The 43,927-nt window shown below is 32.9% G+C and carries 40 protein-coding genes and 1 tRNA gene; 13 read left to right on the forward strand and 28 right to left on the reverse strand.

Annotated features, from left to right (window positions below):
- Nucleotides 1–182: 182 nt before the first annotated feature.
- From pyk to BLT46_RS10325, 5 genes are all read right to left on the reverse strand, one after another.
- Nucleotides 183–1,613 (reverse strand): pyruvate kinase, encoded by a 1,431-nt coding sequence (pyk, locus tag BLT46_RS10305; RefSeq protein WP_090409916.1) that lies wholly within the window; start codon nucleotides 1,611–1,613, stop codon nucleotides 183–185.
- Between the two features lie 4 nt (nucleotides 1,614–1,617).
- Complete coding sequence (locus tag BLT46_RS10310) at nucleotides 1,618–2,109, reverse strand: IPExxxVDY family protein (RefSeq protein ID WP_090409917.1); 492 nt, start codon at nucleotides 2,107–2,109, stop codon at nucleotides 1,618–1,620.
- A gap of 100 nt (nucleotides 2,110–2,209) precedes the next feature.
- Nucleotides 2,210–2,956, reverse strand: coding sequence for a ribonuclease III (rnc, locus tag BLT46_RS10315; RefSeq protein WP_090409992.1), 747 nt, complete (start codon nucleotides 2,954–2,956; stop codon nucleotides 2,210–2,212).
- 15 nt (nucleotides 2,957–2,971) lie between these two features.
- Nucleotides 2,972–4,225: a beta-ketoacyl-ACP synthase II gene (gene fabF, locus BLT46_RS10320; RefSeq protein WP_090409919.1), complete on the reverse strand. Its 1,254-nt coding sequence runs from the start codon at nucleotides 4,223–4,225 to the stop codon at nucleotides 2,972–2,974.
- A 194-nt stretch (nucleotides 4,226–4,419) separates the two neighbouring features.
- Nucleotides 4,420–4,656, reverse strand: coding sequence for an acyl carrier protein (locus BLT46_RS10325; RefSeq protein ID WP_002988156.1), 237 nt, complete (start codon nucleotides 4,654–4,656; stop codon nucleotides 4,420–4,422).
- A gap of 197 nt (nucleotides 4,657–4,853) precedes the next feature.
- On the opposite strand from BLT46_RS10325, the gene purN reads away from it, so the two are divergent.
- The 4 genes from purN (at nucleotide 4,854) to BLT46_RS10345 (ending at nucleotide 9,413) form a co-directional block, all read left to right on the forward strand.
- Nucleotides 4,854–5,429 carry a phosphoribosylglycinamide formyltransferase gene (gene purN / locus BLT46_RS10330; protein WP_090409921.1) on the forward strand — a complete coding sequence of 192 codons (576 nt, stop codon included), beginning with the start codon at nucleotides 4,854–4,856 and terminating at the stop codon, nucleotides 5,427–5,429.
- Entirely contained in the window at nucleotides 5,422–5,892 is a 471-nt protein-coding gene (gene rnhA / locus BLT46_RS10335; RefSeq protein ID WP_090409923.1) for a ribonuclease HI, read from the forward strand. The genes purN and rnhA overlap by 8 nt, the downstream gene beginning before the upstream one ends.
- Nucleotides 5,893–6,514: 622 nt before the next feature.
- Nucleotides 6,515–7,444 carry a PfkB family carbohydrate kinase gene (locus BLT46_RS10340; RefSeq protein ID WP_090409925.1) on the forward strand — a complete coding sequence of 310 codons (930 nt, stop codon included), beginning with the start codon at nucleotides 6,515–6,517 and terminating at the stop codon, nucleotides 7,442–7,444.
- A 70-nt stretch (nucleotides 7,445–7,514) separates the two neighbouring features.
- On the forward strand, nucleotides 7,515–9,413 hold the full coding sequence (locus tag BLT46_RS10345) for an amidophosphoribosyltransferase (protein WP_090409930.1): 1,899 nt from the start codon (nucleotides 7,515–7,517) through the stop codon (nucleotides 9,411–9,413).
- A gap of 70 nt (nucleotides 9,414–9,483) precedes the next feature.
- On the opposite strand, the gene BLT46_RS10350 is transcribed toward BLT46_RS10345, so the two are convergent.
- The 10 genes from BLT46_RS10350 to dinB form a co-directional block, all read right to left on the reverse strand.
- Complete coding sequence (locus BLT46_RS10350; protein ID WP_090409932.1) at nucleotides 9,484–10,884, reverse strand: DASS family sodium-coupled anion symporter; 1,401 nt, start codon at nucleotides 10,882–10,884, stop codon at nucleotides 9,484–9,486.
- Between the two features lie 261 nt (nucleotides 10,885–11,145).
- On the reverse strand, nucleotides 11,146–11,796 hold the full coding sequence (locus BLT46_RS10355) for an HD domain-containing protein (RefSeq protein WP_090409934.1): 651 nt from the start codon (nucleotides 11,794–11,796) through the stop codon (nucleotides 11,146–11,148).
- A 22-nt stretch (nucleotides 11,797–11,818) separates the two neighbouring features.
- Nucleotides 11,819–12,817, reverse strand: a complete 999-nt coding sequence (locus BLT46_RS10360) for an acyl-ACP desaturase (protein ID WP_090409936.1) — start codon at nucleotides 12,815–12,817, stop codon at nucleotides 11,819–11,821.
- A gap of 77 nt (nucleotides 12,818–12,894) precedes the next feature.
- Nucleotides 12,895–13,626 carry a lysophospholipid acyltransferase family protein gene (locus BLT46_RS10365; RefSeq protein WP_090409938.1) on the reverse strand — a complete coding sequence of 244 codons (732 nt, stop codon included), beginning with the start codon at nucleotides 13,624–13,626 and terminating at the stop codon, nucleotides 12,895–12,897.
- Between the two features lie 64 nt (nucleotides 13,627–13,690).
- Nucleotides 13,691–14,101: a BrxA/BrxB family bacilliredoxin gene (locus tag BLT46_RS10370; RefSeq protein ID WP_090409940.1), complete on the reverse strand. Its 411-nt coding sequence runs from the start codon at nucleotides 14,099–14,101 to the stop codon at nucleotides 13,691–13,693.
- 79 nt (nucleotides 14,102–14,180) lie between these two features.
- Nucleotides 14,181–15,332 (reverse strand): PepSY-associated TM helix domain-containing protein, encoded by a 1,152-nt coding sequence (locus BLT46_RS10375; RefSeq protein WP_090409942.1) that lies wholly within the window; start codon nucleotides 15,330–15,332, stop codon nucleotides 14,181–14,183.
- 92 nt (nucleotides 15,333–15,424) lie between these two features.
- Complete coding sequence (locus BLT46_RS10380) at nucleotides 15,425–17,857, reverse strand: TonB-dependent receptor (RefSeq protein WP_090409944.1); 2,433 nt, start codon at nucleotides 17,855–17,857, stop codon at nucleotides 15,425–15,427.
- An 855-nt stretch (nucleotides 17,858–18,712) separates the two neighbouring features.
- On the reverse strand, nucleotides 18,713–19,072 hold the full coding sequence (locus BLT46_RS10385) for a YraN family protein (RefSeq protein WP_090409946.1): 360 nt from the start codon (nucleotides 19,070–19,072) through the stop codon (nucleotides 18,713–18,715).
- Between the two features lies 1 nt (nucleotide 19,073).
- Nucleotides 19,074–19,970 carry a S66 peptidase family protein gene (locus tag BLT46_RS10390; RefSeq protein ID WP_090409948.1) on the reverse strand — a complete coding sequence of 299 codons (897 nt, stop codon included), beginning with the start codon at nucleotides 19,968–19,970 and terminating at the stop codon, nucleotides 19,074–19,076.
- 20 nt (nucleotides 19,971–19,990) lie between these two features.
- Complete coding sequence (dinB, locus tag BLT46_RS10395) at nucleotides 19,991–21,061, reverse strand: DNA polymerase IV (protein WP_090409950.1); 1,071 nt, start codon at nucleotides 21,059–21,061, stop codon at nucleotides 19,991–19,993.
- Between the two features lie 243 nt (nucleotides 21,062–21,304).
- Here dinB and BLT46_RS10400 point away from each other — a divergent pair, with 243 nt between their 5' ends.
- A complete protein-coding gene (locus BLT46_RS10400) occupies nucleotides 21,305–23,167 on the forward strand; it encodes a monovalent cation:proton antiporter-2 (CPA2) family protein (protein WP_090409952.1) in 1,863 nt (620 codons plus the stop codon).
- Between the two features lie 96 nt (nucleotides 23,168–23,263).
- Here the strand turns inward: BLT46_RS10400 and BLT46_RS10405 are convergent, their stop codons facing one another.
- A complete protein-coding gene (locus BLT46_RS10405) occupies nucleotides 23,264–25,351 on the reverse strand; it encodes a site-specific recombinase (RefSeq protein ID WP_090409954.1) in 2,088 nt (695 codons plus the stop codon).
- A gap of 98 nt (nucleotides 25,352–25,449) precedes the next feature.
- On the opposite strand from BLT46_RS10405, the gene BLT46_RS10410 reads away from it, so the two are divergent.
- Nucleotides 25,450–25,920 (forward strand): CYTH domain-containing protein, encoded by a 471-nt coding sequence (locus BLT46_RS10410; RefSeq protein ID WP_090409956.1) that lies wholly within the window; start codon nucleotides 25,450–25,452, stop codon nucleotides 25,918–25,920.
- Here BLT46_RS10410 and BLT46_RS10415 read toward each other — a convergent pair whose 3' ends face one another.
- The 3 genes from BLT46_RS10415 to BLT46_RS10425 form a co-directional block, all read right to left on the reverse strand.
- Nucleotides 25,921–26,322 (reverse strand): septal ring lytic transglycosylase RlpA family protein, encoded by a 402-nt coding sequence (locus BLT46_RS10415; RefSeq protein WP_090409958.1) that lies wholly within the window; start codon nucleotides 26,320–26,322, stop codon nucleotides 25,921–25,923.
- Nucleotides 26,315–26,806 carry a septal ring lytic transglycosylase RlpA family protein gene (locus BLT46_RS10420; protein ID WP_090409960.1) on the reverse strand — a complete coding sequence of 164 codons (492 nt, stop codon included), beginning with the start codon at nucleotides 26,804–26,806 and terminating at the stop codon, nucleotides 26,315–26,317. The genes BLT46_RS10415 and BLT46_RS10420 overlap by 8 nt, the downstream gene beginning before the upstream one ends.
- A gap of 115 nt (nucleotides 26,807–26,921) precedes the next feature.
- Nucleotides 26,922–27,350, reverse strand: a complete 429-nt coding sequence (locus BLT46_RS10425; protein WP_090409962.1) for a hypothetical protein — start codon at nucleotides 27,348–27,350, stop codon at nucleotides 26,922–26,924.
- A gap of 467 nt (nucleotides 27,351–27,817) precedes the next feature.
- Here BLT46_RS10425 and BLT46_RS10435 point away from each other — a divergent pair, with 467 nt between their 5' ends.
- On the forward strand, nucleotides 27,818–28,417 hold the full coding sequence (locus BLT46_RS10435) for an ATP-binding cassette domain-containing protein (RefSeq protein WP_090409966.1): 600 nt from the start codon (nucleotides 27,818–27,820) through the stop codon (nucleotides 28,415–28,417).
- 558 nt (nucleotides 28,418–28,975) lie between these two features.
- On the opposite strand, the gene BLT46_RS10440 is transcribed toward BLT46_RS10435, so the two are convergent.
- The 4 genes from BLT46_RS10440 to BLT46_RS10455 form a co-directional block, all read right to left on the reverse strand.
- On the reverse strand, nucleotides 28,976–30,808 hold the full coding sequence (locus BLT46_RS10440) for a M56 family metallopeptidase (RefSeq protein ID WP_090409968.1): 1,833 nt from the start codon (nucleotides 30,806–30,808) through the stop codon (nucleotides 28,976–28,978).
- A 27-nt stretch (nucleotides 30,809–30,835) separates the two neighbouring features.
- On the reverse strand, nucleotides 30,836–31,198 hold the full coding sequence (locus BLT46_RS10445; protein ID WP_090409970.1) for a BlaI/MecI/CopY family transcriptional regulator: 363 nt from the start codon (nucleotides 31,196–31,198) through the stop codon (nucleotides 30,836–30,838).
- Between the two features lie 138 nt (nucleotides 31,199–31,336).
- A complete protein-coding gene (locus BLT46_RS10450) occupies nucleotides 31,337–31,789 on the reverse strand; it encodes a thioredoxin family protein (RefSeq protein ID WP_090409972.1) in 453 nt (150 codons plus the stop codon).
- 35 nt (nucleotides 31,790–31,824) lie between these two features.
- On the reverse strand, nucleotides 31,825–34,077 hold the full coding sequence (locus tag BLT46_RS10455) for a TonB-dependent receptor (protein ID WP_090409974.1): 2,253 nt from the start codon (nucleotides 34,075–34,077) through the stop codon (nucleotides 31,825–31,827).
- Nucleotides 34,078–34,181: 104 nt separating this feature from the next.
- Here BLT46_RS10455 and BLT46_RS10460 point away from each other — a divergent pair, with 104 nt between their 5' ends.
- The 4 genes from BLT46_RS10460 (at nucleotide 34,182) to aspS (ending at nucleotide 39,181) form a co-directional block, all read left to right on the forward strand.
- On the forward strand, nucleotides 34,182–34,838 hold the full coding sequence (locus BLT46_RS10460; protein ID WP_090409976.1) for a metal-dependent transcriptional regulator: 657 nt from the start codon (nucleotides 34,182–34,184) through the stop codon (nucleotides 34,836–34,838).
- Between the two features lie 253 nt (nucleotides 34,839–35,091).
- A complete protein-coding gene (locus BLT46_RS10465; RefSeq protein WP_090409978.1) occupies nucleotides 35,092–36,156 on the forward strand; it encodes an NADH:flavin oxidoreductase/NADH oxidase in 1,065 nt (354 codons plus the stop codon).
- Between the two features lie 36 nt (nucleotides 36,157–36,192).
- Nucleotides 36,193–37,344 (forward strand): MFS transporter, encoded by a 1,152-nt coding sequence (locus BLT46_RS10470; protein WP_090409979.1) that lies wholly within the window; start codon nucleotides 36,193–36,195, stop codon nucleotides 37,342–37,344.
- Nucleotides 37,345–37,429: 85 nt separating this feature from the next.
- Nucleotides 37,430–39,181 carry an aspartate--tRNA ligase gene (gene aspS / locus BLT46_RS10475; RefSeq protein ID WP_090409980.1) on the forward strand — a complete coding sequence of 584 codons (1,752 nt, stop codon included), beginning with the start codon at nucleotides 37,430–37,432 and terminating at the stop codon, nucleotides 39,179–39,181.
- Nucleotides 39,182–39,226: 45 nt separating this feature from the next.
- On the opposite strand, the gene pth is transcribed toward aspS, so the two are convergent.
- The 3 genes from pth to BLT46_RS10490 all read right to left on the reverse strand — a co-directional run bounded on the left by pth (nucleotide 39,227) and on the right by BLT46_RS10490 (nucleotide 41,488).
- Complete coding sequence (gene pth / locus BLT46_RS10480) at nucleotides 39,227–39,793, reverse strand: aminoacyl-tRNA hydrolase (RefSeq protein ID WP_090409982.1); 567 nt, start codon at nucleotides 39,791–39,793, stop codon at nucleotides 39,227–39,229.
- Between the two features lie 116 nt (nucleotides 39,794–39,909).
- Nucleotides 39,910–40,518, reverse strand: coding sequence for a 50S ribosomal protein L25/general stress protein Ctc (locus BLT46_RS10485; protein ID WP_090409984.1), 609 nt, complete (start codon nucleotides 40,516–40,518; stop codon nucleotides 39,910–39,912).
- 28 nt (nucleotides 40,519–40,546) lie between these two features.
- Nucleotides 40,547–41,488, reverse strand: coding sequence for a ribose-phosphate pyrophosphokinase (locus BLT46_RS10490; RefSeq protein ID WP_090409986.1), 942 nt, complete (start codon nucleotides 41,486–41,488; stop codon nucleotides 40,547–40,549).
- A 160-nt stretch (nucleotides 41,489–41,648) separates the two neighbouring features.
- Between BLT46_RS10490 and BLT46_RS10495 the strand changes: the two genes are divergently transcribed.
- Both BLT46_RS10495 and BLT46_RS10500 read left to right on the forward strand, forming a co-directional pair.
- Nucleotides 41,649–41,728, forward strand: a tRNA-Leu gene (locus tag BLT46_RS10495).
- A gap of 130 nt (nucleotides 41,729–41,858) precedes the next feature.
- Nucleotides 41,859–42,344 (forward strand): regulatory protein RecX, encoded by a 486-nt coding sequence (locus BLT46_RS10500; protein WP_090409988.1) that lies wholly within the window; start codon nucleotides 41,859–41,861, stop codon nucleotides 42,342–42,344.
- 828 nt (nucleotides 42,345–43,172) lie between these two features.
- Here the strand turns inward: BLT46_RS10500 and BLT46_RS13340 are convergent.
- The gene (locus BLT46_RS13340) at nucleotides 43,173–43,295 is read right to left on the reverse strand and encodes a hypothetical protein (RefSeq protein ID WP_394332445.1); all 123 of its coding nucleotides are present in this window, start codon (nucleotides 43,293–43,295) and stop codon (nucleotides 43,173–43,175) included.
- A 37-nt stretch (nucleotides 43,296–43,332) separates the two neighbouring features.
- Nucleotides 43,333–43,620 (reverse strand): hypothetical protein, encoded by a 288-nt coding sequence (locus BLT46_RS10505; protein WP_176770747.1) that lies wholly within the window; start codon nucleotides 43,618–43,620, stop codon nucleotides 43,333–43,335.
- Nucleotides 43,621–43,927: the final 307 nt, after the last annotated feature.

A 43,927-nucleotide genomic window follows, 5' to 3' on the forward strand; every position in this document is an offset into this window, starting at 1 on the left:
TCGCATTAATTTAAATGGAATGAGCCCGGTAGAATACCGAGCTCATTATATTAAAAAGATTGCATAACTTCGTCCAACTTTTTGGGGTCAGTCCACTTCGGAGTTTTTTTATTCCCATAAACTAATAAAGCTCATCTTATAGATGAGCTTTATATATGCTGATTTAAACTTTAGTCTAAAACTTATTTTACTTCTGAAATACGCAATGTATTAACCATTCCTTTTTCAATTATCGGCATTGCTGCAAGGTTAATTACCATATCTCCTTTTGTAGCAAATCCTTTCTCTTCAACCATACGGTTAATATCTTCAATTGTCTCATCAGTACTTACAAACTTGTCATAATAGAAAGCTTGTACTCCCCACAATAAGTTTAATTGCGTAATAATTCTCTTATTTGATGAGAAAACTAAAATATTACTATTTGGTCTCCAAGCAGAAATTTGGAATGCTGTATATCCACTATTTGTCAATGTACAGATCGCTTTTGCCTCAATATCATTTGCCATTGTAGCAGCGTGATAACAAATATTTTTAGTAATATATCTATTTGTTTTAATTGTAGGCGCACTTTGTGGAACACTAATCAACGGAGAATCCTCAACACTTTGAATAATCTGAGTCATCTTCTCGATTACTTGTACTGGATAACTTCCCACTGAAGTCTCTCCTGATAACATAACAGCATCGGCACCATCCATTACAGAGTTAGCAACGTCGTTAACTTCTGCTCTTGTTGGTGTTAAGCTTGAAATCATTGTTTCCATCATTTGTGTAGCAATAATTACAGGAATTCTTGCATTCTTAGCAACGTGAACAAGTTCTTTCTGAATCAATGGAACTTCTTGTGCAGGAATCTCAACACCTAAATCTCCACGAGCTACCATTAAACCATCACAATAAGCTACCAATTTTTTGATATTTTTAACTGCCTCTGGTTTTTCGATTTTAGCTATAATTGGAATTTTATGATCTGAATGCTCATTAATTAACGCCTGTAAATCCATTAAATCTTCAGGTGTTCTAACAAAAGATAACGCTATCCAATCTACTTGCATTTGACAAGCGAAAATCGCATCCTTGATATCTTTCTCTGTCAATGCTGGCAATGAAACCTTTGTCATTGGTAAGTTAACTCCTTTTTTAGATTTAAGAGGTCCTCCTTGAATAACTTTAGCTTTTACTTCGTCAACTTGATTTGTTTCAACAACCTCAAAAATCAACTTACCATCATCTAATAAAATTCTCTCTCCAGCATTTACATCTGTTGGGAATTTTTTATAATTCATATAAACGCGATTAGCGTCTCCTTTGAATTCTTCTTTTGTAGAAAATACAATTGTATCACCAGGATTAACAATTACATCCTCTGCCATAACACCTACCCTTAATTTAGGACCTTGTAAGTCTCCTAAAATAGACGTTGTATAGCCAAATTCTGCATTTAATGAACGAATTATCTCTATTTTTTCTTGTACATCTGTATAATCTGCATGCGAAAAATTGATTCTAAATACGTTTACACCAGCTTTTATCATATCGTGTAGCACTTCTCTCGAGCTTGAAGCTGGTCCTAATGTTGCTACAATTTTTGTCTTCTTTTGAATTACCATATTTTTAAAAAATTAGGTTATTTTTATTTTTTAACGTCTCCTGCTTTATTTCATAAGCAGTAGAAATTATTTTGATTGAATTTAACTTCTCAATGATTGTACCAATATCAAATTGGTAATCTGCTTCTTCTATCTTAATTAGATAATCGACTACTTTTAATTCCGGAACTAAATATCCTTGCTTTGTTATTGGATGATGAACACTTGTAAATAATGGAGAGTCCACGCCTGATTCTGGGGTTAAAAAGGCTTTATTGGAAACCAACTTCCAATAAACATGATGATCTATATCATCATACTCAAAAAAAGAAAAAGTAGCACGTCCATCTTCTGTATGAATATCTACATCATTCTTACTGCGTTCTAAAAAAATCTCTAAAACTGCATTTATAAAATATACTACTTTATAATCCTCTTTGCGCGAAGAATGAATAGCGATTAATTTGTAATCTTCATAATCAATTAAGTCGTCTAATCGATATTTTACCATACCCATCTGAGAATTGTGTATTACAAATATACAACTTTTATTTTGTCAGTGCCTAAGATTGACTGACAACATAGATTATCAAATTGTTAAGTTTTTATTGATAATTCTATTTTTGTATTTGCTCTTGCAATGCGAAATAAGCTCGTTGAGAAGCTTTTTCTTCTGCTTTTTTCTTTGATGTAGCTCTTGCTCGTGCAATTACTTTATCATCTATATATAGTTTCACTCCGAAATATTTTACATCTTCGGCAGTATCTTCTTCAAATGTATCATACTTAAAAGAATGCTTTCTTTTTTGACACCATTCTATCAACAAGCTTTTATAGCTTGTGATTTTTGTTTCTAATTTTTGAATATCTGCAACAGTTGACAACAACTTCTCATGAATAAATTTTTCACATGCTGGATATCCGCGATCTAAATATATAGCTCCGATTAATGCTTCTAATAAGTTTCCATGAATATTTTCTCCAAATTGTTGGTTACCCATTTTACTCTCTACATTTGAAATCAGATTTAAGTCTTTGCCTATTTGGTTTAAGTTTTCTCTGCTTACAATTTTTGAACGCATTTTTGTTAAATATCCTTCATCTCCACTTGGCACTTCTAAATATAAATAGGAAGCTATCACAGACCCTAACATCGCATCACCTAAAAACTCTAATCGCTCATAATTTATAGGATTACCTGCTTCGTCAAGCAAATTCATTGAGCGGTGTGTAAATGCTACTTTGTAATACAACATCTCTGCAGGTTTAATTCCTGTTATCTGATATACATTACGACAAAAATTCCCGTCTTCAACAGTGAAGGAACGGGAATTTCTAAAAATCTTATTTAGTAGCTTTTTCATCATTAAACGATGATTTTACTCTTCTAATTTTTTAACAAGAACACAAGCGTTATGCCCTCCAAATCCAAAAGTATTACTCATACCTACTTTAACATCACGTTTTTGCGCTTTGTTAAAAGTAAAGTTTAACTTAGGATCAATCGCTTCATCGTCTGTAAAGTGATTGATTGTCGGTGGAACGATACCGTGTTCAATTGAAAGAATAACTGATATAGCCTCAATAACTCCAGCAGCACCTAATAAGTGTCCTGTCATAGATTTTGTAGAGTTAAGGTTCATATCATATGCATGATCTCCAAATACTTTTAAAATAGCTTTTGATTCAGCAATATCTCCTAATGGAGTAGAAGTTCCGTGTAAGTTTACAACATCAACATCTTTAGGCTCTAATCCAGCATCTCTTAAACAGTTAAGCATAACATTTGTTGCTCCTAATCCTTCTGGATGTGGTGCTGTTAAATGGTGCGCATCAGCAGACATTCCACCTCCACCTATCTCACAATAGATTTTAGCTCCTCTCGCTTTCGCGTGCTCATATTCTTCTAAGATCATTGCTCCTGCTCCTTCTCCTAAAACAAATCCTTCACGATCTTTGTCCATTGGACGAGATGCCGTTTGTGGATCATCGTTTCTTGTAGATAAAGCATGCATAGCATTAAACCCTCCAATTCCAGCAATAGTAACTGCAGCTTCAGAACCTCCTGTCACCATAACATCTGCCATACCTAAACGAATGTAGTTAAAAGCATCAATTATAGCATTTGTAGATGAAGCACAAGCTGAAACTGTAGTAAAGTTTGGCCCTCTTAATCCGTATTTCATAGAAATATGACCACCAGCAATATCAGCAATCATTTTTGGGATAAAGAATGGGTTAAACTTTGGAATACCATTTCCTGTAACAAAGTTTGTTACTTCGTTTTGGAAAGTATCTAACCCTCCAATTCCTGAACCCCAGATTACTCCAGCTCTATCTAAATCTATAACGTCAAGGTCTAAACTTGAATTCTGTATCGCTTCTGCAGCACTAACCATAGCAAACTGAGCGTAGCGATCCATTTTACGTGCTTCTTTTCTTTCAATATAATCCTCAACGTTGAAGTTTTTCACTTCACACGCAAACTGAGTTTTGAAATTGGTAGCGTCAAAATATGTAATGGGAGCAGCTCCGCTTACTCCATTTATTAGGTTGTTCCAATACTCTTGAATATTATTTCCAATTGGGGTAAGGGCACCTAAACCTGTTACAACAACTCGCTTTAATTTCATAAAATAACTTTTATGGTTTGTACTTTAAAAAAAAATCCCAACTTTCACTTTACAAAAAAGGAAACATTGGGTAGTTTGTTTGATTGTATTCGTTAGATTGTTTCCAATCTGTCCTTTTCTTTTCTATAAAAATTAGTCATAAAAAAATAATAACACCCACGTGATGTTTTACAACACACGTGGGATATTAGTTATTATTTTTTAGCTTCTTCAATGTAAGAGATAGCTTGACCAACTGTAGCAATGTTTTCTGCTTGATCATCTGGAATTTGAATATCGAATTCTTTTTCGAACTCCATGATAAGCTCAACAGTGTCTAGTGAATCAGCTCCTAAATCATTAGTGAAGCTTGCTTCTGCTACAACCTCGTTCTCGTCAACACCTAATTTGTCAACGATAATCGCTTTTACTCTTGATGCAATGTCTGACATAATCTTTAATTTTAAATTTAATTTCGTAGGCAAAAATAAAAAACTTTATTTTAAAACCTGATTTTCCATGTTAATTGTCGGTGCGAAATTATAAAAATTATTAATACTTATCGCTATTTTTCTATTTATTGTCAGTTATTATTCTTTTTTTTGTACTCAATTCCAGCACTTTATTATTTTTAATAACAACCAACAACATGAAAAAAATAGCACTATTCGCCTCGGGATCAGGCACTAACGTAGAAAACATCATCAATTATTTTGAACAGAATTCTATCGTAAATGAGTACCTTATTTTAGTTAATAACCAAAACGCTAAGGTAATAGAAAAAGCGGAAAAAAGAAATGTTCCCTTTACGATTTTTGATAGAACCATGTTAAATGAAGGGACTGTTGCCTCAAAACTAAAAGAATTTCAACCGGACTTAATTGTTTTAGCTGGATTCTTGTGGAAATTCCCAGAAGCAATACTTAAAGACTATTATAATAAAGTGATTAACATACACCCTGCTTTATTACCTAAATATGGAGGTAAAGGTATGTATGGGCACTTTGTTCATGAAGCAATTGTTGATAATAAAGAAACAGAAACAGGAATTACAATTCATTTTGTAAATGAAAATTATGACGAAGGGGCTATTATTTTCCAAGCTACTACACCAGTCCTTCCTAATTTCTCACCTGATGATGTTGCTAAAGCAGTACAAGTGTTAGAGCATAAACACTTCCCTATAATTATTGAAAAACTATTGTTTACTAACTTAGATGAATAATTACCAAGTTATATTATACACTGACGGTTCTTCGCGTGGAAATCCAGGCCCTGGTGGGTATGGGTTAATTCTTGAATGGGCAGGTCGACAAGTGTTCAAAGAATTCTCTGAAGGATTTCGTTTAACAACTAATAACCGTATGGAACTATTGGCTGTTATTGTGGGACTCGAAAAACTAAAAAATCCTGGAACAAGTGTACTTGTTGTTTCAGACTCAAAGTATGTTGTAGATTCAGTTTCTAAAGGATGGGTATTCTCTTGGGAGAAAAAAGGATATAAAGACAAAAAAAATCCTGACCTATGGCAACGTTTTCTCAAAATATATAGACAGCATCGCGTAGATTTTAAATGGGTAAAAGGACATAATAATCACCCAATGAATGAACGATGTGACCAATTAGCTGTACAAGCTTCTCATAAAAAAGATGCTCTCATCGATGAATACTACGAATTAAACGATTAATCTTTATATAAAATGGCTATTGAGGTTTTCAATAGCCATTTTTATTACTCCCTTATCCAAGTCTTTCAAAATAACAAACAAACTCTTTGCTAAAATTCTGTATAATAACACAAGCTAAAAATCTTACTAGTAAAGGCTTTAATCGTGTTTTAGTCGTATTTAAGTCGGAAATAAGTCGGAATTACCTCACCTAAAAGCCTTTTTTACGAACGAATTACGACTTATTTACAACCTAATTACGAATAAATGTCGTTCTAAACTCAGATAATCCTATAATACACCTTCAAAAGACAGCTCTTCAAAGGATACCAATAAAACTTACAACCTTAATATCTGTTCGCTTCATCTATAAGTATACCTGCTTTCAAAATGCTTCTAAACTTTAGAATAACCTATCGATTTAAAGAGATATTCTTTTTTTGTAGAAAAGAGATTACATTATTCACAATTAGTGAGAAAGAAAGTTGATTAAATACACATTCTTCAGGAAAAGAACTCAAACTATATCCTAAAAACAGACATAACCTATTGAAATAAACCACAATAATTAATATTAGGCATTAAATTTTGTACTGAAAAAAGTATTGACATATATTTGCATCTTCATTTCTTAGCAAAAAATATGAACAAATTACTGATAGTGGGGACGGTGGCCTTTGATGAAATTGAGACTCCATTTGGAAAAACAGACAAAGTACTTGGTGGTGCAGCGACATACATCGGATTGTCTGCCTCACACTTTAATGTAAAATCAGCTATAGTTTCTGTAGTTGGAGAAGATTTCCCACAAGAACACTTAGACTTACTTAAAAGTAAAAACATAGAGACTTCTGGTATTGAGGTTGTAAAAGGAGGTAAGACTTTCTTTTGGAGCGGACGTTACCACAACGACTTAAATTCTCGTGATACGTTAGACACTCAACTAAACGTTTTAGCAGACTTCGACCCAGTTGTACCAAATGATTACAAAGATTCTGATGTAGTTATGTTAGGTAATCTTCATCCAAATATTCAAATGAAAGTTTTGGATCAAATGACTAAAAAACCTAAATTAGTTGTTTTAGATACGATGAACTTTTGGATGAATTGTGCTTTAGACGAATTAAAAGAGGTTTTAAAAAGAATTGACGTTATTACAATTAATGACGAGGAGGCTCGACAATTATCTGGAGAATACTCTCTGGTAAAAGCAGCTGAAGTAATTCACGAAATGGGACCTAAGTTTGTCGTAATTAAAAAAGGAGAACACGGAGCTTTATTGTTTGCTAACAAAGATGTATTCTTTGCTCCTGCTTTACCTCTGAAAGAAGTGTTTGACCCAACAGGGGCTGGTGATACTTTCGCAGGTGGATTTACTGGGTATCTTACTCAGAGCAGCAATGTATCCTTCAGGAATATGAAAAACGCTATTATTTACGGTTCTAACCTTGCTTCTTTTTGTGTCGAGAAATTCGGGACACAGAGAATGGAAGACCTAAATGATAAAGAAGTGGTTGAAAGACTACAACAATTTAAAATGTTAACGCAATTCGATATCGAATTAACACAATAGTGTACACTTATAAGCCTCAGTCATGGGGCTTTTTTTATTTATTCAACACCAACACACACACAACTAAAAAATGAGCGACGCTTTAAAACACGAATGTGGTATTGCGGTTTTAAGACTAAAAAAACCGTTATCCTATTACAAAGAAAAGTACGGGAGTACTTTCTATCCTATACAAAAAATGTATTTGTTGATGGAGAAACAACACAATCGAGGGCAAGATGGAGCTGGCCTTGCAAGTATCAAATTAGATATGGAGCCAGGTGAACGTTACATCAGCCGTGTTCGTTCTAACAAAGCACAACCAATACAAGACATCTTCATGCAGGTTAATGGACGCATTAACGAAGAATTGCTTGAACATCCGGAGTACGTAAATAATGTAGACTTACAGAAAAAACACATCCCTTATTTAGGTGAGGTTTTCTTAGGACACGTTCGCTATGGTACTTTCGGAAAAAACAATATTGAAAGTGTTCATCCTTTTTTACGTCAAAACAACTGGATGCACAGAAATTTAATTGTTGCTGGAAACTTCAACTTAACTAATGTTCGCGAACTTTTTCAAGATTTAGTTAGCCTTGGTCAGCACCCTAAAGAAATGTCTGATACTATTACTGTAATGGAAAAAATCGGACATTTCTTAGATGATGAAGTAACAGACTTGTATTACAAAATTAAAGAGGAAGGCTATTCTAAAAGAGCGGCTTCTCCAAAGATTGGTGAACGTTTAGACGTTGCTCGTATCTTGAGAAGAGCTTCTAAAAACTGGGATGGTGGATTTGCTATGGCAGGAATGATCGGACACGGAGATGCTTTCGTTTTACGTGACCCTGCTGGTATTCGCCCTGCTTTTTATTATGAGAATGATGAAATCGTTGTTGTAACAAGTGAAAGACCAGTTATTCAAACTGCTTTTAATGTTCCTTTTGAAGATATTAAAGAACTTGATCCTGGTAAGGCAATTATCATCCGTAAAGATGCCTCTGTTCACTTTGAACAAATCTTAGAACCATTACCTTTAAAAGCTTGTTCTTTCGAAAGGGTTTATTTCTCAAGAGGTAATGATGCTGAGATTTATCAAGAGAGAAAAGACTTGGGTAAACTTATTTTCCCAGAGGTTCTAAAAGCTATTGATAACGATACAGACAATTCTGTTTTTTCATATATTCCTAATACTTCTGAGACTTCTTTCTACGGTATGGTTGAAGGTGCACAAGACTTCTTAAACCAGCGAAAAATTGCAGATATTCTTAAGCATAAAGAGGCACTGTCTGAAGCGAAGTTACAAGAGATTTTATCAGTTAAATTAAGAACTGAAAAAATTGCAGTAAAAGATGCTAAGCTTAGAACATTCATTACTGATGATAGTAGTAGAGATGATTTAGTAGCACACGTTTATGATGTAACTTACGGTGTTATTAAACCTACTGATAACCTAGTAATTATTGATGATAGTATCGTACGTGGTACTACTTTAAAGAAAAGTATAATCCGTATGTTAGATCGCCTTAACCCAAAACAAATTGTTGTTGTTTCTGCTGCACCTCAAGTTAGATATCCTGACTGTTATGGTATTGACATGGCTAAATTAGAAGGTTTAATTGCTTTTCAAGCTGCTATTGAACTATTGAAGGAGAGAAACCTGTTAAGTCTTGTAGACGATGTTTACACGCGTTCTAAAGCTCAGGAAAACTTTGCTGATAGTGATATAATAAACTACGTTAAAGAAATTTACGCTCCTTTTACTGATAATGAAATATCTGATAAGATTGCAGAAATGGTAAAAGACTCAGAAATTAAGTCTAACGTAAAAGTAGTATTCCAAACTATAGATAATTTACACATTGCTTGTCCTAAAAACTTAGGTGATTGGTACTTTACAGGTAACTATCCAACAGTTGGTGGAAATAGAGTTGTAAATAGAGCATTCATCAACTACTATGAAGGTAGAGATGAAAAACCATATTAGAATTCGTTAATTATTATACATAAAAAAGACTGCCATTGGCAGTCTTTTTTATGTATAATCTTTTCTTTTATTAACTCAACCAGAAATAATAAGCGATAGTAGCAATTAATATTGAACAAATAATATTCAAGATAAAACCTGCCTTCATCATATCTTTCTGTTGGATAAATCCTGTACCAAATACAATAGCATTTGGAGGTGTAGCTACTGGCAGCATAAAAGCACACGATGCTCCTAATCCAATAATCATTGAAAGTCCAAGTGGTGCAATACCTAACTCCTCTGAAATAGAAATAAAAATTGGTACTAATAAGGCAGCACTCGCAGTATTTGATGTAAACTCAGTTAAGAAGATAATAAAGAACGAAACTACTAAACCAATAGTGAAATAGTGGCTTCCTTTTATCAAGGAAACTAATACATCAGCCATTACTTTACTTGCTCCTGAATCTTTCAGAACCATACTTAATGTAAGTCCCCCTCCGAACAATAGTAAAACTCCCCAGTCAACATTATGTTGTAATTCTTTCCATCTCGATACTTGACTTACACAAATTAAAATAAAAGCCATTAAAGAGATGAAAGAGTCAAAATTAGTAAACTTCCCTTCAAACCCTACAAAACTTGCTACCAAAGGATTTAAGTCGTTACTAAAAATCCAACATAAAGCTGTAAAAATAAATATTCCTAACGTTAACCATCTATCAAAATTCATTGGTATTGTCTCCGTTGAATGATTAAATCTAAAATTCAACTGTGGTCTAAAAACCAAATAAATAATACCAATAACTATTGGCAATAAGACAACTACCATCGGTAATCCCATCTTCATCCAATCAGCAAACGAAATATTTAATTGTGAAGCTACAATGGCATTAGGTGGACTACCTACCACTGTTCCCATACCTCCTACACTCGCACTATAAGCTATACCTAATAGCACAAATACATAAGTAGATCGATATTTTGTTCTGTCTAACTGACTTAAAACTCCTACTACTAATGGTAACATCATTGCAACCGTTGCTGTATTACTTATCCACATAGACAGCACTGCTGTTGCTCCAAACAAATAAAATACTGCATAAGACAATCTCCCTTTTGCCAGGTACATAATCTTATTGGCTATTATCGTATCAAGCTTTTGCACGTGAAGTGCTCCTGCTAATACAAAACCTCCTAAAAACAAGAAGATCGTAGGGTCTGCAAAAGATGCTAAGGCTGGTTTTGTATCTGTCAACCCTAATGCAATAGCGAGTACGGGGACAAATATTGCAGTCGTTGTAACGTGAATTGCTTCCGTTAACCATAATACCGCAACAAACACCAAAAGAGCTAACCCCTTGTTTACTTGAGGTTCATACGGTAAGTAGTTTACTAATAATAGTAAGGTAACGACATTAAAAAATATAATGAGGTAATTACGTATAGACTTATGAGGTCGTCTTTCTGGTTCGTAATCTAATTTCATAATGTTCTGTTTTATAATTTTAACTTATATTAACAAATGTATATTATTAAAATAATTTATACAACAAAAAAAATAGAAGAAATACGAATAAACTATTTTTTTTAACAATTTATTATATTACATATAATTACCACACTCATTTACAGGATTAAATTACATTATACATAAATTTGATGAATTTATTTCAATAAACAGCGAGTATAATATACCCATAAAAAAACCACCCAATTGGGTGGTTTCTTTTTTCTTATTTAAAAAAGACTATGCCTTTCCTTCCCATTCAGAATAAAACTGAGCCAAATAAAGTTCCATAAACTTATGACGCTCTTCTGCCAGTTTCAATCCTGTTTGTGTATTCATTAAATCTTTTAATCGAAGTAATTTCTCATAAAAGTGATTGATTGTAGTCCCTTTGCTATTTTTATATTCCTCCTTTGACATTCCTATCTTAGGTTCAATTGTAGGATCATAAATCAAATTATTCTTATAACCTCCATAGTTAAAGGTTCTTGCAATACCAATTGCACCAATTGCATCTAAACGGTCTGCATCTTGAACAATATCTAACTCTTTAGAACGAAATTTCTGTTCAAAATTCCCTCCTTTAAATGAAATATTTTCAATCCCTTTTACAACATGGTCAATTACCTCATCGCTAAACGATAGATCACTTAAAAGAGTACGTGCTTTTGTAGGTCCCACAGTTTCATCTCCACCGTGAAACTTACTATCTGCAATATCGTGCAATAAAGCAATTAACTTTACCACAGTGATATCTACTTCTCCTTCTTGTTTTGCAATAGTCATTGAACTTTTATAAACACGCTCTATATGAAACCAATCGTGTCCACTTTCTGCGTTTTCAAGTTCTTTTTTAACGTATAAAACTATTGCCTCTATTCGTTTATCCATTGTAATAAAAATTTGTTGTTTGCTATTTTATGATAGCTGGACGAACCCATTTAAAGATTTGCTCCTCTTTACCAACAACCATTCTATCAGCTACACGAGCCATTCTTGTTGGAAGTTTCATCAAATAGTCTCTTGCCTTTTCTGCCTCATCTGTTAGATTTGTCAGCTCTCCAATTTGCCATCTATCAATTAACTTTTGCATAATATCAATATAATCATGCGCTGTATATACTCCTATCCTTTGTGCTGAATCTGAGAACTTCTCAAACGCATCTCCCATCTTACCTCCTGATTCTCTAATCAAGTTAGCTGGCATTGTAATTTTACGTTTCATCATATCTACAAAAGCAAGCATCATTTCACTTGGATCTACTTTAAAGATACGATCTACAAACTCGCTATATGCGTGGTGGTGTCTCATTTCATCTCCAGCAATCAAACGACAAATCTTTGACAATTTATGATCGCCATATTGCTTAGCTAACTTAGCAACACGATTATGCGAAATATATGTAGCTAATTCTTGAAAACTTGTAAATACAAAGTTCTTATAAGGATCTCTGTCTGTTCCTGGATCAAATCCATCGTTAATCAAGTGTTGAGTTGTGATTTCCACTTCTTTCATATTTACTCTTCCTGATAGATAAAGGTACTTGTTTAACAAATCTCCATGGCGATTCTCTTCTCCAGTCCAGTGACGAATCCACTTTGCCCATCCATTACCACCTTCTTCTTCTTTCTGTTTAACACCTTCTACGTCCATTAACCAAGACTCATATGTTGGCAACGCCTCCTCTGTAATAGTATCTCCTACTAATACTACCCAGAAATCGTATGGTAACTCTTTTGCGTATTCGCGCAACTCTTTTACATCTTCTATAAAATTCTCTCCTTCTGAATCTGGTAACAAATCAGATGGCTGCCATATTTTCTCTACAGGAATCAAATAGTTTTCTACAAAACTATCGATATTCTTTTCTAAGAAGTGCATTACTTCTAAGCGAACATTCTTTATTGACATAATACATTTGTTTACGCCTCACTACTTTGGGTTTGGTTTAGTTTGTTTGAGTAGGTTGGCTATTATAATTTATTCTTTTATTCTAATTTAGTTTTGATTTTCTCCTCGATTACTTGCATCAAAGTAGGAAAATCATAATCACCTATATTTAGTGGTTTGTGTGCATATAATTTGATACGCGCTCCTAATCCGTAAGGAAATTTTCCATAGCGAAATAACTTCCAAGAATTATTAATTGTCAAGGGCACTACTAAAGCATTGGGAGCAAACTTACAAAGCATTTTTACCCCATTTTCTGAGAAACGTTTTAATTGTCCATCTCTACTTCTTGTCCCCTCAGGAAAAATAACCGCAGATCGATTATATTTTGTTATATACTGCCCTAAAGATTTTATAGCTCCTAAAGCTTGTTTAGCATCCTTTCTATCTATTAGAACGGATCCTCCGTGTTTTAAATTATATGAAACACTTGGAAAACCTTTTCCAAGTTCTTTTTTACTAACAAATTTTGGATGATTATTTCTGAAAAACCAAATCATCATTGGAATATCAAACATACTTTGATGATTCGAAACAAAAATTATTGGTCGATCAGTTGGTAATTTTTCTTCTTGTTCGAACTTATAAGTTGTTCCTAAAATCCCCGTACCAGCCATTAGCCACCATACTAACCAATCCACCACTTTTTTGTGTGCTTGATAGCCGAATAGATTAAACGCCAGCCATTGAAGTCCGTGAAAAAAAATCAAGATGATTAATAGGCAAGCCGCAAAAAGGATAGAAATTGGATACGATATTATTTTTTGCATCAGTTTAGTCGTTTAAGGCAAATATACACTTAAAAAAAAAACCACCTTATTGGTGGTCTCTTTTTTAGCAATATTCTTTAAAAGCATCCATTAAATTCTCTGCGATTATCTCAGCAGGGTGACCTTCAATGTGATGTCTCTCTAACATATGAACTAATTCTCCGTCCTTAAACAATGCCATTGCTGGTGATGATGGAGGGAACGGGAACATGTGTTGACGTGCTGCATCTACTGCATCTTTATCCACACCTGCAAAAACAGTCACAATTTGACTTGGTTTTTTATCTCCTTTTAAACTCATAATTGCACCTGGACGAGCGTTACGAGCTGCACATCCACATACTGAATTTACAACTACTAAAGTTGTTCCTCCTTTTGCTAAAGTAGCCTCTACTTCTTCCGCTGTATGTAATGATTCAAATCCTGCATCAACTAATTCTTGACGCATTGGTTTTACTATTTCTTCTGGATACATAATATTTAATCTAAATTAGGTTATATAGCAAAGTTACATTTTTTATCAAACATAAAAACACTTGAATTATAAAGAAATGTTATACTTTACTTTTATTGCCTTTTTTCATTTTATTCAACCAAATGAATATCCCTGTTACAGGTAAACTCGTTGCTATTAAACAAACTATAAAATAAATCACTTTTGAAAATGTTCCGTAAATATCTCCAAAGTGTAACGCTCTGATTGATCCTGCTATCTTTTCTCCTACTGTTTTATCAGCAAAAATCTCCTTTTTTAAAAGCTTTCCTGAATATTGGTCAATAAAAACTCTATCATTTACAGTTTCATTAAATCGAGCTAATTCATTCTTATTTACTTCAAAACTTCCTTTTTCTCCCTTAGGAAAACTAATTGATACTGTTCTTGCTTCAAATGGCAACTCTGTATTCCCAATCGCCATTACTTTGGACAAATCAAGTGTTTTGGCATCTTCAAGTAAAACAGATTCTGGTTTTACCTCATCTCTACCTCCAAAAACCTTCGCTCCTAATACACTACTCAATCCGTCTCTATACCATTCAAAAGACCAACAAAGTCCTGTTAAGGACATAATCACAACAATGAGTAAAGTATAAAATCCTAACGTATTATGTAAATCGTGGTTTATTCTCTTCCAATTTGCTCTAAACTTAATCTTAAAACCTGGCTTTAGACTTTTCCATCCTTTAATTTTCTTTGGAAACCACAACACCAATCCCGAAATTGATAAAATAACAAATATTATTGTTGCAATTCCTACAATCGGACGTCCAATCTTCATATCTAACAATAACCATCTATGCAGTTTAAAAACCGTCATAAAAAACTCATTCGCCGGACCTTTGCCTTCTCCTACAAATGCAGCAGTGTATTGGTTAACATAAATAGTCTCTCCTTTTTTTTCTTTATCAGCAAAGCCTACTGAAAAAACATAGGGTTTGTTCTCTTTATGTGACACAACTACTCGCTGTACATTACCTCCGCTCTTTTGTTCTACGATAGCTTTCAACTCATCAATTGGCAATACCTCTTTTTTAACCTCAACTAAAGTGTACATATCTGGTGCTAAAAATGATTGAATCTCACTTTTAAAGGTATAGATTGTTCCTGTCAAACAAACAATAAACAACACAAGTGAACTTGCTATTCCTAACCACAAATGCACATCATTTATAAATGTACGAAACGAATACTTCGGCTTTGTTTTCATAAGCGAAAAAAATTGAATTTAACCACAAAACACGGCCCCATTAATAGGACCGTGTTTGGTTGGACTAATTAGTATTGTGTAAAAACTATTGATTAAAATCTATAAGATAATTTAGCTGCGAAGTTTCTTGGTGCAATTTCGTTGATATAACCACCTCTGTAGTAAGAAGTATATCCACGCTCATTGAACAAGTTATTCATAAACACGCTTAATGTAGCATTTTTGTATTTATATGCTGCTTGTGCATTTACTGTTGTATAAGCAGCCATATCAAATGGTCTTGTATTTACATTTGATCCGTGTGCATCAGATGTTCTTGTGTATTCATTTACAGGTCTCTTTCCAACGTAGTAAACTCCTAATCCAAAAGATAAACCATCTAAAGCTCCGTCTGTAAATTTATAGTTTGCCCATCCATTAGCTGTATGCTCAGGAGCATTCATTGGAGCAGAACCATCAACGTAGTTTGGACTATCTTGGTATCTTGCATATAAGTTTGCATATCCAAGCATCACTTCTAAATTGTTTGTAATTTTTCCGTTGATCTCTAATTCAAATCCATTGCGTTTTAAATCTCCTGCAAAAATACTTTCAGTAGTAGATTGAACGTTTGTTTCTGGATCAATATACGGTGCTAATAAATTACTTTGGTTAATGAAGAAATAAGAGAAGTTTACTCCTAAGTGATCATTGTACCAATTAGATTTGAAACCGAATTCAATCTGATTTGTATCAGAAGCCCCAGCATATCCACCACCGTGAATTAATTTATTAGATTGTCTTAAACTTGATGTTGTAGTATAAGAAACAAATGTACTAATGTTATCTTGTGGTTTAAAAATTAAACCAAACATTGGATTCCATCTATCAATTGTAGCATTCTCTGTAGTACTTCCATTTAATCTACTGTAGCGAATACCTAACATTGCACTTAACTTATCTCCAATCTGAACATAATCTTGTGCCATTAATCCAATAGTTGGAGTCATTGTACGCGTAGTTTTAATATCTCCAAATACAACATCTCCTGGCAATGTATTATTTATTGGTCCTGTAACATCAAAGAAATCTACATAAGGTACTAAAACGTCGTTCCCTTCTTTATCTTTCCCCATTACTTGCCCAGCAGTATTTCCAGCAATAACTTTTGTTTGTCTATAGTCAAACCCTACTTGAAATGTATGTTTTAAAATTCCAGTAAAGATATCCTTACCTACTAAGTCAGCTTGAAATACAGAGTTGTAATCTCCTCTTTCGCTTTCTGTAACTGTTCTCTTTAAATTTCTAAAATCTGTCCAATCTTTAATCTTGTCTTTTTTAAGAACTGTAGCAACACTTGACGTACGGCTATCATCATTGTAGATAGAAGCAGTATAAGACGTTCTGAAACTTAATTTTTCTGTCAATTGTCTTTCAAAACGAGCTACGTAATTTTGAGATCTAATTGAAGTATTATCATCATTATATCCTAAGAATTTATTGTGAGGCATTTTATATAATGCATCAACATTATCAGGAGCTAAATTAACTGTTCCTTTGTCTGGAGTATAATCTCCATTTAAGTAATCCATTTCAAAAGACAACTTCGTTTTGTCGTCAATTTTCCAAGCTAAAGATGGGTTAATGTAGAAGTGTTCGTTATTAACGTGTGTTCTCCATCCATCATTTCTCTCATAAGAACCATTGAAACGGAATGAAACTCTTTCTTTTTTATCTAATACACGTTCAAAATCAACAGTTGGGCGAATGTGTCCATAACTACCTGTTCTAAAACTTACTTCCCCTCCATTTTTGAAATTTGGCGTTTTAGTTACTAAGTTAATTACACCTCCTGCAGCACCTAAACCATTTCCAATTCCTTGCAAAATAGCAGCAGAACCTTTTATTACCTCAACACTTTCAACTCCTTGCATATCTGAAATTGCTGAAGCTGTTCTAAAGTCAGAATCCATTCCTACTCCATTTCTCAATACTGGAGTACCACGGAAACCTCTAATAGACATACTCTCTTTTACACCACCATAACTTGCAAACTGAGTTACCCCAGCTACGTTACGTGCTGCATCTGTAATTGATAAAGCTCCTTGTTCTTTAATTATATGATCTGAAACGATACTAATTGATTGTACTTGGTCTTGTAAACCTAAGGGTAGACGAGTTAAGTATTGAAGTTTCTTAACATTTTTGTTACTTCTACCGTAAACAGTAATATTTGCTAATTGACTGTCTGTTACTAAAAGAAAGTTAACTACGTCTTCTTTCTTTGAAATATTCATATCTCTTACTGAAGCTGCATACCCAACAAAAGTAGCTTTGATTGACTGCTTTCCATGTTTAACATCTTCTAAGATATATTCTCCGTTATCGTCTGTCTGTGCAGCATAGTTTGAGTTTTCTACATATACTGTTACAAATGGCAATGGCTTATTATTTTCATCAACCACACGACCTTTTACTGTCGATGTTTGAGCCATACTTACAACTGCTCCGCAGATAGTAAATAATAGGGTATTGAATAATTTCATTCTATAGTTATGTTATTTAGACTTATTTAAAACTTGAGCAAAAGTAAAATGATTCTAAATAATAAACAAATCTTATTAAGACTTTTTTTAAATAAGAATAGCGAACAAATAAGTATTCAATAATAAATCGCCTCCAAAAAAGATAAAAAGACAATTCTGCATTGTTAAACTAATCCTATAAAGTATAATTTATAATAATGATTTACACAATAAAAGTCCATTATTTGCAATAAATAGGATAAAGCACAAATAACTCTTTTCCATAAAAAAGAAAGATTTACATAATAGATTGGATTGTTAGTATGATAAAGAACGTGTCAAAGTGTAGTTTTAAACGGACCATGTTCGACACTTCTCCCACATTAGTACCACACAAGTTCGGAAAATGGCCTTTTTTCCCGAAGATGTGTGGTACTAATGTGGTACTAATGTGGTACTAATGTGAAACAAATACCAAAGAAGACTGTAACGACAATGCTATTATCCTTATATCAGATATTATATAGGCTTTTGAATTACCTAATAGGCTACGTAGGTTACGTAATTTAAAAACACAAAAAAAGTTAGTCTTTAATAAACTAACTCATTGGTTTGATAATGTTCCTAATACTGTTCTAAAACTTTTTAATAACAGTTTGAAGACATTTGAAGTTATTATGAATTTTAATGATAAAAGTACGACCGCCTTTTCTAAACCTTTCCAGGCAAAAGTAAGGCACTTTAGATTGATGTATAGAAAGTGTCGAGATAAGACTTTTTTATTTGTAGATCAACCAAACTTGTTGCTTAATTTCCAACTTTCGTTGTTAATTCTCTTTCTTATATCGAACTCACGTAAATTATATATTGCGACTGCTAAAAAAAGTAAAATGCATCTTCAATATGTTGAATATTATACTTTTCTCCAACCTTGTGAATAGCTATAATATCAAATCGCGCTTCTTCTTCTCGGTCATTTTCTTCTATATAAATATTTGCAGTCCTCACTAACAGACCTATTTTAGTTGCCTTCACAAAATCTTGTGGCAAACCAAACTCTAAAGATGACCTTGTTTTTACCTCAACAAAAACCAAGATATTATCCTTCAATGCTATGATGTCAATTTCACCTTTCTGGGCTACATAATTGACAATTAAAATATCATAACCTCTTTCTTTTAAATAAGCTACGGCAGCTTTTTCTCCTCCTTCTCCAATATCTTGACTCTTTGCCATACTAAACGAATTTTAATTCAACTTTTGACTCTTCTACTGACAACTTTGCTTTTCTTCCCATAGGTAATGCCAAATTCACTTCTCCATGTCCTGCTGGAAAATTAAAAGCAATCGGATAATCTTTGTCTTTTAAAATAGATAATATAATCTGTTTAGCATCATATCCAAAAGGAATTGCATTATCGTGCATATCTGTCATTCCTCCTACAATCAAACCTCTTAAATTATCTAATAGTCCGTTGCGTTTTAAATTGTGCATCATTCGATCTACGTGATACAGATACTCATCCAAATCTTCTATAAACAATATCTTCCCTGCTGTATTCATTGAAGACTTAGATCCTAATAAGCTATAAATAATCGAAAGATTTCCTCCTACTACTTCACCTTCGCCTTCGCCTAATTTATTTTCAACTTCCGGAGCTATTGTATAAACAAGTTCTCTTCCAAATAAGACTTTGTATAATGAATCTCTTGATTCCGGTGTAGATTTTGGAATACTAAAAGCCATCAATCCGTGAATAGTCTCAACTCCTAAGTTATGGATATGACTGTGCAAAACTGTAACATCACTAAAACCTATAATCCACTTTGGATTTTCAATGAATGCCGTAAAGTCAATATCATCAATAATTCTAACTGTACCATATCCTCCTCTGGCACACCAAATCGCTTTTATTGACGGATCTTTTAATTGCTGATTAAAATCTGCTGCTCTCTCTTCATCCGTTCCGCCTAATTGATAGTTATCTAAATCAATTGTTGCTCCTAACACTACTTCTAAACCCCATGATTTTAATAGTTCAATAGCTGATTCTGCTTCTAAGCGACTAAACTTACGTGCTGTACATACAATAGCAACTTTATCTCCTTTTTTTAAACTCTCTGGCTTTTTCATTATTACAATTTCTTTTCTCTTTAAAACTCAAAACTTAACTGCACAGCAATTGGTTTCTTTTTTTCATCTGTATTCAAGTTAGATAGTGATACACCAATTAGTCTAACTGAATTCTTTAGCTTCTCTTGATAGAGTAATTGCTTTGCAATATCTAAAATAATATCGGTATCAGACATATAATAAGCAAAAGTCATACTTCTTGTCTGCTGTGTAAAATCAGAATATTTTATTTTTAAAGTAACCGTCTTCCCTGCCACATTTTGCTTTTTCAAGCGAATACTAAGCTCCTCTACGATCCTTTCTAACTTCCCTTCTATATAAACTTCAGAACTCAAATTCTCTTCAAAAGTCCTCTCTGTTCCAACAGACTTAATCATGCGATTAGACCGCACTGGCGAATTATGAACTCCTCTTACTATGTTGTAATAAATTCCTCCTGCTTTTCCGAAGTGCTCTACCAAAAACTCCTCACTCTTACTTTTTAAATCCTTTCCTGTGAAAATTCCCAAGTGATACATTCTATTGGCTGTTTTCTTACCAATACCGAAAAACTTCTTAATCTCTAAGGCTTCTAAAAAAGCTTCGACCTCATCTGGTTCAATAGTTTTTTGGCCGTTAGGTTTGTTGTAATCACTCGCAATCTTAGCTAAAAACTTATTGACAGATATTCCGGCAGAAGCAGTTAATCCAAGTCGATCATATATCTTCATCCGTATCTCGTTAGCAATTAACGTCGCACTCGGACAACCAATTTTATTTTCTGTAACATCTAAAAAAGCTTCATCTAAAGCTAATGGCTCAACCAAATCAGTGTACTCATAAAAAATACTGCGAATTACTTTAGATACTTCTTTATAACGATCAAATCTTGGTTTCACGAAAATAAGATGCGGACAATTCTTTTTAGCCATAGCGCCACTAATAGCACTTCTAACACCAAACTTTCTGGCTTCATAACTTGCGGCAGCAACCACTCCTCTTTCTTCACTTCCTCCAACAGCAATTGGTTTTCCTCTTAATTCAGGAAAATCAAGTTGTTCTACAGAAGCGTAGAAAGCATCCATATCAACATGTATAATCTTACGATTCATTCATTCAGATAATTATAATTCAAAATTAATAGATTTTTTAACCTCTCACTACTTAAAAAAATTCATTTTTTTAAAATTAAACCGTACTTAACCTATACATTTTTATAAATTTGTATTGACTATGATCAAATTGATTGAGACTATTATAGTTTTACTTATTTTAAATCAAACTTTTATAATATTCTCACTATTAATCTCCTAAGTTAACTTAGGATAATAATTAAAAAAAAGAAGCTATTAACAATGAATGATTTTTTAACACAGGCATTTGTCTTTTTATTTGCCGCGGTTGTATGTGTTCTAATTTCTAAGAAATTAGGAATGGGATCCGTATTAGGATACTTATTTGCAGGAGTACTTATTGGACCATTTGCTCTTGGTTTTGTAGGACAAGATGGTGCTGATATTATGCACGCAACAGAATTTGGTGTAGTAATGATGTTATTCTTAGTTGGACTTGAATTAGACCCTAAGGAATTCTGGAAAATTAGAAATGAAATAATCGGTTTAGGAACAGCACAAGCCGCAGGAACAACAATTATTGTTGCTGCTATTGCTCGTTGGGGACTGGGCTTAAGCATTGGTACAGCAATTACAATGGGATTTGTTATTACTATGTCATCTACGGCGATTATCTTACAAACTATTTCTGAAAGAGGTTTAAACAAGTCAAATGCAGGTAAATCAAGTTTTGCCGTATTACTATTCCAAGATATAATGGTAATTCCAGTAATGGCAATTATCCCATTATTAGCTGTCTCTACTAAAGAGCCTATTGCAACGGCTGCAGGTGGTAGTTGGCTTGATGGAGCGCCTGTTTTCATGAAAACACTTGCTATCTTAGGAGCAATCTCTACTATTTTCCTTGTCGGAAATTATATTGTCAATCCTTTATTCCGATCTGTAGGTCGCCTACAAATTCGTGAAATATATACCGCATCTGCTTTATTGCTTGTTATTGGGGTGTCTCTATTGATGCAACAGGTGGGGCTAAGCCCGGCATTAGGTGCATTTATCGCTGGTGTTGTATTAGCTAACAACCCTTATAAACACCAGTTAGAAAGTGATATTGAACCATTTAAAGCTCTTTTACTTGGTATCTTCTTTATCGCCGTTGGTTCTACAATTAACTTTGATATTATTGTAAACCAACCCCTAATTATCCTTAGCTTATTAGTTGGCTCAATGGCTATCAAAGCAATTGTTTTATTAGCAATTAGTAAATGGAAGAAATTCCCTAAAGATCAGTCTTTCCTTTTCGCTATTTTATTATCACAAGTGGGAGAGTTTGCTTTCGTGATCTTAGCTTTAGGTAAAACAATTAACTTGATTAATCAACAATGGTATGATTACTTATTGGCTACTACAGCCTTGTCAATGGTAGTTACACCAATCTTATTGTTATTAAATGAGAAGTGGATTTCTCCTTATTTAGGATTAACTCCTTCTGCTACTGAACAACAAGAATACGACGATTTATCACATATTAGTGCAGAAAAGAAAATCGTTATTGCTGGTTTTGGAGACTTCGGAAATACTATTGGACGTTTATTGCAAGCGAATGATATTCCTACATTAGTATTAGACAATGACTCAGAACGTGTAAATCACCTTCGAAAGTTAGGGTTTAACGTATATTATGGAGATGCAACATCTATTAATATCCTAAAGTCAATTGGAGTTGACCAAGCCGATTATGTAATTGCTGCAATGGATCCACCAGAAGTAAATCAACATTTAGTTGCAATACTTCGTAAAAACTTCCCTAATGTAGAAGTTATTGTTCGTGCTAAAAACCGTAAAAATGCTTATGAATATCTTCAAGATGGTTTAACTGAGGTTTATAGAGAAACTTTCTTTACTGCTGTTTATGTTGGAGCAACTATGTTAGAAAAAGTTGGGCTAAGCCATGAAGAAGCAAGAACACAAAGCGAATTATTCATTAAGAGTGACAGAGCTTCTCTACGAAAATTAGCGAAGAATATTCACAACTTAGAGGATTATATCAATGTCTCAAGAATGGAATTTGCAGAACAATCAAGTATGCTTAAAGACAGTTTAAAGCACAAAAGAAATCCAAGTACTGATGAATTCAGACAAGAGTAAATTTACTTCTATGTCTAACATAATAACTACTTCTCTGAAGTATCAACAAAAAAAGGATGCGATATCGCATCCTTTTTTTGTTGATACTCATTATTATTAATGATGAGTTTCTTCCTTTTTATCTTTTGAATCATTCTTCCCATTTAAGTTATTTGGGTTCTCAACCACACCACCTGCCGTTGGTAAGAAGAACTCCATTGGGAAGTTTTTAAAGTGTCTCCAAGTTGCTTTTGTAAGCTCTTTTGTTTCTCTAAATGGAATATTACGCGAGCGGAAAGCTAAAAATAATGATAATCCAAAACTTACCATAAAGTTCATAAATCCAATTAGCCACATTCCGATAAACGCCATTACTAACATATCCACTGGTGCATCAAATCCAGACCCATAAAGTCCTAATGCAATATTACCACTGACAAAGGTAATATGTCGAATATCAATTCCTAAGCCAATAAAAGCACCTATCGTACCACAAGTACCCATAAATACCCCAAACCAAATATTAGAAACCAAGCCTGGCCATTTTGTATCTACCCAATTTGCTAAACTCGTTGTTCTCTTGATACCTAAGTTTCGTTTTAATAAAGGATGTTCTTGAATACGGTATAACACCTTATTGTGTTTATTCTTATTCGATACATTCCCTGAAATAATTCCAGATAAGAATAAGAAGATACCTGCAATACCAGCGTGAAATAATGCTCTTGATTTAATTGGATCTGCATCTACTAACATCTTTTCCCAATCATGAGCAGTTATATTAACATCAAAAACAGTATCTATACTCCAAATCAATAATAAAGCTACAGGGAACGCTAATATCACGTTTCCAATAAAAGCAATAAACTGAGATCTGAACAATCTTGCAAACAACTTAGCAAAGCCAATGTGCTTTTCGACATTATCAATATGTTGTTTACGTCCGTCTTCAATTGCCTTAATAATTGTAGCCGCAGTCATCGCTGGTTGCTTCGTTGCTAAAGTAAATCCAAGCAAATAGATTAAACAGAAACCTACCGCATAGTTTAAACTGTACAACATAGCCTCTCCAAATGCGCTCACATCAGCATGGTGTGCAAAGACTTTAAAAATACATAAGAACCCAACAACGATACCCGCCCCCATTGATCCTTTAAACATATTCCAATACTCCTTACCACTATTAGTAATATAGTGCTCTCCTGTCTTGGCAGTATGTTGTGTAATCTCATAAGATATTAACTGTGTACTTTCTTTTATTAATCCAGAAACATTGTACTTATAACAGTTATACTCAATTAACTTTAAAGCTAAATTAATCGAGTTCTTTTGTTTTAGTTCTGCTGTATCTTCTTTAATTACCAATAATGATATCAATACACTTACACGTGATAACTGTTGGCGTAAACGAAGTAAACTTTGGTTTACCTTTATAGAGATACCATACTTCGAACTATTTTTAAACGCCTGATTAACAAACTCCTGACATTGCTTCTGTAGGATTACAATTTGCTTATAATTAATATCACTGTCATATAAGAATTTTATATCTCCATTTTGAATACTCTGTAAAATAATAGAGAACTCTTGTTCCAAAGCTCTAAAAGGGCTTTCTAAATGAGAATATTCAGGAACCATATTAATGATATTACTCTCCATTGCTCTACCACTCATACGTTGAGTAATAATATCAATTGAACACAATAATTCATTTAAAACAGAGCCCTCCTTGTTATCATTGAATAAATCAGTAAAATTCAACTCTTGAAACAATTCTAATAACTGTGTCTGTGGAATCAAACTAACCCATTCAGCATCCGTATGTTTATAAAATGCCTGATTTAGCACATATTCATACGTATCCTTCTCTGGTTGATAAGGTAATACCTTAGCCCATAACCTCTTTTTAACCTCTCTAAAAAACTCAGAATCTTGTAAAATCCCCGCATCAGAAACCATTCGACTAAAATGACGATTTGACAATAATTCTTTTAAATATTTAGATAGGGCAATTCTCTCTACCTCGTGCGTTTTTAAATATGCTAATAAAGCATCAATAGAAACACGTTTTACTTTCTTTACATTATTAGGTCTAAAAATATGCACTAAATCAACTATAAAAAGTAAATCATCCGTAGCATATACCTTCCCGTCAATAACATATTTATTAAACAATTCTTCAACCCCTTGAGGAGATTGTAACATATGTCTTAATTTCATTTGTAAAAAATTTCAGCTTTTATAATAGTTAGTGAAATAAATTCGCTTATTTTGGTATAAAAATACATTTTATTCTTATAATCATGGTCGAAATAGAAAGAAAATTTTTAGTAAACTCTTGGAATTTCATCAATGAATCTCATAATTCTAACAAAATAACCCAAGGTTACTTGAATTCTTCTGCTGAACGCACAGTTAGAATTAGGCTAAAAAATAAAGACGCATTTATTACAGTTAAAGGTAAGAGTAATTCCTCTGGTACAACACGTTTTGAATGGGAAAAAAAAATAGACTATAATGAAGCCTCACAATTGCTCGAATTATGTGAGGATTTCGTAATTTCTAAAACTCGATACCTCGTTAAAAATGGCCAACACGAATTTGAGATCGACGTTTTTCATGGGGAAAATGAAGGCTTAATTATAGCAGAAATAGAGCTTAAAGATGAAAATGAAGCTTTTGCTAAACCCGATTGGTTAGGGGAAGAGGTTACCGGTCAAATTGAGTACTACAACTCTTACATTGCCAAAAAACCTTATAAATTGTGGAAATAACTATTTAACCACTTTAATATCAACTTTTAATAATCCAGCTTTTTTGCTATCTGAGATTTTCATAAAAGCTTTTTTAGATAAATCAATTTCACGCCCTTTGACAAAAGGGCCTCTGTCATTGATTTTAACTTTAACAGATTTATTATTTTTTCTGTTAGTAACTTTGACAAGAGTATTAAAAGGTAAAGTCTTATGTGCGGCTGTCATCCTCGAATTGTGGAATTTTTCCCCACTTGCGGTACGCTTTCCATTAAACTTTTTGTGGTAATAACTTGCAACAACATCTGTTTTATATTCCTTTTTACCAGGCTGTGAAACTCTTTTTGTACTTGAGCAACTTACCCAAAAAGACACAAAAAAGAATAGGAATAAATAACTTATTACTCTTTTAATCTTATTCATTTTCTGCTACAATCTTTTCAATCTTCACATCAAGTACTCCTCTTGCATGATTATCTGTCAAATCGTGAAAAGCTTTTTTAGATATATCAATTCCTCTTCCCTTTACAAAAGGTCCTCTATCGGTAATTGTCAAAATCACAAAGCGTTTATTTTTTAGGTTAGTTACCTTAACCTTAGTACCAAACGGCAGTGTTTTGTGGGCTGCAGTGTACTTGCTATTATCAAATACTTGTCCGCTTGCCGTTTTTCTACCCGTAAATTTATCGTGGTAATAGGATGCTTGAGTATCGTCAGAAACTAACTCTACTTCTTCAACTTCTTCTTCACTATCAACTATAGAATCACTAATATTAGGCAAACTATCGGTTAATACAACTGGTGTCCCTTTTGCTTTTACTGTCCCCTTAATCACATTACTCGTTCCTCCAAAACTTGAAAGGAGTACAATTACTAATACTGATAATATATATTGATATGTTTTCATGATATTTCTATTATAGCTGACATTGTTTTGCAAGAAGCATACCACAAAAAAAAGGAGTCCATTGTGGACTCCTTTTTTTATATCTTTTTATTTTATTCGAATTATGCGAAATTTCTTATAACCAAGCACTCCACGGAATTCTCGATAAGATCAAGATTAATCCTAATGCATAGAAAATAGCAAACTTCTTAAATTTAGCATTGCTGTCTGTCGCTTTCTTGTGTTTTGACCATCCAATTGTAATCAATACAATTGCAATAATGTTGATCAATGGGTGCTCTAAAGCGTATAATCTTAACATTGAATCTTTCATTGCTACACCAAAACTTTGTACCATTGGTGAAACGAAATATAAAATCAATCCTAAAAGTAATTGAATATGTGTGAAGATTAACCCGAATAAACCTAATTTACGGTCTTTCTCTGTAAACTCTTTTTTCCCTGCTAATCCAGCAAAAGCATTGATAACTACGATCAACAAGAAGATTAACGCTAAATATGCTACTCCTGAGTGTGCTTGTTTAATAATTGTACTGAAATCCATATTGATGTTATTAGTTTAAAGGCAAATATACTTAAAACTCTTAAATAGACACTCCTAAAGAATATTTTTACAACTAATTCAAGGGATTCTCATTTAAATATTTAGCAGTGGAAATATTTTACTATCTTCATAATCATATATTTCATTACTAAATTGCTTCAGCAATCAAACTTTTTTGTAACTACTACTAATAATAATGAAAAAACTCCTATTACTTTTAAGGCAATCTGCACTTCCTATTATAGCTATAAGTATCATCTTAAGTTTTACAATGGATATAAGTCTAACTGTTTTTGTGCCCTTGATTGCAATAGGTATATACCTCGTATATTTCTTTAGTTTTAAAAAAGAAGAGCTCTTCTTTTGGAGAAACAATAAGGCAAACTTCTTCTTTGTAGGTTTTTTGCTTTACGGTTTAGCATTGCTAATTATTGGAATAATTCGTTTTTTAATCAAGATACTATAATATGAGCCACCAATTTCAATTGGATAGTTTAATCCATCAAATAGACAATCGCACATTACTGCACGGTGTATGTTTATCGGCAAAAACAACTGATATTATTGGAATTGTTGGAAGCAATGGTACCGGAAAATCTACCTTACTCAATATTTTATTTGGGGCAATTAAAGCAACACAAATATTTATTCGAGTTGATAATCAAGTTATTTTAAACAGGCATAAACTAAATAAGTATTTTTCTTACAAACCGCAATTTCTTATGTTCCCTCCTAACTTAAAGGTGAAGGACTTATTTACTTTGGAACAACTAACAAGTACGCCTTTCTTAAATTACTTAGATTTAAAGATCAAAGAATTATCTACAGGGGAACAACAATTCTTACAGACACTATACGTGCTCAACCTACCACAACCATTTTGTTTGTTAGACGAACCTTTTGCGGCTATTTCGCCCATTATGCAAGAACAACTAATGGCTATCATACAAGATAAATCTCAAGACAAGTGTATTATCTTAGTAGATCATTATCACGATTTATTAGCAAAAATTTGTACGAAACAATTTCAATTAACACAAGGAAACCTACTTCAAATCACACATTAAGGTCTATAAATTCACACAATAAACCCGCTATTTAAATTAAACCGTTTAATTTAAATTAACGTATTTTATACTTTAAATGTACATCCGATCCCTTTTGGTTGCTTGTATAAACTATAGTAGACTTACATAAATAAGTCCACCTCCTTATACCTTTATTAGAATATAATTGAATTAGAATGACCAAATATCGGTAGTAATAAACAAAAAGTACAGTCCATTTAACAATAATTAGACTATCAATAAAGAGGTATAATGCTAATACGGATTAGCATTATACCCAATACATTATCTATTATTTCAAAACTGCTACTTCTTCCAAGAATAAAGAGAATTTCAAGGCTCTCTTTACGCTTTTTTATGGTTTAATTCTGAGTGTTCCCATAAAAATTCTGTCAAACATGTGGTTGTATTAAAGTATGATTCACAAAACATTATACGAGCATCTACAACCAACTCTACACAAGAAAAGGAAAAAGAAGTAAGACATCCCCTAAATATGGCATAAAAAAAGTGTTTTTGGAAAACCAAAAACACTTGTTAACTAATTAAATCTAATATCTATTTTTTTAAGACAATCTCAATAACTCCTTTTGCGCCCAAGTCACCGTATTTACCAATAGCTTTTTCACCTTTTAACACTGACACAGACTCAATTCTATCACTATTAATTTCATTCATTTCCTCTTTGTTGGTTTTTACACCGTCAACAAGTATAATCCCTTCAAAATCACTTTTTGACTGCTTTGAAGCAACAACAGTAAACTTAGATAATTCTCCATCTTTTTTCATCTCACTTAAAGATTTATTCGTTGAAACCTCGAGAACTTTCTTATCCGACGGTGTTCCAAACTTAGCAGTAGCATCTTCTTTTTTATAAAAACTAATTGCTTTTATATCAGTTGGATTAAGATTTAAAGCATAAAACTCATCTTTTGTATATGTTTTACCTTCGTGAAAAAATATTGTATTATCAAGTTCTTGCTCTTGTAATTTTCCTTTCTTGCCTTTAACATTCTTTAATCGATCTTCATTTTCAGCTCTCCTTTTTGCACTGTCTTTTTCAAGTCTTTCATTTCGAGCTTTTATTTCAGCAGAAACTTCTTTTTTTCTCTGCTCAATTTGAGCTCTTCTCTCCTCTACTAATGTGCTTAATTTTTCGTTTTCTTTTGCTTGCCTTTCATTAATTTCTTCTCTTTTTCTCTCTTCTATTATTTTTTTATTTTCGGCAATTCTCCCTTTCTTCATTTCTGATAGTTCAGTATGACGAACTTCTAAATCACGACGAATTCTTTCTGCCTCATCTTTAACTTGGTCTGCCTTTAACTTTATAGTTTCTACTTCTTCAATAGTACCATTTTTTTCTTCTTGCTTAGACTGTAATTGTCCTTCTGTATTATTAACTGATTTAGTCGCATTATATCTCTTCTCTTCTATATCATAAGATTTCAATAATTCTTCATTTTTTGATTCTTCAAAAGTAGATTCTAAAATGTCAATAGAAGATTTTTCTAAGACTTTCGCTTTTACACTAAATTGGAAAAAGAAAAAGAAACCAGCAACTACTGGTGTAATCATCACAAATTTTAATTTTTTCATAATTGTAGATTTTTGAGTATTTAACATTAATACACGTTTTTTTAAATCAGAAGTTGAAAAAGAGTTAACCATTGTCATAGGTTGAATTTTATTATACTCAAACTGAACTAAGGTCATCTGATAGTCATAAATATCAACTCGCTTACTCACTTCTTGATCTACGATGTATTCTAAATTTAGGTTTATAGCTTTTTGTAGTAATATTAAAAGAGGGTTAAACCAAAAAATTGTTTTAACTAATTCAATTAATAGAATATCTATACTATGCTTTTGCTTCACGTGAATATATTCATGTTCTAACACAACATCCAAGCGATCTATTGCTTCATAATTTCTTGGTAATACCACCCATTTCCAGAAAGAATAAGCCTCATTCGTTTTATCATCTACTAAAACATTATTACCCAATGAACTACGATTCAACTTTCGAATATGAGCACACAACCTATAACTTTTAGTTATGAACCAAGCTAAAAAAACAGCAGTAATTACAAGATAAACTGTAAACAATTGTTTTTCAACTGTAAATTGACTCCAAAAACTGATTGGCTCTGTAATTAACTCTTCATTTTCTATAAAATCTGTAAGATTAGATAAGTCTACTGTTTGTTGTTCTACATAAACTGTCTTTGTAACAGTTATAAGAGGTAATAAAAAACTGCTAATAATTCCGATCAAAAAATACTGTCTATTACTTTTTACAAAAGTTTCCTTTCTTAAAACGGCAATGTAAAACAAGTACACAATCGACAAAAGCATATTTACCTTTACTATATATAATAAAGTAGGTGTCATAAGCGCTGTTTTTGGGGTTGAGATAAATTATTTTTTGTTTTTTTCTATGATAGTCATAATCTCATCTAATTCTTCTTTACTTAACTTCTTGTCTTTAACAAAGAAATTGACAAGGTTACTAAATGAATTATCAAAAAACTTCTCCATTGTCTCTTCCATAAACATCTTGCGATAATCTTCCATTTTTACAATTGGATAATATTCATGCGACTTCCCATAAGCCTTAAAACCAACAACGCCTTTATCAACTAATATTCTGATAAATGTTGACATTGTATTATAATGTGGTTTAGGTTCTGGTACATGTTCTAAAATATCATTCACAAATCCTTTTTCAATCTTCCAAAGAATTCTCATTATCTCTTCTTCTTTATTTGTTAGCTTTTCCATATTTATAATTTTACAACTCAAACGTATAACTAATAATTTAGTTTTCAAACTATTTTTTTAGTTATATATTTAAGAGTTTAAAAAAAGCCCTGTAACATATATAATTACAAGGCTTTTCGGAGTATAGTAACAGAAAAATTAGTTCGCTAAATGCAGAATACTTAACAACTGCTTTGGTTTTAAGTATGAAAAATATTGATATATAATCTCTAAATTTGAATTGAGGATAACCAATCCGGGAAAGCTATTTTGTTTTCCCAAGGCTAAAGCTAATTCATGTTCACCTGCTTTCAATCCTCTCTTTTTAAACTTAAATAAGTGATCTTTAAACTTTATATCTTCTTTTGTTTCAGCATTAAAAGATATATAATAGAAATCCTTATTTAATTCTTTAACAACTTCACTGTCTTTAAATGTTTTCTTTTCCATTAAAGCACAGTAACTACACCAATCTGTATGTAAAAACACAACAACAGGTTTTGGAGCTTCTTCCATCAGTGTTTCTAATTCAGAAAAAGTAATTTCCTTGGGTTGTGCTATACAAACAAACCCAAGAAAAAAACCTAACATAGAAAAAAAGAAATTTTTCATTTAAATTTTATATTATTAACTGACGTTAAAATTTTTTAAAAAATATTGTAACGTACACCAATAAATCCGCGAATACCTTGTAACGGTGTATAGCTATAATCATTGGGTTCAAAAATAACATCTGTACGTCCCGGAGGCGGTGTTACACCATTTCCAGGTTCCCCAAATGGGTCCCACCAACGAGCGATAGTATCTTCTTTAGGAAGGGTATTAAATAAATTTTTAACCCCACCATAAATCTCAAATCCATTAGCAAATTTCTTAGTTACTTGTACATTAGCTAACATCGTCCAAGGAGAATATTCTGGTCTATAATCATCTTCCACTCTTGGTAAACGCATCGGACCTTTCCAATCCCCAGTTAAATCTGCACTAAATCCACTTCCAAAATTATAACTTGCAATAATATTTCCTGACCATTTAGGTGCGTGGTAAAGTTGGTTGTGTTCTCCATCTTCTTTTCTAAACACATCCATATAGGTAGCGCCTGCCATCAACTTCAATGGAAAGTCAAATGTTACATCAACATTTAATGATACCCCTTGTGATATGGCGTGTCCATCTAAGTTTCCATAGATAATTTTAGTTTGATCTGTATCTGTATCTGCGTCAATTTTATTTGTAAAATAGGTATAGAAACCATTGATATCAAAATTGAAGACCCCAAAATCAGTTGGCACTTTAACTGTATAATTCAAGTTGGCATTGTATGATTTTTCTGGATCTAACTTTTCAGCAAATACAACTTGTCGTGCCCCTGTTAAAGCTCTATGATCTTCTGTAAATACATTTACAACTCGGAAACCTGTACCAAAACTTGCACGTAATGTGTGATTTGAATTTGGTGTAAACTTATACCCAATACGTGGTGAATGAATACCGTAGTGATCCTTATCGTAATCAAAACGATAACCTAATAACAACTTATTTTGTTTGTTTAAAGTCCATTCATCTTGAATAAATACTCCTGGAATTGGTCTATTATCAGGTTCATTTTTCACTAAACCATTCTCGTCATAAATTCCTGTAGCACGAGTATTGTCATCGTAATAAGTGTATTTAAAAGACGCTCCTAATAATAAACTATGGTTTCCTATATTCTTATCCCAATAAGCTTGCGCAAAAGCTACTTGTTGTTTTGCATCATAAGATTCTGGACCATACATAGAATTTTGTTGATGATAGATATACGAGAATTGAGTATAAATATTCTCAGTTGTTGGTAATTGATACATACCAATTGCCTCAAAACGATTAGTGAAAATACTTTCTGCATAAACCTCTTCTCCTCCTCTATGTTTTTTACGTTGCCAATTAGTTTCTCCTCCCCAACGATCTTCATAAACATAACGCAATGCTAAACTTGCCACTTTGTCATCTGGTCTTTTTAAAGAGAATTTGTTGAACAACGATACACGATCTTGTAAAGTTACATCCGTAAATCCATCGTTATTTTTATCTTTTCGTTCTCCGTATTTGAAATAATTACCTCCAAATAAACCTTTTACATTTTTCCCTAATTTATAACTTGCTCCTAAGTCTAAATTATTTTCTAACCAAGTAGACGTAAATGCATTAACACTTAATTTTGCAGCATGCTCTGGATCCTTTGTGATAACATTTATAATTCCCCCCATTGCCTCTGTACCATACAGAGAAGATGCTGGTCCTTTTACCACCTCTACTCTTTCAATCAAATTAGTAGGAATCCCAAATAACCCGTAAACAGTTGAAAGTGATGATACAATTGGCATTCCGTCAATTAAAATCATCGTATAGGCTCCTTCCATACCATTAATATGAATATCACCCGTGTTACAAACATTACAATTTAATTGTGGTTGAACACCATTAATCATTTGTACAGCATCAAATAAACTCGATGTTGGATTTTTTTCAAAAAAAGCTGGTGTGTAAATTTCCACAGGAACAACTGCATCCGATTTTAAAACTGGCTTTAATGTTCCAGAAATCACAATTTCATCTAAGCTTGAATCTTCTTCTAAAGAAAAATTAACAGTGACTACTTCACCTTCTTTAACAGAAACTTTTTTTGTTGATTTCTTAAATCCTACAAACTCAGCTTTTACTGTGTAAGTACCTTCTTTAAGCTTTTCAAAAATATATTCTCCCTTTTCTCCAGAGTTTTCACCCTTATTTGTTCCTTCTAAAACAACGGTAGCAAAAGACAGAGGCCTTCCTCCTGAAGATACTTTCCCCTTTATTGTTTGTGCTTGAGTGGGTAACACACAAACAAGAGACAACAAAAAACTATTTATTATACGCATAAAAATATATTTATATAACCCTATTATTAAAATTTAGACAAAGCTAAAAATATATTTGTAATTAAAAAAAATGTAACTTTGTATTTATTAAAAAAAATAATTCAATGCTTACCTATTCAGAAGAGAACTATTTAAAAACCATATTTCACCTGTCTTTAGGACAGAATCAGGGTATTTCAACAAATGCAATCGCTGCAAGAATTGAGACTAAAGCCTCGTCTGTAACTGATATGATAAAAAAACTTAATGAGAAAAAACTGATTAAGTATCAAAAATATCAAGGAGTAACGCTTACCCCTGAAGGATTAATGGCAGCAAAAATGATTGTGAGAAAACATCGTTTATGGGAAGTATTTTTAGTTGAAAAATTAGCTTTTAGCTGGGATGAAGTACACGATGTAGCTGAAGAGTTAGAGCATATCAAGTCTGAAAAGCTAATTAATAAACTGGATGCATACTTAGGTTATCCTACAGAAGATCCACACGGAGATCCAATTCCGAATGCAAAAGGGGAGATTAAGCAAATTGAGAAACAACTTCTTTCTGAGGTTAAACCAAACATCAAAGTTGTTTGTGTTGGCGTAAAAGATTCTTCTTCTGAATTTTTACAATATTTGGATAAACAAAAAATTTCATTGGGAAGTGAAATTGAAATTTTAGAGATTGAACCATTTGACCAATCTTATGTCATCAAAATTCATAATCACGATATTACGATTACCAAGAAAATTGCAAGTAATTTATACGTGACATCAAAATAATAAAAAGAAGGGCTTATAACATTGTTTAGAGCCCTTCTTCTTTTTTATAATTTTTCTAACGACTGTTCTATAACTTTTACTTGAAGGCTAAAGTCTGTAGTTAAACATTCCTTTTTCAGTGTTCACACCAAAAAAAGACACCTAAATCACTAATTATTATCCTGTTAATAATTTTATTTTTCACAAAAAAGACAAAAGACCTTCTATTCCAATTTGCATTTAATAATTTTGCACCTCCAAAAAACATAATAAGATGAGAAAGCTATTTACTCCTTTAATACTGAAAAATCACACTTTAAAAAATAGAGTTGTGGTTTCGCCGATGTGTCAATACTCTGCTGAAAATGGTTATGCTACAGATTGGCATCTAGTACATCTTGGACAATATGCCATCGGACAAGTTGCAGCAATTATTCAAGAAGCAACAGCTGTAGTTCCTGAAGGTAGAATTACCTATGCTGATTTAGGAATTTGGGATGATACACATATTGAAAAATTGAAACAGATTACCGCTTTTATTAAACAACAAAATTGTGTACCAGGAATTCAGCTAGCACACGCTGGAAGAAAAGCAAGTTGTGAAAAACCTTGGATTAACAGAAACCAGATTGCTCCTTCTCAAATAAATGGTTGGCAAACGGTATCAAGTAGTGATATACCTTTTAATGTAGAAGATGTTAAGCCTAAAGCCTTGTCAAAAAAACAAATAATAAATACAATCGAGGCATTTAAACAAGCAACACGCAGAGCAATTGAAGCAGGCTATGAGATTATTGAACTTCATGGAGCACATGGTTACTTAATTCATCAATTCTTCTCTCCGTTAATAAACAATAGAACAGATGAATATGGTGGCAGTTTTGAAAATAGAATTCGTTTTGTAACTGAACTTGTTACTGCAATTAAACCTCTTTTAACAACACAGTCATTGTGGATTAGAATATCTGCTACAGATTGGGCTGAAGGAGGATGGAATGTTGAAGAAAGTGTAAAGTTGGCAAAAATTCTACAAGAGATGGGAGTTGAAGTAATTGATGTTAGTTCAGGTGGAGCTGTTCGTCATCAAAAAATAACTTCAGGACCAAACTATCAAGTGCCTTTTGCAGAAATCATAAAAAAACAATCAAGCCTTATTACAGGAACGGTTGGTTTAATAAAAACAGGAATACAAGCCGAAGATATTCTTGAAAAAGAAAAAGCTGATTTTATTCTGTTAGGACGTGAATTTTTAAGAGATCCGCATTTTGTAATGAATGCTGCAGTAGAACTAAATGAAGATATTGCTTGGGTTCCTCAATATGAACGTGGAAAAGAATAATAGAAATAACAAATATTTAAAACTCAAATAACAAAAATGAACAAAAGTTTAATTGCCTTAGCAATCGGAGGTCTTGCGATTGGAATGACTGAATTTTCAATGATGGGACTTCTGTCAAATTTAGCGGACGACTTAGCAATTAGTATTCCAAAGGCAGGGAATTTTATTTCTATATATGCTATTGGCGTTGTCGTTGGTGCTCCTCTATTGGTAATGTCTTCAAATAAATATGCTCCTCATAAAGTGCTTATGGCATTAATGTTAATGTTCTCATTATTTCATACATTATTTGTCTTATCTCCAAACTATACAACTTTATTAATTACAAGATTTATGTCTGGGCTACCTCACGGAGCATTCTTTGGAGTAGGATCTGTAGTAGCGACACGCCTTGCTAAGCCCGGGAAAGAAGCACAAGCTGTGGCAATTATGTTTGCAGGATTAACCACCGCAAATTTAGCTGGAGTACCAATTACAACGTACATTGGACAAGAGTATTCTTGGCGAGTTTCTTATGGTATTATTGCAACATTAGGAATAATATCTACTATAGCTATTTCATTGTGGGTTCCAAAGTTAGAAGCCGATACAACGACCAATACAAAAAAGCAATTAGCCTTTTTTAAAACACCTATTGCTTGGGTTTTAGTAGCTTTAATTTCAATAGGAACAGGTGGTCTTTTTGCGTGGATTAGTTATATCAAACCAATGATGATGAATATTCCGATGATACCGGAATCAAATATTCCTTTTATTATGACGCTTGTAGGACTTGGAATGTTCTTAGGAAATTTTGTTGGTGGAAAAATTGCGGATACTTTTTCTCCATCAAAAGCAGTCATTTTCTCATTCTTATCAATGGCTATTTGTTTAATAATTGTATATTATACTGTTCATATTCAATGGATGGCTTATGTGATGTCTTTGGTTACAGGATTAGTAGCTTTTACAATTGGTTCTCCTTTACAAATGATGTTAATCAAAAGTGCCAAAGGCTCAGAAATGCTTGCTGCATCAGCAGGTCAGGCATCATTTAATATTGGAAATGCACTAGGAGCTTCTTTAGGAGGATTGCCTATTAGCTATGGATTAGGATATAATTCTCCCGAATGGGTTGGAGCAGGACTAGCTTGCTGTGGAGCAATTTTGGCTTACACTTTTGTTCAGATGCAAAAGAAAGTAGCGTAAACAACCACAAATCTCCAATATAATATTGTTGGTTTTCATACTTCATTCGCAATAAGTTTATAAATTTGTAGAAATATTTTTAACAATGTATAGAACGCATAATTGCGGAGCCTTAAGAGCTTCGGATATAAATACAGAAGTTACCTTATCAGGATGGGTAAGCAAGCATCGCGACAAAGGTTTTATGATTTGGGTTGACTTACGTGACCGTTACGGAATCACACAGTTAATTTTCGATGCTGACAGAACTGAAAAAGCAGTTTTTGAAGCAGCTAAAAATCTTGGCCGTGAGTTTGTTGTTCAAGTAACAGGAAAAGTTATTGAACGAGCTTCTAAAAACCCAAATATTCCAACAGGAGATATTGAAATTTTAGTTGAGTCGTTAACAGTACTTAATGAATCAAGTGTTCCTCCTTTCACAATTGAAGATGAAACTGATGGTGGGGAAGATATTCGTATGAAATACCGTTACTTGGATATTCGTAGAAATCCAGTTAAAAACAATTTACTTTTCAGACATAAAGTAGCGCAAGAAGTTAGAAATTATCTTTCAGCTCAAGACTTTTGTGAGGTAGAAACTCCTTACTTAATTAGCTCTACTCCAGAAGGAGCACGTGATTTCGTGGTACCTTCTCGTATGAATCCAGGTGAGTTTTATGCATTACCTCAGTCTCCACAAACTTTCAAACAATTGTTGATGGTAGGTGGTATGGATAGATATTTCCAAATTGTGAAATGTTTCCGTGATGAGGATTTACGTGCTGATAGACAACCTGAGTTTACACAAATTGACTGTGAAATGGCTTTTGTTGAACAAGAGGATGTAATGGATACTTTTGAAGGTTTAACTAAACACTTATTGAAGTCTGTTCACGGTATTGAAGTAGATAAATTCCCTCGTATGACGTTCGAAGAAGCAATGCGTAAGTATGGTAATGATAAACCAGACATTCGTTTTGGTATGGAATTCGGAGAATTAAACGAAGTGGCACAACATAAAGATTTCGGTGTGTTTAATAGCGCTGAATTAGTAGTAGGTATTGCTGTTCCAGGAGCAGCAACGTATACACGTAAAGAAATTGATGCACTTATCGAATGGGTAAAACGCCCTCAAGTTGGTGCTTCAGGAATGGTTTACTGTAAATGTGAAGCTAATGGTACTTTCAAATCTTCTGTAGATAAATTCTATGACCAAGAAGACTTGAAAAAATGGGCTGAAGCAACAGGTGCTAAAGAAGGTGACTTAATTTTAGTGCTTTCTGGACCTGCAAACAAAACAAGAGCACAATTAAGTGCTTTACGTATGGAGTTAGGTAACCGTATGGGATTGAGAAAACCTAATGAATTTGCTCCATTATGGGTTATTGACTTCCCTCTTTTTGAGTGGGATGAAGAATCTGAACGTTACTTTGCTATGCACCACCCATTCACTTCTCCTAAAAAAGAAGACTTTGCATTGTTAGATACTGACCCAGGAAAAGTACGTGCAAATGCTTATGATATGGTTCTTAATGGTAACGAAATCGGAGGAGGTTCTATCCGTATTCACGATAAAGCTACTCAAGAAATGATGTTTAAACATTTAGGATTTACCAAAGAAGAAGCTGAGAAACAATTTGGTTTCTTAATGAATGCTTTCCAGTACGGAGCACCACCACACGGAGGTCTTGCTTTTGGATTAGACCGTTTAGTTTCTATCTTAGGTGGACAAGAAACAATTCGTGATTTCATCGCATTCCCTAAAAACAATTCAGGACGTGATGTTATGATTGATGCACCAGCAACAATTACACCAGAGCAATTAAAAGAACTTCACATTTCTGTGAATCAAGAATAACAAAAAACGGGAGCTAATAGCTCCCGTTTTTATTTCACCTTACAACTACTTACCATTATAAGTATTCATTGAATTATTTAATCCTGCTAAAGCAAACTCTTGAATGGCTTTTGAAGCTGTTTTTAGCCTTTCTGGTAGCGCTTCTTTTTCCTCATCACTCCAAGTACCTAAAACATAATCCACTTGCTGTCCTTTCTTAAATTCATCACTAATCCCAAATCTAAAACGTGGATAGTTACTCGAATTTAAAATACCTTGGATACTTTTTAATCCATTATGTCCTCCATCTGATCCTTTAGCTTTAATACGGATTGTACCAAAACTAAGATTCAAATCATCTGTTACAACCATAACATTTTCTACAGGTATCTTTTCTTTCTCCATCCAATATTGCAAAGCCTTACCGCTTAAGTTCATATAAGTATTTGGCTTTAATAACAAAAGTGTTCTTCCTTTTATTTTAACCTCTGATAAAGAACCAAATTTTACTGTCTGCCAATCACCACCTAACTCATTAGCAATCTCATCAACAACTTTAAAACCTATATTATGACGTGTATGAATATATTCTACACCAATATTTCCTAATCCTACAATTAAAAACTTTTTCATTATGTAAATAACAAATTTTAAATTCTAATACAAAAGTAAACTAATACCAAACTATGAACAAAAAAAAGCGCTTGTGAAAATCACAAGCGCTTTTAAAAACATATCTCTTGGAAAAATTATTTTTTCTTTGGAGTAGCTTTTGCTGCTTTCGCTGCTTCTTGAGCTGCTTTCATAGCTGCACGAGAAATTCTTACTTGACAAACAACAGTATTGTCTGTATGTAATAATTTGTAGTTATCAACTACAACATCAGTAACATATAATTTGTTACCCATGTCTAAGTTAGAGATGTTTACTTCAACGAAATCAGGTAAGTTAGCTGGTAAAGCTTTAACTTTTAATTTACGTAAGTTTAAGTTTAATACACCTCCAGCCATAACACCTTTAGATTTACCAGTAACTTTTACAGGAACTTCTAAAGTGATTTCTTTATCGTCATGTAATTGGTAAAAATCGATGTGCATGATACTGTCAGAAACTGGGTGGAATTGGATATCTTGTAAGATAGCATTGTATTTCTTTCCATTTTCTAACTCAATTACTACAGTGTGTACGTTTGGAGTGTAAACCAAGTTTTTGAATGCTTTTTCCTCTGCAGCAAAGTGTACTGCTGGTTCTGTTCCTCCGTATAACACGCAAGGTACCAATCCAGCATTACGTAAGGCTTTAGTTGATACTTTACCTACGCTTTCTCTTTCTGATCCTTTAATCGTAATTGATTTCATTTAAATATATTTAAAAATTAATAAATTCCTATACTACAAATGTTTTACTAATAGATTCATTAGAGTGAACATTATGCATAACTTCTCCAAATAATGGAGCACAGCTTAATACTTTAATCTTGTCACAAGGTTTTTTCAATGGAATTGAATCTGTAACAATCAACTCTTGAATAGCTGATTCCTCTATTTTTTCATAAGCACTTCCTGAAAGGATAGCATGTGTACAAATAGCTCGTACACTTAATGCTCCTCTTTCCATCATCATATCAGCAGCTTTGGCAAGAGTACCACCAGTATCAATCATATCATCAACTAAGATAACATTTCTACCTGTTACATCTCCAATAAGCTCCATTTTGTCAATAATGTTAGCTTGCTTTCTTTGTTTATAGCAGATTACTACATCAGATGATAAAAATTTAGAATATGCATAAGCTCTTTTTGACCCTCCCATATCTGGTGATGCAATTGTTAGATTCTCTAAATTAAGGCTTTTCACATAAGGTAAAAAGATTGTTGATGCGTATAAATGATCTACTGGTCTTTCAAAGAAACCTTGAATTTGATCAGCATGTAAATCCATTGTCATAATACGTGTAGCACCAGCAGATTCTAATAATTTAGCAACTAATTTAGCTCCAATTGGAACACGTGGTTTATCCTTTCTGTCTTGTCTTGCCCATCCAAAATAAGGTATTACCGCAGTAATGTGTCTTGCTGAAGCACGTTTGGCAGCATCACACATTAACAATAATTCCATTAAATTATCTGATGAAGGAAATGTAGAACATACTAAGAAAACTCTTCTACCTCTAATTGATTCTTCAAAAGAAGGTTGAAACTCTCCATCACTATAATGAGATAAAGTTACTTTTCCCAATTCTACTCCGTATGCTTTTGCAATCTTCTCTGCGAGTTCAACACTCTGAGCACATGCAAAAATTTTTGCGTCTGGTTCGAAATATGACATTACTTTTAATTAGTTGTTATGTTGTTAGTTAGAGCTTAACTATGAATATTAAGCGATGCAAATTTATAAAATATATATTGACAAAACGATTTTTTTTATTTTTTTTCTTTGTAGCTAACTTTTTTTTTCTACATTTGCACTCACAAACAATAAGTCATCAGCCCGGATGGCGGAATTGGTAGACGCGCACGACTCAAACTCGTGTTCTTCGGAGTGTGGGTTCGATTCCCACTCCGGGCACAGCAAAAAACGCAACACCCTTATAAATTCAGAGTGTTGCGTTTTTTTTATTACCAAATTTACATAGTTTTTGTATACTTCAGCTAATATAAAGTACCTTTAACTTTCTTTACTTACAAAACCATTTTACATGGATTCATCTAAACCTACATATATTTCTTTCGAAGATGCAAAAAGAAAACTTGAAGCTTTTTGTGCCTACCAAGATCGTTGTCATTCAGAAGTAATAAACAAATTATACAATCTTAAAATAAGCTCAAATATACATGATGATATAATTGTACATTTAATTGAAACAAACTTCTTGAACGAAGAGCGCTTTGCTTGTAGTTTTGCACGAGGAAAACATAGAATAAGTAGTTGGGGAAGGTCTCGTATAATTATGGAGCTTAAAATACGCAAAATAACACCTTTTCTAATAAAAAAAGCCTTACAAGAAATCTCAGAAGAGTTATATTTAGAAACATTAAGCAGAATTAGCTACCAACGTTGGAATTCAATCAATGAATCAAATTTATCGAAGAAAAAACAAAAACTACAAGCTTATCTATATCGCAAAGGATATGAAATAGACTACATTTATGATAGTATCAAAAAATTAGAAAATGATATATGATTTATTGTAAAAAATCTTTGCATACCTCTCTTTATCAATTGTATAACTAATACTTAAAAATTTAACTTCATTCTAAACATCTCTCAATTCAAATTCTGATACAACAAGTACACTCTAAAACCCCCAGAATTCATTCTCAAATTCATTCTCAAATTCATTCTCAAATTCATTCTCAAATTCATTCTCATCATTTAAGCACTATCTAACAACTGAATCTCCTAATGAAATCCGGACAATTAGTTAAGCAGCTTTATTAATATTTATATTTGATTAAATTCGTTGATTGTCTAGTAAATTAAGTAGAAGTCTCGACGTTTTTTATTATACCACATTTCTAAATATTCAAAGACTTTAGATTCCATTTGTTTTGTATTAAGCTGTAAATTCCCTTAAACCATCTGCACTTTTAACGATTTAAAGAAGCATTCTGCTAACAATTTTCTTTCCAACTCATGTTACTAATAACATTAAAGTACTCTAAATAGTTTGTAAATTTGTAGTTTACATATTGTATCCTTAGTCAGAATTGAAAAATAGTCCTTCTTCAAAAACTCTGCTCTTTTAGCCATTTTAAAGTCAGCTAAGATGGATTTTCTGTAGACATATCATTTATTCAAACTCCATCCAATAACCTTTCTATCATATAAATCTATTCACTGTAGTTAGGTAAATACCCCCTTCTTTAACAGTGATATAAGTAATGTCAGACACCCAAGCTTTACCTAATCCAGTTTGTGTAAATTGTTTATATAAAATATTGTCAACCACTAAATAATTGTGTTTAGAGTCTGTGGTTATTCTATATCATCGAGCTACTTTACTATGTAATCATAACTCTTTCATGTACTTAGTAACAGTAGTTTTTAATATTTTATATCCTCGCCCATTGAGTTCTATTGTAAGACGAGGGTTACCATAACGCTGTTTAAACTCTATATAAGCTTGTGTAATAACACGTTTTAAATTTGTTTTGGCTTGTTTTCTTTTATTAAGAGAAGACTGTTTCCAATGATAATAACCACTTCTTACCTCTAAACTTTACACATAATCCAACCAGATATTCTTGTTTATAATCAAATATGAACGCGTAAATCATTTGCCAGTCTTTGAGAAAATACCGTTTGTTTTTTTTAAATATTTCATGTTCTAATTCAACAGCTACTAACTTCTTTTCTAACTCTTTTATCCTTTCTTGTTCTGAAGTCAGCTTTTGTTTGCCATTACCTGGAAAACTAGCATAGCCTAACTCTTGGGCTTCTTTACACCATTTATACAATAATGTAGGTCTGATTCCAAGTTCACGAGCTAATTCTGATTTATTTATTCTTTCTTAAGCCTATTCAACGGCTTACAGCTTAATTACAGCATTGCAGGCCTTTCTAATTCTATTCATAAGTTAAAGATATGTTTTTTTGCTTAACTCTTTGTCCAGACTAAGTTAGCAAGTCCAAACAATAAAAAAAGGAGCTATCTTAAATAAGATAACTCCTTCAGTTTAGAGCAAAAAAAATCCCCAACCTCATAGAGATTGGGGATTCAAAAGAAAGGCGGCGTCATACTCTCCCACTGCTTAGCAGTACCAT

The sequence above is a fragment of the Myroides phaeus genome (assembly GCF_900099675.1).
Taxonomy (GTDB): domain Bacteria; phylum Bacteroidota; class Bacteroidia; order Flavobacteriales; family Flavobacteriaceae; genus Flavobacterium; species Flavobacterium phaeum.

Bases quoted from the DNA above. Each gene is read 5' to 3' on its own strand.
- BLT46_RS10450 (WP_090409972.1), bottom strand. From the start codon at position 31,789: ATGAAAAATTTCTTTTTTTCTATGTTAGGTTTTTTTCTTGGGTTTGTT.
- BLT46_RS10360 (WP_090409936.1), bottom strand. From the start codon at position 12,817: ATGTCAATAAAGAATGTTCGCTTAGAAGTAATGCACTTCTTAGAAAAG.
- BLT46_RS10405 (WP_090409954.1), bottom strand. From the start codon at position 25,351: ATGTTACAATCTCCTCAAGGGGTTGAAGAATTGTTTAATAAATATGTT.
- BLT46_RS10365 (WP_090409938.1), bottom strand. From the start codon at position 13,626: ATGCAAAAAATAATATCGTATCCAATTTCTATCCTTTTTGCGGCTTGC.
- dinB (WP_090409950.1), bottom strand. From the start codon at position 21,061: ATGAATCGTAAGATTATACATGTTGATATGGATGCTTTCTACGCTTCT.
- BLT46_RS10490 (WP_090409986.1), bottom strand. From the start codon at position 41,488: ATGTCATATTTCGAACCAGACGCAAAAATTTTTGCATGTGCTCAGAGT.
- BLT46_RS10440 (WP_090409968.1), bottom strand. From the start codon at position 30,808: ATGACACCTACTTTATTATATATAGTAAAGGTAAATATGCTTTTGTCG.
- BLT46_RS10455 (WP_090409974.1), bottom strand. From the start codon at position 34,077: ATGCGTATAATAAATAGTTTTTTGTTGTCTCTTGTTTGTGTGTTACCC.
- BLT46_RS10415 (WP_090409958.1), bottom strand. From the start codon at position 26,322: ATGAATAAGATTAAAAGAGTAATAAGTTATTTATTCCTATTCTTTTTT.
- BLT46_RS10355 (WP_090409934.1), bottom strand. From the start codon at position 11,796: ATGGATAAACGAATAGAGGCAATAGTTTTATACGTTAAAAAAGAACTT.
- BLT46_RS10420 (WP_090409960.1), bottom strand. From the start codon at position 26,806: ATGAAAACATATCAATATATATTATCAGTATTAGTAATTGTACTCCTT.
- BLT46_RS10445 (WP_090409970.1), bottom strand. From the start codon at position 31,198: ATGGAAAAGCTAACAAATAAAGAAGAAGAGATAATGAGAATTCTTTGG.
- BLT46_RS10385 (WP_090409946.1), bottom strand. From the start codon at position 19,072: ATGGCAAAGAGTCAAGATATTGGAGAAGGAGGAGAAAAAGCTGCCGTA.
- BLT46_RS10465 (WP_090409978.1), top strand. From the start codon at position 35,092: ATGAGAAAGCTATTTACTCCTTTAATACTGAAAAATCACACTTTAAAA.
- BLT46_RS10485 (WP_090409984.1), bottom strand. From the start codon at position 40,518: ATGAAATCAATTACGATTAAAGGATCAGAAAGAGAAAGCGTAGGTAAA.
- BLT46_RS10325 (WP_002988156.1), bottom strand. From the start codon at position 4,656: ATGTCAGACATTGCATCAAGAGTAAAAGCGATTATCGTTGACAAATTA.
- BLT46_RS10435 (WP_090409966.1), top strand. From the start codon at position 27,818: ATGAGCCACCAATTTCAATTGGATAGTTTAATCCATCAAATAGACAAT.
- BLT46_RS10340 (WP_090409925.1), top strand. From the start codon at position 6,515: ATGAACAAATTACTGATAGTGGGGACGGTGGCCTTTGATGAAATTGAG.
- BLT46_RS10345 (WP_090409930.1), top strand. From the start codon at position 7,515: ATGAGCGACGCTTTAAAACACGAATGTGGTATTGCGGTTTTAAGACTA.
- BLT46_RS10375 (WP_090409942.1), bottom strand. From the start codon at position 15,332: ATGAAAACAAAGCCGAAGTATTCGTTTCGTACATTTATAAATGATGTG.
- pyk (WP_090409916.1), bottom strand. From the start codon at position 1,613: ATGGTAATTCAAAAGAAGACAAAAATTGTAGCAACATTAGGACCAGCT.
- rnc (WP_090409992.1), bottom strand. From the start codon at position 2,956: ATGAAAAAGCTACTAAATAAGATTTTTAGAAATTCCCGTTCCTTCACT.
- BLT46_RS10380 (WP_090409944.1), bottom strand. From the start codon at position 17,857: ATGAAATTATTCAATACCCTATTATTTACTATCTGCGGAGCAGTTGTA.
- rnhA (WP_090409923.1), top strand. From the start codon at position 5,422: ATGAATAATTACCAAGTTATATTATACACTGACGGTTCTTCGCGTGGA.
- BLT46_RS10470 (WP_090409979.1), top strand. From the start codon at position 36,193: ATGAACAAAAGTTTAATTGCCTTAGCAATCGGAGGTCTTGCGATTGGA.
- BLT46_RS10390 (WP_090409948.1), bottom strand. From the start codon at position 19,970: ATGAAAAAGCCAGAGAGTTTAAAAAAAGGAGATAAAGTTGCTATTGTA.
- BLT46_RS10410 (WP_090409956.1), top strand. From the start codon at position 25,450: ATGGTCGAAATAGAAAGAAAATTTTTAGTAAACTCTTGGAATTTCATC.
- BLT46_RS10460 (WP_090409976.1), top strand. From the start codon at position 34,182: ATGCTTACCTATTCAGAAGAGAACTATTTAAAAACCATATTTCACCTG.
- BLT46_RS10310 (WP_090409917.1), bottom strand. From the start codon at position 2,109: ATGGGTATGGTAAAATATCGATTAGACGACTTAATTGATTATGAAGAT.
- pth (WP_090409982.1), bottom strand. From the start codon at position 39,793: ATGAAAAAGTTTTTAATTGTAGGATTAGGAAATATTGGTGTAGAATAT.
- BLT46_RS10425 (WP_090409962.1), bottom strand. From the start codon at position 27,350: ATGGATTTCAGTACAATTATTAAACAAGCACACTCAGGAGTAGCATAT.
- aspS (WP_090409980.1), top strand. From the start codon at position 37,430: ATGTATAGAACGCATAATTGCGGAGCCTTAAGAGCTTCGGATATAAAT.
- BLT46_RS10500 (WP_090409988.1), top strand. From the start codon at position 41,859: ATGGATTCATCTAAACCTACATATATTTCTTTCGAAGATGCAAAAAGA.
- BLT46_RS10350 (WP_090409932.1), bottom strand. From the start codon at position 10,884: ATGAAATTAGATTACGAACCAGAAAGACGACCTCATAAGTCTATACGT.
- fabF (WP_090409919.1), bottom strand. From the start codon at position 4,225: ATGAAATTAAAGCGAGTTGTTGTAACAGGTTTAGGTGCCCTTACCCCA.
- BLT46_RS10400 (WP_090409952.1), top strand. From the start codon at position 21,305: ATGAATGATTTTTTAACACAGGCATTTGTCTTTTTATTTGCCGCGGTT.
- purN (WP_090409921.1), top strand. From the start codon at position 4,854: ATGAAAAAAATAGCACTATTCGCCTCGGGATCAGGCACTAACGTAGAA.
- BLT46_RS10370 (WP_090409940.1), bottom strand. From the start codon at position 14,101: ATGTATCCAGAAGAAATAGTAAAACCAATGCGTCAAGAATTAGTTGAT.